Below are 56,075 nucleotides of genomic sequence, written 5' to 3'. Positions count from 1 at the left end.
TTGGTCAGCTTCAGGGCATAGGCCAAGTTCACATCCAGGCGGGTGGTGTCGGGGGTGCGCCCCTCGGTCCCCCGGGGCAGCAGGAACAGTTCATACCGGCCATACCCGCTGTGGTAGCCCAGCCGGCTTATGGGCGTGCCGCTCTGGTAGACCAGGTTGGCCCCCAAGGTCAGGCCGAAATCCCACTCGTAAGCCCCATTCGCCTTGAATTGGTGCTTTCGGTCTCCGCTCAGAAGTCCGTAGCTGTTCACGATGAACTCGGGAAGGTCGAAGGCGGCATTGATGTTGGGATCCAGCTGGCCCGTCCCGTCTGCTCCGCCGATCCCCTGGAAGGCACCTTCGTAGTTGCCCTTCAGTTCGCTCCAGAGGTAGCTGACCTGCCAGGTGTAGTGGTCCGACAAGCGGCGCTGGGCCGTGAACTCGAAACCCTTGTAGTCCCGGATGGCCTGGGGATAGGTAACACCCGCGGGAGAACTCTGACCGGGGTTCATGATGAAGTAATCACCCAGGGGGGAAGTCACGTCCAGACCGTCCTCAATGGCCCGCCCAAGGTAGCGGCGGATGAACTTGCCGCCAAAGATGTAGAGGTTGTCGAAGGTCGTCTCGGCCCCGATGAGAATCTCATCCGAGTAAGACCCCTTCAGGTTCTTATCCACCGGCTCGACATAGGACCCGACGATGGTCGAGACAACCGGTGGCGCCGTTGGATCGGCGGCCTGGGCCTGGGCAGTCAAGAAGGCCTCGGCAGTCGCGTTTGGCGCCATGCCAGTGCCGCTGTAGTTGTAGGTGGTTGGATTGCGTTCCACGCTGAAGGAGCGGATCACCAGATCCAGGGGAACCTGCTCGTAGTAGCGGGAGAAGCTGCCATAGACCTTGTCCTGGCCTTTGCCGCGGAAGTCGTAGATGAACCCCAGACGTGGGGCGTACTCGTTCTTCAAGGAGAAGGCGGTGACACCGAACTGATCCTTCACATCCGTGTTGTCCACACGGACACCCAGGTTGATGTTCAGCCGGGCAGTGGGGCTCCATTTATCCTGAAGGAAGAAAGACCTGCTCTCGTGCTTGGGCTTGGAAGCGAAGACGATGCTGGGCGCGTTGAAAACCGAGGTGGGATCCGGGTCATAGGGAAACCCAAGGGTCCCGGCAGCGTTGGTCCACCAGTAGTGGGAATAGATCTTCGAATCCGCATTACCCAACCCATCGTCGTTCAGGAGGGTGACCTGCTGCCCACCCGTGTAGCTGCGATGGATGTCAGCCTTGTCGCTCTGAAGATCGAAACCAGCCTTGAGTTCGTGGGAACCGAAGAAATCCAGGAACGCAGTGATGGAGCCTGTGATGTTGTTGCGGGTGAACTTCTTGTCATCCCAGCGCCCAAAACCGCCACTCTCGGATCCGCCCAGGGTATTGTCCACCAGCTTGATATCGTTGGCCCCGGCGCCTGGAAGGGTCGAGTTTGTCTCTTCGTGCTGGCTGTACTGCAGCTGCCCAAACCACTTGTCCCCTGAGATCTCATAACGAAGGCTGAAGTCGGTACCACCGATCTTCCTCTCACCATCCCAGGTGCCCTGGGTGCCCTTGGGTGCAACCACTGCGCCAGTGATCTTTTCGGGATCACCCACCACGGAAGCAATGAAACTCTGGCCCTCGGTAGGATGCCAAGTGAGTTTCAGGGCGAACAAATCACGGGTCGAATCGGTAGGCGCCTTCAGCCCATCAACGGTGGGATCTGCTGATCGAATCAGATTGGTCTGCTTGTTCGTCCGGCGGTCAAATGCGATGAAGTACCAGAGCCTGTCCTTGATGATGGGGCCACCGACATCAAAGCCCAATTCCGTTGTCTTGTTTTCCAGAAGAAGAGGCTGTGAGAGGTTGCCTTCATTCTGGTGCTTGTTCCCAGTCTTGAGAAATCCCCCTTCGGAGTAGGCAAACACATCCCCCGCGAAGTCGTTGCCACCGGACTTCGTGATCACGTTGATGATGCCGCCCAGCGCCTTGCCATATTCGGCTTCGTAGCCCCCGGTCTTCACCTGGAATTCCTGGATGAACTCCATGGGGATCTTCTTCCCCTGAGTTCCAAACTCCACGTTCGTGGCGTTCATGCCATCTACAACATAGTTGTTTTCGGCACCCGAGGCCCCGTAGATCTTCATTCCCTGATTGCCGTTGGGCATGCTGCCCTCGGTGGTGACGCCAGGTGCCAGCAGGGCGATGTTGGCGAAATCCCGGGACACATTCAGCTTTGAAATGGATTCGGCGGTGTAGTTCCCACCAGCGGTCGTGGCCTTCATGTCGACCACCGTGCTGGTGCCGAGTACTTCCACCTCGGCGGACGCCACGGACGCCATCTTCAGTTCGACCGTAGCCGTCTTGTCCAGGCCCACCTGAACTTGTGCCTTGGCCGTATTGAGACTCTCCTTCGTGACAGTCACCGTGACCACGCCGGGAGGCAGGAGGCCGATCCGGTACGAGCCTGAGGCATCGGTAAGTGTCGACCTTTCGCCCTGGACACCGGCCCCAGTCACGGCGACCCGGGCGCCTGGAACGGGGGTCCCCTTGGAATCCAGCACGCGGCCCTGGAGGGCCCCGGTGGTCTGGGCGGACAGGATGGCCCCAGAGGCGAGAAGCAGAGTCAGATAACGCATGCGATGGCAGGCCACAGCCGCTCCAGAAATGATTGGCCACCACGGGATGGCCAAGGTCAGAAGGAAAGTGGCTTCATAGTGGGCATTTGAATGTCCATATCAAGGAAAATATCCAATAGGCCTATTAGCGATACAAACGTCGCTATTCATAGACGTACGGCTATCTCGTTGATCTCAAGCAAGATCAATTGAGCTGATCACCTTGTTCTGGTGACGCTGAATCTACCAATCCCCGCCGGAATCACCCCAGTCGCTGGACCCGGAATTGGACTCTCCCCAATCGCTGGAGGAACCGTCTGAAGACCCGCCGCCCCAGCCGTCGCCGTTGTTCTGCCCGTCGTGATGATGGCCGCCACCACCCATCATGTTGCCGATCATCATGCCGGTCAGCAGCCCGCCCATGCCGCCACCGGGCTGACCGTAGCCGCCCTGCTGCATGGGGACCGAACCCTGCATCGGCGCGTCCAGGCCCAGGCGCCGCCGTGCGGAGGGCGGAAGCTCCTCGTCCTTGAGAGTCTGCACGCCCGCCAGGGCGCCGCAATAACCGCAAGTCCACTTCACGGCGCGCAGGCCATCCCAATCCTGGACCATCTTGTCGCCGGTGGCTCCGCAGGCGGGGCACTTGGGGTAGGGGCAGGGAAAGGTGTGCGGCTCCAGCGGGCCCGTCGGCAGGGCACGACGCGAGGCGCCGAGCTGCTCGGGGCGGTCCTTCTTCCCGCGCATGACGAAGAAAAGCACGATACCGGCGATGAGAATGATCCAGAACATGGGGAACCCCCTGGGAACTCCAAGGGTACCCCGAAACCGTTCAGGGCCTGTTTTCAAAGTGGGGTGTGGCCGCACAAGGGGCGCCGCCCAAGCGAGGCGAGGAAAGCGACGAAGGCGATAGCGGTACTATCGATGAGGAGCTTGACGCAGCATCGCACCGGGCGCCGCCCCTTGCCCTCCGGGACGTCGCCCAGCCGCAACCCTGGCTGCGTTGGCGACCTCGAACGATGTCCCGCATCGCCCTTCGGCCGTCGCCTAGCCATGGTCGCGGCTGGACGGCGTCGCGGCTCGCATCCATTTTGAAAACAGGCCCTAACCGCACTTGCTGGCATGATCAGCGTCATGCGTTCCCGCATCCCGCTCCCGGAGGACCGCCCCTGGCGTGTGCTGGGCCTCATGTCCGGCACCAGCGCCGATGGGGTGGACGTCGTGGCGGTAGAAGTGGATCCCGCCGCCTTCCCCGATGGGCTCCCTTTCCGCGCCCTGCTCGGCCACCGTGCCACGCCCTACCCTGAATCCATGAAGGCCGAGGTGCTCGCGGCCGCTTCGAACCGCCTGGATCCAGCCGGGCTGTGCATCCTCCAGCGGCGCCTGGGGGATCACCACGCCCGTGCCGCGGCGGATCTCTGCGCGAACCTCGGCCTGAAGCCCGACTTCGCATCTCTTCACGGCCAGACCGTCCAGCACCACCCTGCCGAGGGCGCCACCCTCCAGCTGGCGGACCCCTACGTGCTGGCCGAAGCTCTGGGCTGCCCGGTGGTATGGGATCTCCGCCGCCGCGACTTGGCTCTGGGCGGTCAAGGCGCCCCCCTGGTGCCCCTGCCCGAGCGCTGGCTGCGCGGAGCGGAACCTTGGCTGGCCCTGAACCTGGGGGGTATCGCGAACCTGGCCTACTGGGACGGCACTCGCCTTCGCGCCTGGGATACGGGCCCCGGCATGTCGCTCCTGGATCTGGCCGCCCACCGCTGGCTGGGCCTGGCCTTCGATCCCGGCGGTGCGGCAGCGACGGGAACCGTCCACGCGGATCTGCTGGAACGGTGGCTGCGGCATCCCTATTTTCTGCAGGAACCACCCAAATCCACGGGCCGGGAAGTGTTCGGCGAGGCCTGGCTTGAGGGACAGGCCCCGGCGCTGGAATCCATTCCCCTTCCGGACCGCCTGGCCACCTTGGCGGCCTTCAGCGCTGAAGCCGTGGCCCGGGAGACGGCCCGTCTCACCCCCCTGGCCGCGGAGACCCGCGGGCTGGTCAGCGGGGGCGGCGCGCTGCACGGGCGCCTGCGCGCCGAGCTCGGCGCCCGCCTGGCACTGCCTCTGGAGGACGATACGGTCTTTCCGTCTGGTGCGCGGGAGGCGGTGAGCTGGGCCCTGCTCGGCGCGGCCAGCGCCCTGGGCCTGCCGGGAAACCTCCCGGAGGTGACCGGCGCCGCACGACCCGCGGCGCTCGGGAGCTGGGTCTGGCCGTGAGGTGGGCGCGCTGGATCGACCACCTGCCGCTCTGGGTGGCCTTCGGAGCATCCGTCTCCACGGACATCTATGAGCCTGCGGAACTGGCCGTCATGGCCTTCCCACTGGTGGCTGCGGCCCTGGTGGAAGTGCTGCGCTGGGACCTTGGCCGGCATCACCGCTGGCTGGAGGTGGGTGCCCTGGTCTTCTTCCTGGCGGATCTGGCCCGGGGCCGCGGCATCTTCCCCGTGGCCATCCACACCCTCTTCCTGCTGGCGGGACTGAGGCTGATCCTGCCCCGGGAGCTGCCCCAGCGCCGCCAGCTGGTACTCATGGGCTTCCTGCTCTTCCTCACCACGGCCGTGAGCACCACGGATCTGGTATTCCTCCTCTGGGCCATGCTCTGGCTGGGTTCGGCGGCCGCAGCCCTGCTCCAGCAGAGTTGGGAGGCCTCCGCCAGCCTCCGCAGGGGGGTCCTTTCCCGTCCCCCGTTCGGGCGCATTCCCGCCTGGATGGGCGCGACGCTGGTGCTGGGGGTGGGTTTCTTCCTGATCCTGCCGCGCCTCAATGCCGGCCTTAGGCCCAGGGGCTTTCTGGGAACCGCCGCCATGGCGGCCCGAGCGGGGTTCGGCGATCAGATGGACCTCGCCGGGGGCGGCCCCATCGAACCCAACCCCGAGGTCGTCCTGCGCATCGCCCCACCTCCTGACAGGGGTCCAACCCCGTTGACCGGACTGGACCTGCTGCGCGGAGTGGCCCTGGAGACTGTCCAGGAGATGCGCTGGACCACCTCCGAGCTGACGCCAACCGCCTTCCGGGATCCCCGCAGCAGGACCGGGGCCCAACGGGCGGAATTCCTGTTCTCCCCAAGTGCCCAGGGCATTCTGACCTTGCCCTATGGGACTTCCAGTCTGGCGCCCGACCTGGCCCTTCGCCGCGGCAGCGGAGGCAGCATCCGCTGGCGCTTCCCCCGGACTCGCCCTGTTCCGCTGGAAGTGACGTGGAACGATGGAGGGCCTGATCCTTCCGAGCCCTCACTGTCCCCCCGCAGGCTCGAAACATTGACCGAGTTGGGACCCGAGCACGAGGCAGCCCGGCGCTGGAGCCTTCGCTTCGCGCCGGACCTGCTGCCCACGCCCGAGCTGGCCCGTGTGCTGGAACGGTCCTTGCATCGCTTCCGCTACACCTTGGACAACCCGTCCGGCCGGGCGGCAAATCCCCTGGAGGATTTCCTGGATCGCACCCAGGCCGGCCACTGCGAGTACTTTGCCTCGGCCATGGCCCTGATGCTCCGGGCCCGGGGCGTGCCGGCCCGGGTGGTGAACGGTTTCCGCCTGGGCCCCTGGATCCCCGAGGGCGGCTACTTTCGCGTGAGCCAGGACCAGGCTCACAGCTGGGTGGAGTACTGGGACCAGGGCCACTGGCATGTGGCGGACCCCACCCCTGCCGCCGCCGGCCAGGATGCGCAGGGAGGTCCCCTCGGCCTCGGCGTCCTTTCACGCTGGCTGGACACCCTGCGCTATCACTGGGATCGCCACGTGGTGCGGTTCTCGGACCAGGATCAGGTGGCCGGGCTTTCCTGGATCCAGGCCCGGATCCAGGGCTGGGAGTGGCGCTGGAAGGCGCCGCCGCCCGGTCTGTCCTGGGGCCTCGCCCTGTTGGCCTCGGTCTGGATCGCCTGGCGCACCAGGAAGCTCTGGCGACCCGTGCCGCCGGGTCCCGGGAGCATCCGCGCCCTGCGCCCCCTCCTGGCCCGGACGCACCGCGTGGCGGCCCCGCTGGCCGGCGAGACGGCCCGGGCCTGGCTGCTGCGGCTGGGAACCCTGAGGCCCGAGCGGGCGGGGGACCTGCTGAGGCTCGCGGAGGCCGTGGATGCCGAAGCCTATGGGGCCCGGAACAGCGCGGCCTCCACCCTGGCGAAGGCGGAGGCCGCTGTGTGGCGAAAGTGGGTACCGCCTACTTCTCCATGAACTTCTCGAAGGCCTTCATGATCTCCATGGGCAGCGGGAAGACGATGGTGCTGTTCTTCTCCACGGCGATCTCGGTGAGGGTCTGCAGGTAGCGCATCTGGATGGCTGTGGGGTTCTGGCTGATCTTGTTGGCGGCTTCCAGCAGCTGCTGGCTGGCCATGAGCTCGCCCTCGGCGGCGATGATCTTGGCCCGCTTCTCGCGCTCGGCCTCGGCCTGCTTGCCCATGGCGCGCTGGATCTGCTCGGGCAGGTCCACGCTCTTCAACTCGACGCTGCTCACTTCCACGCCCCAGGGTTCCGTGGAGCGGTCGATGATCTCCCGCAGGCGGGCGCTGAGCTTTTCGCGGTCGGCCAGCAGTTCATCCAGACTCACCTCGCCCAGGATGGAGCGCAGGGTGGTCTGCGCGATCTGACTGGTGGCGTAGTAGTAGTTCTCGACGCCGATGATGGCCTGCTTGGGATCCAGCACCCGCGAGTAGACGACGGCGCTCACCTTCAGGCTCACGTTGTCGCGGGTGATCACATCCTGGCTGGGGACTTCCAGCACCGTGGTGCGCAGGCTCACGGTGATGGCCGTCTGGAAAGGCCGCCACACGAAGCAGAGGCCCGGGCCCTTGGGCTTCTCCTCCACCTTGCCGAGCGTGAAGACCACCAGCCGCTCGTACTCGTTCACGACCTTGAGGCAGGCGAGGAAGTAGATGATCAGGATGATCGCGATCGGGCCGAAGCAGCCGAACGATGAGGTGAGCAGATCGGGCATTGGGGACCTCCGGGGGGATCACCCATCATGCCAGCAGAGCCCCGGGTAACCATCGAAAAGCAACCTTCACCTCTGCTATCCTTACGCCGCTTGCTTTCGGAGGAACCATGCGAACCCTCGCCCTGCCCCTGCTCCTTCTGGCTGGCTCCAGCCTCCTGGCCCAGTCCCCCACGCTCAATGGCGGGCTGCAGGCCGGCTTCAACTTTCCCGTCGGTGATTTCGCCGACAAGAAGGAGGCCGGCTACTACGTCGGGGCCAACGGAGGCCTCGGCCTGCACTTCGGGGGCCACCTGGATTTCAATTTCACCTCGAACCACCAGCTGCGGCTGATCCTCAATGTGAACGGCTTCGCGAGCAAAGAGCAGACCATCCTCGGCAACACCCAGCAGAACACGTTCAGCGTGGCCCAGTTTGGGGGCGACTATGTGTTCAACCTGGAATCCCCCTCTCGTGGCGGATATTTCCTCGTTGGGCTGAACGTCAACAAGGTCAAGGCCACCTACGAACTCGCAGGCTACCCCGATGTGGAGGCCAACCAGTCCGGACGCATGGGCGTCCGCGTGGGCGGCGGCTACACCTTCAACCGCGTCTTCAGCCTCGAAGGCCACCTGAACAGTGTCTCGGTGGAGAAGACCGGAGCCGACGGCCTGGGCATGGATTCGCTCACCTGGTTGTCGGTGAGCGCCGTCTTCCGCTTCGGCCGCTGATCTATTTCCGCACGAACGGGTTGTGCTCCGCCTCCTCCCCGAGGGTGGTGGCGGGGCCATGCCCCGGGATGACCAGGGTGGCGCCATCCAGCACGTAGAGTTCTCGCCGGATGCTCTGCTCCAAGTGTTCCCAGCTCCCGCCCCAGAGGTCCGTGCGGCCTACGCCCCCGCGGAAGAGCGTATCCCCTGCCAACACCACCTGGCCTTTGGCGAAAGCCCCGTGGAAGCAGCACGAGCCCGGCGTGTGGCCCGGGGTATGCAGCGTCGAGAAGCCCAGGTGGCGGTCTCCGGCGTTCAAGGCGGTCATGTCGGGCTGGGGGATGGCGGTCATCCCGAACATTCCGGTCTGCTGCGGCAGGGCTTCGATGAGGAAGGTGTCGTCTCCGTGCAGATGGGCGGGGCACTGCCAGAGGTCCTGCAGTTCGCGGGTGGCGCCCACGTGGTCGAAGTGGGCGTGGGTGTGCAGCAGCGCCGTGACCTTGAAGCCCAGGACCTCCACGCGCTTCCGGATCTTCCCGCCATCCCCGCCCGGATCCACCACCACCCCCAAGCTGGTGGCCGGGTCCCACACCAACGAACAGTTGCAGCCCAGCGGGCCCACAGGGAAGGTCTCGAGGTTCAGCATCCCTCCATTGTCCCAAATCCCAGCCCCGCGGATAGCCGCCAGCCGACCACCGACAGCTACACTGAGTCGTGGCCAACGTCCGGAACAACATCGACAAGTCTCCCGCCCTCCAGCGGAAACTCTCGGATCTCCCGTTGCGCCCCGGCTGCTACCTCTACCGCGACCAGAAGGGGAACCTGCTCTACATCGGCAAGGCCAAGGTGCTTCGGAACCGGGTGAAGTCCTACTTCCAGAACAAGCACCTCGACGCCAAGACCCGTCGCCTGGTCGCCCGCGTCTGGGACCTGGAGTTCATCGTCTGTGAGACCGAACTCGAAGCCCTGGTGCTGGAGAACAACCTCATCAACGAGCACCTGCCGCCCTTCAACATCCTGCTGCGCGACGACAAGAGCTACCCCTACGTGAAACTCACCTGGAAGGAGGCCTTCCCGAAGGTGTTCGTGACCCGGAAGGTGCGGAAGGACGGCAGCCTCTACTACGGGCCGTTCTTCCCCGCCAGCACGGCCTACCGCACGGCGGAACTGGTGTACCGCTTCTTCCAGATCCGCGATTGCGACATCGAGATCGACGGCAAGCGCGGTCGGGCCTGCCTGAAATACCAGCTGCACCGGTGCACCGCTCCCTGCATCGCCGCCGTGAGCCAGGCGGACTATCGGGAACAGGCCAAGGAGGCGCGACTCTTCCTGGAAGGGAAACGCGACGAACTGAAGGCCAGGTTGGAGGCCGCCATGTGGAAGGCCGCCGAGGCCGCCGCCTTCGAGCAGGCCGCCCAGCACCGCGACGCCCTTCAGCAGGTGGACGCCTGGTTCACGCGGCAGAAGGCCGCCGGTCCGAACCTGGAGGACATGGATATCTACGGGAGCGCCGTGCTGGACGGCCGCGCCTGCGTCCACCGCCTCATGCTCCGCGATGGCCGGATGATGGGACGTCAGGAATACGTGCTGGAGGAGATCGAGGCGTTCGACGGTGCTGTGCTGGCCCAGGTGCTCCAGCGCGTGTACAACGCCGACCCCGTGCCCGGCCGCATCCTCGCCGAGATCGAGCCGGAGGACGCGGATCTGCTCCGGGATTGGCTCGGAGGCATGCGCGGCTCCCGTCCCCAGATCCAGATCCCCAAGAAGGGCGAGAAGGTCGATCTGCTGGCCATGGCCCAGGAGAACGCGCGGCTGGCCCTGGAGCGCAAGTTCGAGCCGGCACGGCTGAACGAGGCCGTGCTGGAGGGGCTCCAGGCCTTCCTCGGCCTCAGCCACCTGCCCCGCCGCCTCGAGTGCTTCGACATCAGCCACGGGCAGGGCCGCGAGGTCGTCGCCAGCTGCGTGGTGTTCAGCGACGGCCTGCCCGACAAGGCCCGCTACCGCCGCTTCAAGATGACCAATGAGCAGAACGACGACTTCGCCAACATGTTCGAAGCCGTCACTCGCCGGTACAAGCGGATGCGGGACGAAGGCCAGGAGTTCCCGGATCTTGTGCTCATCGATGGTGGACTGGGACAACTCCATGCGGCGGAAGCCGCCCTGAAGGAACTGGGGCTGGAGCAGTTGGAACTGGGCTCTCTGGCGAAGAAGGAGGAACTGGTGTTCCGCCCAGGCTCCAGCGAGCCCCTGCGCATCCCCAAGTCCTCGCCCGTGTTGCAGCTGCTCCAGCGCACCCGCGACGAGGCCCACCGCTTCGCGATCACCTATCACCGGGCCCTGAGGGCCAAGCGCACCCTCCAGACAGAGCTGACCCAGATCCCGGGCATCGGCCCGACCACGGCGAAGAAGCTGCTCCAAGCCTTTGGCAGCGCCGCCCAGGTGCGTGCGGCAGAGGAGGGCGCCCTGGCCGAGGCCATCGGCAAAGCGGGCGCCGCGAAGGTGCTGGCCTGGCGGAACGCCCCGGAGCCAGCCGAGGCTACTTCGCCGCAACCTCCAGCCGGCTGAGCTCGGCCCGGGCCACTTCACTGCCCGCTTCCGCCGCCTTGCGATACCAGAAGAGGCCTTTCTCGTGGTTCGGGGGGACGTTCAAGCCGTAGTAGTACATCGCCCCCAGCATGCGCATGGCATTGGCGTCACCCGCCTTGGCCTGGTCCAGATAGGCCCGGGCAGCCCCCGGGATCTCCTCCTCCGGGGCCACCGGCTGAACCTTCGCTGGCCGGGCCACGGGGCCCCGGGAGGACAGGAGCAGGGCCGCACCGCCCAGCACGAGGATGCCCCCGACGGCCAGAGCCAGCTTCCAGCCCCAGGATCGGGATGAGGCGGTGGGCGGGCGCGGCATCTGGGTCTGCCCGGCGGTTCCGGCCGGGAGCGAGATCTTCTGGGTCCGCTGCGGGGCATCGGACGTCAGCGGAAGGACCAGCTTCTGGGTCTGGTCCGGGGAGCCTTCCTGGCCTGGCTGGGTCTCGTGGTTACGCATGGGGCGCCCCCGGGGTCTCGAACAGTCCCCAGGATAAGGCCAGCAGGCTCATGAGGCCGCCCCGGATCCCCCTCCCGCCTCCACCCAACGGTGTAGCCGGGGCGCGAGCGCCAGGAACAGGAGGGGGGAGAAGAGGATGAATCCGAACACGTGGCGTGCCGCGTATTTCCCCACCAGGATCCAGTAGATCAGGCCGTAAAGGCTGCTCAATTCGAACAGGGCGGCATAGAGCAGGGTCTCCCGCAACACCACTCCCGGCCGGCCAGGCTCAGGGACTTGTTGGAAGGATCTCAGCACGGATCCCCGGCGCCAAAGCACCCACGCGGCCGACAGGAAGACCAGGCCGGTAAAAATGTGGCCGAGTTGGAGAAGCGTGCCTTCGGGCAGCTGCTCCCCGGGAGGCACGAGGCCGGACAGGATCAGACCACCGATGAGGGCCGGTGTGCCCAGGCAGAGGGCGAACCCCACCAGGCGGGCCCGGCGGTAGGCGGCACGGATCAGCATCGGCGCTGCTTTCACGCAGCCTCGGCAGCCTTGACGCGGATCTCGCCGAAGGCCTCACCCTGGACCAGCGAGATGCGGCCCGTGCGGACCAGTTCCAGCAAAGCCAGAAAGGTGAGCACCAGCTCCTCGCGGCTGCGGGCTTGGCCCAGCAGTCCCTGGAAAGGCTTCCAGAGGCCGTCCTGCAGGTCGCGCAACACCTCCACCACCCTCTGTTCCAGGGTCTTGGGCTGGGTCCGGACCTCGACCGGTGGTGGGGGCAGCAGTCGTTTCAGCGCCTCCCGGTAGGCCCCCAGCAGATCGAAGAGGGTGGCACGGATGGGTTCGTCTTCCACCCGCTTGTGGTCCTCCAGATCGAACCCCGGCGCGAAGGCGATCTTCTGCCAGTCGGATTCGCGATCCGACAGTACCACGGCCGCGGCCTTCACCTGCTGGTAGTCAAGCAGCCGCTGGACCAGGGCCTCGCGTGGATCCTCCTCACCGGTCTCCTGGGGCGGGCGGGGGAGCATGAGCCGTGACTTGATCTGCAGCAGCTGCGCCGCCATCGCCACGAACTCCGCCGCGATCTCCAGGTTCAGCTCCTCCATGAGCGCGAGGTAGTCCATGTACTGCCGCGTGACATCCGCCATGGGCAGATTCAGGAGGTCCAGCTTCTGCTCATGGATGAGGTGCAGCAGGAGATCCAGGGGGCCGTCGAAAGCGGACAGGTGCAGCGACAGGCCGCGGAACTTGGTCTCGAAGCCCTTGGGGGCTTCAAAGGTCTTCGGGGCCTCCGGCGCAGGCGGAACTTCAGCCACGGATTCGGGGAGTTCCATGGGGGTATCGGACATGACTCCATTCTAGCCGGGGCGCAGGTCTGGGCAGCGCCACCGAAAACGCAATTCGAACCACCGACGAACACCGATAAAGATGAACTGATTTCCCCATGCAGTTATCGGTGTTTATCTGTGTTCACCGGTGGCTAATTGTTTTTTTGTTTTCCTTTAAGTTTTAAAGCCACGCAAAACACCCGCTCAAGACATCGCTTGGCGATTGATCGGTGGCCAAGGCGCAGAGGCAGGCGACAATGGAAGGCCATGGCCCGCCCCCCCGTCCTCCCTGGTCCCCGTCCTGATTGGCTGAAGATCCGCGTGCCGGCCCCGGAGGTGGTGGCGGAGGTCGAGGGCCTCATCCGGGAGCAGCGGCTGGTGACGGTCTGCGAGGAGGCCCGCTGCCCCAACCTGCACGAATGCTGGGGGGTGCACCGCACGGCCACCTTCATGCTCATGGGCGACATCTGCACGCGTCACTGCGGCTTCTGCAACGTGGGCAAGGGACGCCCCGGCGAACTGGATCCCGGCGAACCCCAGCGCGTGGCCGAAGCCGTGGCCCGCCTGGGTCTGAAGTTCGCCGTGGTCACCTCCGTGAACCGCGACGACCTTCCGGACGGTGGTTCAGGGCACTTCGCCGCGACCATCCAGTGGATCCGCACGTTGTCGCCCCACTGCGGCATTGAAGTGCTCATCCCCGATTTCCGCGGCAACGAGGCGGCGCTGCTCACGGTGCTGGAAGCCCGACCCGAAGTGCTGAACCACAACGTCGAAACGGTGCCTCACCTCTACCGGCGGGTGCGACCTGACGCCGACTACCTGCAGAGCCTCGCGGTGCTGCGCCGGACGGCGGAGTGGCGCGATGCCCACGCCCCGGCCATGCGCGTGAAGAGCGGCATCATGGTGGGCCTGGGGGAGACTCCTGAGCAGGTGCTGGCCCTCATGGCCGACTGGCGGGCCTCCCGGGTGGACATCGCCACCATCGGACAGTACCTGCCGCCCTCGGAGTTGCACCTGCCCCTGGAGCGCTTCGTGGAACCCACCGAGTTCGACATGTACCGCCAGAAAGGCCTCGAAATGGGCTTCCAGCGCGTGGAGTCCGCCCCCCTGGTACGCTCCAGCTACCACGCGAAAGAGAGCTTCGAAGCCTAGGCTTCGAAGCTCTCCAGGAAGTCCCGGGTCTCAGGCCTTGGCGTGCTCGCTCTGGCCCAGGAACTGCCGTTCGAAAATGGACCAGTCCAGGGCGCCGGCCCCAGTCACCTGGGGCGAATCGGGATTCCGCAGGCGGGTGATCTCGTCCTGGTACCAGTCGATGACGGGCTGACCGATCTTGAGGGCGGGCAGCTCGCCAGCCAGATCACTCGGCGTCATCAGGCAGACCCAGCCCCGATCGTAGGGGCTGTGCATCAGCTCGGCGGGTTCCGTGAGCAGGCCGGCGTTGTCGTGCTCGATGCGGCCGCTGAGAGGCGCAGCTACATGCACGACTCCCTCGGGCCCCTTCAGGGTGAACAGCGTCTCGCCCTGCCGGAAGGTCTTCCCGCGCTCCGGCAGCACCACGGTCTTCACGGTGCCAAGCGCCTTCCGCACGAAATCGTCAATGCCAACGCGGACCTGCCCTTCCGGCTCGATCCGCACCCATGCGTGGCCCGTGGACAGGAAGGCGCCGCCGGGCACGCAGAACTCGCTGGCGGATACGACCTCGGCCATCTCGGGAGCCACCACGCGCACGTTGGGCCGCCGCTGGGCCTCGATGCGGGCTTCGCGCTTGATGAGGATCTTCTTCGCGAAGTCCGCCAGCTCGTCGGCGGTGAACGGCTTCTGGATGTATTCGCAGGCGCCGTGCTGGAGGGTCTGAACCGCGGTCTCGATGCTGCCGTAGCCGGTGATCACGACCACATCCACGTCCGGTCGCAGGTGCTTGGCCGCCTTCACCACTTCGACGCCATCCATGTCCGGCATCTTGAGGTCCGTAAAGAGGAAGTCGTAGTCATGCCGCTGAATCAGCCCCAAAGCTTCGGGGCCGTGCTCGACGGTATCCACGCTGAAGCCTTCAAGTACCAGAATTCGGCGGAAGGAGTCGAGCACCACCGGCTCGTCGTCCACCGCCAGGATGCGGGCCTTGGGATTGGGAACCTCCACGCGCTTGAGACTCTTCGCCTCGTGGGTGAAGTCGAGGTGGATGGCGGTATTCAGCACGGCTTCCCGGGCCTGGCGCTCACGCTTTTCCCGCGCGCGACGGAGGCTCGTCCGCACCAGGAAGTCGATGCCCACGAAGGCGACGAACATGAAGATGATCAATAGGGCGGTCATGGAAACCTCCTAGGTGGTGGTGGGAATGGGAATCTGGCCGCTGCCTGCGGACGTGGGAATGCGAAGGGTGAAGCAGGTGCCCTGGCCGGGATCGCTGCGAACCTCCAGGGCTCCGCCGTGGGCCTCCACGATCCCCCAGCTGACAGCAAGGCCGAGGCCCGTGCCGTGATTGCCCTTGGTGGTGTAGAACGGCTCGAAGATCCGTGGCAGGTCTTCCGCCGGGATGCCGCGGCCATTGTCCTGGACCAGCAGTTCCACGGAATCCTCCGTCCTGGTGCGCGTGGTGACGCGGATGGTGCCGCCACCGTCGCCGATGGCGTCTCCCGCGTTCAGCAGCAGGTTCACCGCCACCTGCTGGATCTGGTTGGCGTCCGCATGGACCATGGGCAACTCCGTGGCCAGGTCCAGCGACAGATCCACCTGGTTGAGGGAGAGCTGGGTCATGACGACGGATACGGCCCGCCGCACCACTTCATTGAGGTCCATGGGTTTGCGGGCAGGCGGCGTGGGCCTGGCGAAGTCCAGGAGGCCCCGGATGATTCCGCGGCAACGCACCGTCTCCCGTACGATCACGTCCAGGTCCTCGCAGGCGGCGGTATCCCCCTCCATCCGCTTGCGGAGCAGCGAGGCGTAGCTGAGCACGCCCGTCAGCGGATTGTTGATTTCATGAGCGACCCCTGCCGCCAGGCGGCCCACCGAGGCCAGCTTGTCCGCCTGGGCCAGCTGGCGTTGGGTTTCAGCCAGGCGCTGGGTCATGGTGTTGAAGGCCCCCGCCAGTTCGCTCAATTCGTGGTTTCCACTCACTGGGATGGTGGTGCCGAGGTCCCCTTCGCCCACCCGCCGGGTGCCGGCCACCAGGGCCGCCACGGGCCGGACCACCAGCCGCCGGTTGAGCCACCAGAGGATCAGGCTGCCCGCCAGGATGGCCAGGACGGCGGAGGCCGTGATCAACATCCGGCTGTGGGCGATCTCGCGGTCCACTTCAGTGAGGGAGATGTTCACATCCAGCACTCCCAGGAGGCTCTGTTTTGAGCTATGGGCGTGACAGTCGGCGGTGGAGCAGGAGGGTTCGTTGGGGATGGGATTGATGAGGCCCAGAATCCGGCCTCCGTCGGGAGTCCGAAACGTCCGGGCCCGGGCCTGGATGCCCAGCCGTTCCAGCGGCCGGCCCTCCGCATGGCAGGCGTAGCAGGCCTCGCCCCGGATATCCAGGCTGGTCCCGATCTCCTCTTCGGCGGAGGAGAACATGATGCGCCCCTCCTTGTTGAAGACCCGGACCTTCTGGATGCCCTCCCCCGCGAGCCCTCCCACGGCACGAATCTGCCGGTGCAGGTTCTCGCGGCGGTTCTCAAGCATGTCGAAATGGGTGGCGCTCTTGATCGTCTCGCTCAGCTGATCGGCGCTGCGTGTGCGCTCCGCCAACAGCTGGGCCGTGTGCGACCGGAGGATCACCACCGCCATGCCGCCGATGACCAGCGCGGTGGCAAGACCGGCGCCGAGAATCAGACGGGTGCCGATGCGGGTCCGCATGGCTCAGGCTCCTACTGCCGGTTCCTTGGGGCGGCTGGCCACGGGGCCTTCCGGGAAGATGGAGAAGTTCCGCACCGCGAAGGCGAAGACCGCCATGCCCGTGCCCACCAAGCCCAGCGAGACGATGATCTCCATGGCTGAGGGGAGGTACCGCGTGCCGGAGGCCGCCTCCATGCCCGTGATGCTGACGTTCAGTCGGTTCATGACGAAGCCGAGCACCGCCAGGAAAGCACCGCCCACCAGCCAGTCCTGGTTGGTGCGCAGCTTCCGGAAGGACATCAGGACCACAGGCAACACCACGCCGAGCATGAACTCCACAAGGAACATCCGGCCTTCGTAGCTGCCGAGAGTCCCGAAGGCGTGGTTGCGGGCGATCCCTTGCAGGCGCATGAGGCCATAGATGCCGAGGGCCACCACCATGCCGCGGGCCAAGGGCTCCAGGAGGTCCATCTCAAGGTGGTGATGGAAGGCCCGCTTGCTGAGGTAGGACTCGAGGATGATCATGCCGATGCCCGCCCCGATGGCGGAAATGTAGAAGTGCAGCGGCAGCATCGGGGAGTACCAAAGCGGATGGAGCTTGCTGGGAACGATGAGGTAGAGGGATCCCAGCGAGGATTGATGCAAGGTCGAGAGGATCACGCCGAGGATGACCAGGGGGGTGATGAGCTGGTGGATGAGCCGCGCCGGGGCGTGGAACCCGAACCGCTCAAGGACCACCGGGGCGAACTCCACCGCCAGCACCGTGGTGTAGAGCATCACGCACCAGGCCACCTCGAACATGACGGAGTGCGTGTTCCAGTAGACGATGGCGTGCCAGATGCGCCAGGGTTGGCCCAGATCCAGCAGTAGCGCCACGATCACGAAGGCGTAGCCCAGGAACCCGGTGAGGATCGTGGGGCGAACGATGGGCTCGAAGCGCTTGAGGTTGAAGAGGTGCACCACTGCGGTGAGGGTGAACGCACCGGCGGCCAGGCCGACCCCGCAGAGCAGGTCGAAGCCGATCCAGAGGCCCCAGGGGAACTGGTCACTCAGATTGGTGACCGCGCCCAGGCCCTTGGTGTAGCGGAAGACGGTCACGGCGCAGAAAGCCAGGAAGAGGACGGCGAATACCGCGGTCCAGAAACCGGGACGGAACCGGCGGGGAGCGAGCGTAGCAAGGGTGTTCATGACCGGTCCTCCCGTCCGTTAGCTTGTCCATGACCGCCACTGGCTCCGGCCTTGGCTACCACCTCCCGCCGAGCGGTGATCCAGTGAACGCCGTAGAGGAAGACGGCCCATACCGCGACGAAGTCGGGAATGTTGGACAACACCTGCCAGGTCTTCATCGCCGGGGGTTCCCCAGGCAGATTGGTCTTCAGGCCCAGCTTGTCGAAGGGCACATTGGAGATCATCAGGACTGAGGTGCCACCGGCCTCGGTGAGCCCGTAGATGTGGTCCACATAGGCGCCAGGCTTCTGCCGGATGCGGGTTCGGGCCTCCCAGATCAGGTCCTCCTTCTTCCCGAAGATCGTGGCCTCGGCCGGGCAGGCCGCGGCGCAGGCGGTCGGCTGCCCCTCCTTGATGCGACCTGCACAGAGGATGCACTTGCCGACCACGGGCACGGGCCGGTCCCACTGGTACTTCGGGATCTCGAAGGGGCAGGCCATCATGCAGTAGCGGCAGCCCATGCAACGCTCGGCATCATAGACCACCGGCCCTTCGGGCGTCTTCTTGAGCGCGCCCACTGGACAGACGGAAGCGCAGGTCGGCACCTCGCAATGCATGCAGAGGCGGCGGACATTGAGGCCTTCCCTCTCCTGGACTGTGGTCCAGGTATAGGCCGTCAACACCTCCTCTACCTTGCCTGGTAGCTTGTTCTGCTCCTTGCATGCGGAGCTACAGGCGCCGCAACCGATGCAGCGCGTGGCGTCGAAGAGAAGGCCCATGCCCATGGGTTCCCCTACCTTTTCAAGGTCCCCGGGAGGTATTCCCGGGGGGTTCGACAGGAAGCATCCGCCCGACTGATTCCATAGTCAACCCATTGGTGTGAATTAAAAATGACTATGTTGTCGCATATAAGGAAAAGGCCTCGCTTGTACGAGACACTTCCCAGAAACGACGCGGGTTAGGCCTGTCCTTGCCCCGGCTTGTCCTGTCGGACCCAGGTAGTTTTTTTTCTCCGCGTCTCAACCCCCGTGCAGGTGGGTTTTTATCACTTCGTGAGTGTGCTTTCTGGAAATATAAGTCTTCTCATTGCGGCACACCCACGCGGCCAGGCACAAAGAGAAAAGGCCCCGCAACCGCGGGGCCTTTCCATGAACCGCAAGTCGCGGCTGATTAATACATGTCTTCCATGCCGCCCATGTCGCGACCATGTGGGTCGCGCAGCAGGCTCCGGCGGAGCCTGCGAAGCGGGGCCCCACAGGGAGCGAATCACGACCGTCAGAGATGCACGACCAAGCTCTCCCCTCCAGCGCATTACAAAAAAAGGCCCCGCAAACGCGGGGCCTTTCCACAAACCGCAAGTCGCGGATGATTAATACATGTCTTCCATGCCGCCCATGCCGGGGCCCGCGGGGGCCGCGGACTTGGGCTCAGGGAGCTCGGTGATGATGGCTTCGGTGGTCAGCATCATCGCGGCCACGGAGGCAGCGTTGCGCAGGGCGGACTTGGTCACCTTGGCAGGATCGACCACGCCGAACTTCACCATATCGCCGTACTCGTTGGTGGCCGCGTTGTAGCCGTGGTTGCCCTTGCTCTCGCGGACGGTGTTCACAACCACGGAACCTTCGACGCCGGCATTGTTGGCGATCTGGCGGAGAGGCTCCTCCAGGGACTTGCGGACGATGTCCACGCCGGTGGCCTGGTCGCCAGTGACCTTCAGCTCGGCGAGCTTGGTCAGGCTGCGGAGCAGCGCGACGCCGCCGCCAGCCACGATGCCATCCTCGACAGCGGCCTTGGTGGCATGCATGGCGTCTTCCACGCGCGCCTTCTTCTCCTTCATCTCGGTTTCAGAGGCCGCGCCCACCTTGATGACGGCGACGCCACCCACGAGCTTGGCCAGACGCTCCTGCAGCTTCTCCTTGTCGTAGTCGCTGGTGGAGGTCTCCACCTGGGCGCGGATCTGCTTCACGCGGCCCTGGATCGCCTCGGTGGCGCCGGCGCCCTCGACGATGGTGGTGTTCTCCTTGTCGATGACGATCTTCTTGGCGCTGCCGAGGTCGGCCAGCGTGAGGTTCTCAAGCTTGAGGCCCAGATCCTCGCTGATGGCCTTGCCGCCGGTCAGGGTGGCGATGTCTTCCAGCATGGCCTTGCGGCGGTCGCCGAAGCCGGGGGCCTTCACGGCGGCCACGTTCAGGGTGCCGCGGATCTTGTTCACCACGAGGGTGGCCAGCGCCTCGCCGTCCACGTCCTCGGCGATGATCAGCAGGGGGCGGCGGCTGTTGACGACCTGCTCCAGCAGGGGCAGGAGGTCACGCATGTTGGAGACCTTCTTCTCGTAGGCGAGAATGTAGGGATTCTCCAGCTCGACCTTCATCTGATCGGGGTTGGTCACGAAGTAAGGGCTGAGGTAGCCACGGTCGAACTGCATGCCCTCGACCACGGTCAGCTCGGTGTCGCGGCCCTTGGCCTCCTCGACGGTGATGACGCCGTCCTTGCCAACCTTGGCCATGGCTTCCGCGATGATCTTGCCGATCTCCTCATCACCGTTGGCGGAGATGGTGCCGACCTGGGCGATGGCGTTGCCCTCGACGGGCTTCTTGATCTCGTCGATGGCCTTCACGACGGTCTCGACGGCGAGATCGATGCCCTTCTTGATCTCCATCGTGTTGGCGCCGCTCACGACGGCCTTGATGCCCTCGCGGTAGATGGCGCGGGCCAGCACGGTGGCGGTGGTGGTGCCGTCACCGGCGATGTCGGAGGTCTTGGACGCGACCTCACGCACCAGCTGGGCGCCCATGTTCTCGTGCTTGTCCTTGAGCTCGATCTCCTTGGCGACGGTGACGCCGTCCTTGGTCATGAGGGGAGAGCCGAACTTCTTCTCGATGAGGACGTTGCGGCCTTTGGGGCCGAGGGTGACCTGCACTGCGTCGGCGAGCTTGTTCACACCGCGCAGGATCGCCTGGCGGGCATCTTCGGCATAAATGATGGACTTGGCCATGTATGTCTCCTTGGTCTCTGAGTCGTTAGCTGACGATGGCGAGGATTTCGTCTTCGCGCACGATGACGTGGTCCACGTTGTCGATCCGCACTTCGGTGCCGCTGTACTTGCCGATCAGCACCTTCTGGCCGGCCTTCACGGACATGGGATTGCGGGTGCCGTTCTCGTTGATCTTGCCTTCACCGACAGCCACCACTTCAGCCTCCATGGGCTTCTCCTTGGCGGTGTCGGGGATGATGATGCCGCCCTTGACGGTCTCGGCGGCGTCGACGCGCTTCAGCACGACACGGTCGGAAAGAGGCTTGATGGCCATGGGACCTCCTTGGAAAGAAGTGAAAAGGAACGAAGGAAGCTGTTAGCACTCAGCCACAGCGAGTGCCAAGTCTGTCACCCACCCCCAACCCGGTCAAGCAGGATCTTTCAAGATCTTCCAATATTTTAGTGTAATTGATTCATATTTTCTTCTTCATAATGTCAGATATTCAATCTCGAGCCGCCACCCCTTCGCGGGTGTACCCTTAATTTCATGGAACACCTTGCCATCCTGCGCGACCTGCAAGCCACACTGGACTACCTTCGGACCATTGAGCGAGACCTGTCGGCCCTGCCCCCGGATCTGGCGGCTCTGGATGCCCGGCTCAAGGCCATCGAGAAGCAGACCGCGGACAAGACCAAGGCCCTGGATACGGCTCGCAACTACATCCAGATTAAATCCAAGGAACTGGTCCAGGCCCTGAAGGATGAAGACCGCGCCCGCGCCGCTGTGAAGACCACCAGCCAGAAGGTGCAGTACACCTCCGCCATCCGCGAGCTCGACGAGAAGGAGCGCATGCGGGCGCAGATTGCCCGGCCCCTGAAGGCCCTGGAAACAGAGGCTCTGGCCCTCGAACAGGCCCTGGCGGCACTCGAAGCCGAGCGCCTCACCCTCAAGGCCCAGTTCGATGAACTCCACGCCGTCTTCCTGGATGAGCATGCCAACCAGGTGGAAGGACGGAAGAAGCTGAAGGCCAAACAGGCCCAGCTGGAAGCCAAGCTCGCCGTGCCTGAAGTGACGCGCTTCCATCGGCTCGCCGGCGCCCGCCAGGGCCGCGTGGTGGTGCCCGTGGAGAACGGCGCCTGCTCGGGATGCCACGTGAAGCTGCGCGGCCCCTTCCTCTTCCAGCTGAAGGAAGCCAAGGATGCCGTGGCTTGCGAATCCTGCCAGCGGATCCTCTTCCTGCCGTGAGCCTGACCGATCGGATCGAGGGCCTGCGGACCCGCATCGTCCGGGCCTGTGAGGCCGCGAATCGTGACCCGGAAGGCGTCGAGTTGCTGCCGGTGTCGAAGAAGCAGCCCCTGACGCTGATCCAGGAGGCTGCCGCTCTCGGTTTCACGCGTTTCGGCGAAAACTACGTGCAGGAAGGCGCCGACAAAGCCGCGGCGTTCCCAGACTTGGCCTTCGTCCTCCTCGGCCCACTCCAGCGCAACAAGGCCAAGTCCGCCCTCCAGCACTTCGCGGAGATCCAGAGCCTGGATCGCCTGGACCTGGCAGAACGCCTCCGGCGCCTCGCGGAGGAGCTGGCTGTGGTGCGCCCCGTCTGGATCCAGGTCGATCTCTGGGACGAGGCCACCAAGCTCGGCGGCTGCGCCGAGGCGGATCTGCCCGCGTTGATCGCGGCCCTCGGCGACGATCCCCGCCTGCCCCTTCGCGGGCTCATGGCCATCCCGCCGCCCGAGGATGAGGGCGCCTTCGCGCAGCTGGCGGCCCTGCGGGACCGGCTCCAGCAGGACCTGGGATGCCCCCTGCGCCTCAGCATGGGTATGAGCGCCGATTTGGAGGCCGCCATCGCCGCCGGCTCGGACCAGATCCGCATCGGCACCGCGTTCTTCGGCGAACGGGTGTACGCCCGGTGAACCCTCCTGCCCGGAGGTAAGGCCTCGCGGCCCCGCCCGCTTCGTGGTTCGATGGATCCTTCGTCTCCGGAGCCCCCATGACCACGATCAAGACCGCCTCGGCCTCGCTGCCCGTCTCCGCCGAGGCGCTGTACGCCTTCCTCTCGGACCTATCGAAGCACCGGGCCTTCCTCGAGCCTGCCGCCATGAACTTCCAGGGCGACGCCGACAAGCACAGCTACGTCATCGAAGTCATGGGCATGAAAATGCCCCAGGAGCTGGTGGTGAAGGAGCGTGTGCCCGGCCAGCGGGTGGTGCTGGTGCCCGGCACCCGGAAGATGTTCGATCACGAGCTGCGCTTCGAGATCGCTCCCGCCGGCGAAGGCTGCACCCTGCGCCTGGTGGATGAAGCCGACATCCCCATGATGATGGCCATGATGGGCGCCGAGAAGCTCCTCCAGGGCCAGCTCGACAGCGGTCTGGCGCGCATCCAGGAACTGGCGGGGGCCGGGCAGATCTGAAGGTTCACGGAAGTAATAAGCGGAGGGAGCCGGAGGAGTTGAGGAGAACGGGGAAAGAAGGCCTTGCCTGTGGGTTTTCCTCCGTTCCTTCCACTCCTACACCATCCTCCGCTTCACAGGTTTCCTTGCGCATTCGTGCCCTGGCTGGACGATGGCATTTCCGCCATGCTGGGGCATTCCCATGCGCACCCTGCTGATCTTCTTTACCTTGGTGCTGGCCCCCCTCCAGGGTCAGTCGCCAGAGATCCGCACCACTGCAAAGGATCGTACGGCCCTCAGCGTCACCATCTATCAGAACGGCCTGGCCGCCGTGCGCGACACGCGCCGCGTGAGCCTGCCCGCGGGCCTCAGCCGCCTGGCCTTCGCCGACCTGCTGCCCACCCTGCGCCCCAAGAGCGCCACCCTGCTCGATCCCGGCAATGAATTCCAGGTACGCGAGCGTAACTTCGAGTTCAACCTGCTCTCCCCAGCCTCCCTCGTAGACGCCAGTCTGGGCCTGCCGGTGCGAATCAAGGGGGAAGAGGGAAAGTCGAGGCAAGAAGGCACCTTGGTTTCAGTCCCGCTCCTTAATCCCAGATTCCGTCCAGACGCCAAGCCCTTGGAGCGGATCGCCAGAAAGGCCAGCGCCTATGCTCATGCCCCCGATCCAGGGGTGGTGGTTTCAACCTCGGAGGGACTTCGGATCGGCGGATCTGGCCAAGTTTCATTCCTGAATCTACCGTCCGCCCTCCGTCCTTCACCGACATTGCTCCAGGACATCAGCCTGCCTGCTGCGAGCGACGCCGCGGTCACCCTCCTCTACACCGCCACGGATTTCACCTGGAACCCCTTCTACATCGCCACCATCGCCAGCGATGGCCGGCACATGGATCTTGATGTACTCGCCACCGTGAAAAATCAAAGCGGGGGAGAACTTCCGGGAACGCTGCTCCAACTCGTGGCTGGAGCCCCAAACATGGTTTATGACCCACCCCCTTCGGACCAGAACACACCTCAAGTCGATAAGACAGAGACAAAGACCGCGGTTGTGGTCGAAGTCCTCGCCTCCGCTCCAGTCTTCAGAGAGGAGAAGCTCTCGGAATACCCCCTGTTCACCCTTGACCGGCCCGTGACCCTGGTCGCCCGCTCGGAGAAGCAACTCCGGCTCATGGCCGTTGAGGGCATCCCCATTCACCAGCGCCTCCTGGTCCAGGCCCCCTATGAGGCACCCGACACCACCCCATCTGGGTTCCTGGAGGGGTCCTTGTTCAAGGAGAGGGAGGACAGTGATTGGTACCGCCATCCGCGCGTGCATCGCACGGCCATGGTCCCCAACACAACAGCTATGAAGCTGGGTCGGGCTTTACCGGGTGGTGACCTCCTCATCCGCTACCGGGATCCTGTCGGTGGGTTGGTGATTCTCCAGAACGAGGCCTCCGCATACCTAAGCGAGTTTCCCGGAACACCACCAGGAGAAGAGATTGAGCTCGATTTCGGGCTCGCCCGGGGACTCTACGTGGAGCGGCGAGGCCTGGACACCAAGCGGGAGCCAGTGGGCTGGTTGGCTCGGCTGTGGTTGCGGGAAAGCCCCGCCTTCCGCTGGAAGTACCGAGTCGAGGTGAGGGTTCGGAGCGTCCTGGCTCATTCCGTCGCATTGACCGTTCGCGAGCCGCTTCCAGCCGACTGGAAGATCATCCGTGCGAACCACTCTGGCCACCGGTCTGGCGGAAGCTCGTGGGACTTCACCATCGAAGTCCCACCCCACGGCGAGGTGCTTCTTACCTACGAGGCCCTGACCAGCCCTGAGGAAAGGGCTGCAAGCAAGCCCTGAGGCAGAAAAAACTCCCTTCCATGAAAGGAACTCCACAGTCTCGGCATTACCCCATTATCGGGCCCTTGATGAGCCCGCTCTCCCCGGAGGTTCCATGCGCCCCGTCCTGTTGCTCGCCGCCCTGCCCTCGCTCCTGATCGCCCAGGAGTCCGTCACCACGCTCAAGGACCAGAAGGCCCTGGCGGTCACGATTTATAACGACAACCTGGCCCTGGTGAAGGACACCCGGGAGGTGCGGCTGCCCAAGGGTGAATCCCGCCTGGCCTTCCAGGAGGTGTCGGCACAGATCCGGCCCGAGACGGCCCTGCTGCGGAACCTCACCCATCCGAAGGATTTCTGGGTGGCCGAACAGAACTTCGACTTCGACCTGCTCACACCCCAGAAGCTGCTGGAGAAATACGTGGGCGAGAAGGTGATCGTGGTGCGCAGCGTGCCGAACGAATCCGGCGCGGGGGCGAAGGAGGTCCGCGAGGACGCCACGGTGCTGGCCACTAACAATGGCACGGTGCTCCAGTTCGCGGATCGCATCGAGACCAGCGTCCCCGGCCGCCTCATCTTCCCCAAGGTGCCCGGCAACCTGCGGGCCCGGCCCACCCTGGTGATCAGCCTCAACAGCGGGGCCGACCGGGAGCAGAAGCTGGAGCTGAGCTACCTCACCGGCGGCCTCTCCTGGCGCGCGGACTACGTGGCCAACCTCTCCGCCGACGAAAAGGCCCTCGACCTCAGCGGCTGGGTGACCCTCACCAACCAGAGCGGCGCCGCCTACCCCAACGCCACCCTGCAGCTGGTGGCGGGGGATGTGAACCGGGCCCAGCAGCGCCCGGAGCGCGCCTACGCCGCCGTGGAAGTCCTGGCGAGAGCCGCTCCAGCCCCGCCGAAGATGGCCGAGGAGAGCCTCTTCGAGTACCACCTCTACACCCTGGACCGCCCTACCACCCTGGCCGTGAACCAGACCAAGCAGGTGGCCCTGCTCAGCGCCAGCGCCGTGCCCGTCCGCAAGGAGTACCTGCTCCAGGGGCAGACCTACTACTACACCGGCAGCTACGGCGACCTGGGCGACAAGCAGAAGGTGGGCGTCTTCGTGGAATTCGACAACAAGGAGTCCAGCCGCCTCGGCATGCCGCTCCCCAAGGGCATCATCCGCGTCTACAAGCGGGACAGCGAGGGCCGCGCGCAGTTCGTGGGCGAGGACAGCGTGGACCACACGCCGAAGAACGAGCTGGTCCGCCTGAAGCTGGGCGACGCGTTCGATGTCACGGCCCGGCGCAAGCAGACCGACTACAAGAGCCTGGGCCGGCAGGGGAAATACGGCTTCGTCCATGAATCCGCCTTCGAGATCGAGCTGAAGAACGCCAAGAAGGAACCCGTCACCGTCACCGTGCTGGAGCCCATGCCCGGCGACTGGGAGGTGCTCCAGAGCAGCCACCCCTGCACCAAGGCCGCCGCCGGCACCGGAAAGTTCCAGGTGGCGGTCCCGGCCGAAGGCAAAGCCACGCTGACGTACCGCGTGCGGGTGCGGTGGTAGAACGAAGAGGGGCATGAAGGCGGTGCGGACCTAGGCCATACTGAACCTCCATGCCCCTCCCCGCCCGCTTCCTCGCCCGCCTGCGACGCCTGCCGCTGCGCCTTCGTGGGCGGCTGGGCGGCGGAACCGAAGGCCTGCACCCTTCGAAACTCAAGGGCGCGGGACTCACCTTCGTGGAGAACCGGCCTTACGTGCCGGGCGACGATCCCCGCTTCATCAACTGGCCCCTGACCGCCCGCACGGGCGAGCCGATCATGAAGCGCTTCGAGAGCAGCCGCGACCTGGTGCTGTGGCTGGTGGTGGACCCCTCGCCTTCCATGTTCCTCGGCGATCCCGTCTCACCCCTGCGCTGGGCTCTGGAACTCTGCGGCGCCGCCTTCGCCACCCTCCAGGCCACCGGCGACCGGCTGGGGCTCATCGTGCCCGGCGACGGCCGCACCCCCGCCCTGCGCATCGCCCCCAAGCGAGGGCGCATCCATGGCCTGCGCATCTTGGAGACCCTCGCCGAGCGGGGGCCGTCCATTCCCACGGAAGCCGCCTGGCGGGAGGCTCTGGGCCACTGGGGCGAGCACGGGAAGGGGCATCGCCTCTGGCTCTTCAGCAACGGCGCGGGGCTCCAGGGCCTGGCCCCTCTGCTGAAGCCCCTGGCGACGCGACACCGGCTCGTCTGGTTCCAGCCGGAGACCCCGGAAGGCCCCAAGGCCCCGGCCTGGCCCGATCCGGGCTTCTCCCCCGCCATCGAGCGGCAGCGCTGGGACCTGCTCGAGGATCCCGTGGTGAAGCTGAACGCCTGGCTGCGGGCGGGGGGCGCATGAGGCCGGGTGGTTCCCTCCATCGTCTGTCCACGCTCGGATTTCGTGCACCAAATCCGAGATATGGGAAAACAGCAGTCTTGATGGTCGTAACCCTGCTGGCCGGAGCCGCCCCTACCTGGAAGGCGCCAGCCCAGCTGAAACTTGGCGAACTGCAGGTGCTGGAGCTGCGGGAGGCGGATCCTGCCCTGCCCGCTCCGCCCCGGCCCACGGTGGAGGATCGCCTGGGTCCGCTGCGCCTGCGCTCCATGGAGCCCCTGCCCGATGGCCGCGGTTGGCGCTTCCAGGTGCAAGCCCTGGAACCGGGCCATGCCATGATCCCCGGCCTGGACCTGGGCAACGGGCAGCGGAGCCCCGAACTGCGCCTCGACGTGCCCCGCACCATTCCCTTCGGCGGTCCCTGGGTGGGCTTCGGCGGTGGGAATGAAGACCTCCTGCCCGCCATCCCCTTCCCCTGGGCCTGGGCCAGCCTGCTGCTGCTACCCCCCTTGGGCCTGGCCGCCTGGGTCATACGACGCTGGCGGAAGGGTTCGGCCAAGCGGCACCTGCATCACGCAGCCCACACCTTCCGCCGGCACTGGCCTCCGGCCCGACGGGACCGCGCCGCCCTCGACGCCGCCCATGCCCTGGGCCGCGAGCTGCTGGCCGCCCGCTTCGGGGAGGCCGCCCGCGCTTGGGGGCCCGCCGAGTTCCAAGCCCGCAACCTGGGTCCCTGGGATCAGTGGACGAAGAGCCTCGACGCCGCCCGCTTCGGCCGCACCGAGCCCCCCTTCCCGGCCCCAGAGCCGCTGGTGGCCGCGTTGGACGCCCGTGGCGACAGCAAGGGGGATGCATGATCGCCCTGCGCCATCCCCTGCTGCTGCTGGTGGCGGTGCCCCTGCTCATCTGGGCCTGGCGGGTGGTCTACCGCTGGGGCATCCCCTCCTCGCGGCCCTCGACTTCCCTGGCCCGGCTGAGCTCCCACTGGCTGCCGCCTCTGCTGGCGCTGGCCCTGGGCCTGGCCGCGGCAGGCCCGGAATGGCGCCGGCCCGTGCGCGGCGAGGCACCCGTGGTGGATTTCGCCGTGGTGCTGGATGGCAGCAGCAGCATGCGGATCCTCGACCGGCCCGACGAGGACCGCTGGCACGCGGCCCGCCGCACCCTGGCCCAGTTCGTCCAGCGCCGCCCCGACGACCGCTTCGCCCTCATCCTCTTCAGCGCCCATCCCGTGACGCTCAGCCCCCTCACCGCCGATCACACGCGCCTGCTGCGCATGCTGGCCCGCCTCGACCTCGACAGCCGCGACGACGGCACCGCCATCGGCTCGGCCCTCATGACCGCCGTGCGGCGTCTGGAGGACAGCCCGGCCCGCAGCCGGGTGATCCTGCTCATCACCGACGGGGTGCAGAACCGGGGCCGGGTGACGCCCGTGGAGGCCGCGGAAGAGGCGCAGCGCAACGGCATCCGCATCCATGCCGTGGCCATCGGCACCGACGGTGAGAGCCTGGTGCCCCTGGAGGGCGGCGGCTTCGCCCGCCTCCGGGTGGAAGTGGACCACGCCACCTTGCGGCAGGTGGCCCATCTCACGGGCGGCGAATCCTTCAGCGCCGAGGATCCCGTCGGCCTGGCCCGCAGCCTTGCGTCGGTGGACCAGCTGGAGAAGACGCTTCTGCCCGTGGATCAGCCCACGGAAGGGCAACCCCTGGCCCGCTGGTGCCTCCTGGTGGCCGCCCTGCTGGCCGTGCCCCTGGCCGCCGACCTGACCTTCAAGCGCGGCAAGCCCCGCCCTGCCTGGGTCGAGGGACCATGAGCCTCCCCTTCACCCATCCCTGGCTGCTCGCTCCCTTCGGGGGGGCGATCGTGCTGGTTCTCGCGCTGGCCTTGCGGGCGCATCTCCGGCCGGGCCTGGGGGTGCAGGTGGTGGGCCAGCGCCCGCTCTGGCAGGGCCTGGGCATGGCCCTGATGCTGGCCGGTCTGGGCATCGGTCTGGCGGAGCCCCGCTGGGGCCTGCCGGAGTTCCCGCGGCTCACGGTGCATGTGGTGCTGGACGCCAGCCGCTCCATGATCGTGCCCGACGCGGCGGGGCGTTCCCGGTGGGATGCGGCCGTGGGTGCCCTGGACCGCATCTGGGCCCAGCCCCAGGCCGGCCTCCGGTGGAGCCTGGACTTGCTGACCGGCGATGCCATCCCGCTCCAGCCGCCTGGGGAGGACCGCACCCTGCTCCGTGAAGCGCTACGGGCCGTGGTCCCTGGCGAGGTGGGCTCCCCGGGCACGAGCCTGGGCCGGGGCCTGCCCCAGGTGGCCGCCCAGGCGGACCGGGAGGCGCCCGCCGTCATCCTGTTGCTGAGCGATGGCGAGGAGACCTGGGAGGCCCCCGAAGCCGCCCTGGACCGCGCCGTCACCGCCCTGAAGAAGGCGAAGCTCCCCGTCTGTGTGCTGGCCTTCGGCGACGGCCAGTCCCACGCCGTCCCGATCAGAGCCCGCCCTGGGGACCAGCCCCCCGCCCAGCCCTCCTCGCAGGAACCCGCCGTGAGCACCGCCCGCCCTGAGTTCCTGGCGCGTCTGGCCCAGGCCACCGGCGGCCAGGTCTTCACCACTGGCGAGACCGCTGCCACGGGCCTTCAGGCCCTGGCCGCCGGCAGGCTGCCCCTGCCGGCCCAACGGTCCCTCCAGCCGGCCCATCCCGAGGTGGGGGCCTGGTTGGCCCTGGCGGGGCTGGCCCTCTGGCTGGCCTTCGCCGGGAAACCCATGGCGCGCTGGCGCCCCGCCCTGCTCCTCCTGCTGGCCCTGGCGGCCCCCCTCCGCGCCCAGGCGGGGAAAATATGGGCTCCCCCCAGCGTGAAGGCCTGGCTCGCCCAGCAGGCCCTGGAGAATGGCGACCTGCCTGGCGCCCGCCGCTGGCGGCCCGGAGACGCCAAGCCCTCCCACCTGCTCCTGGCTGCGCAGATCGACCTGCGGGCGGGCCTCCCCGAAGAGGCCCTCAAGACGCTGTCGCCCCTGGTGGGCCAAGGCGCCCCACGTCCCCTGCCTCCCTGGCGGGCCCCGGCCCTGCTCCTGGCCGCTCGTGCCCACCGGGAGGCCCAGCGGCCCGCCGAGGCCCGGACCCTCCTCGAACGCCTGCTCCTGGAGCAGCCGGGCCAGCGGGAGGCCATCCACGACCTGCAGACCCTCGTGAAGGATGCGGCCCCGCCCCCTCCACCCGACCCCAAAAAGCCCCCACCGCCTCCCCCACCCAGACCCAGCATGGGCGCCCAGCAGGACGAGTTGGAGGGCATCAAGCAGCGCCTCCCCAAGCCCCCGAAGACAGCGGGCGGAGTGAAGGATCTGTGAGGGCTGTCAGCCCTCGCCCCCCAGCAAAAAGAAGGACGGCGGCCCACAGGCCGCCGTCCTTCTCCTGAGGGCTGACAGCTACTTGCTACCCAGCCAGGCCGCGAACTCGGCTCCGGTGCGGAAGGCACCCACCTGGCGGCGGACCTCTTTGCCATCGGCATCGAGAATCACCATGGTCGGGAAGGCTTCCAGACCGAACTTATCGGCCAGCTTCTTCCCCTCGGGTAGAGGCGTACGATCCCGCTTCTCCACCAGCGCGGAGAAGGGCACCACCTTGGCCAGGGCAGCCTGGCCCTCGGCGCTGGGGAAGACGTTCTTCTGCAGGTACTGGCAGGGCGGGCACCACTCGGTCCAGAGGTCCATGAAGATGACCTTCTTTTCGGCTTTGGCGCGCTTGAGGGCGGCCTGGTAGTCGTGCTCCCACTTCACGGGTCCCTGGGCCACCAGGGGCGCGGCGATGAGCAGGAGGGCGGCGAGGGCTTTCATGCTGGGACTCCGGAAAGAGGGCGGACGGACCGCACATGGACCTTGGATGGAAGCAGGCGGCCTTCCGTTCCACCTTCCAGGATATCCGGGCTAATCCTCCGCATCAGCACCCCGTAATCTCTTTCGACCCGGCGAGTGCCGACCCCATTCCTTCCAAGGAGGACGCCCATGCGCGCCATCATGATCCCGCTGGCCCTGGCGGCCAGCCTCGCCCTCCCTCTGGCCGCGCAGAACGCGCGGTTCCTCAAGGTGGACATCGTCTCCAAATCCTTCCATCACCATGCCAAGCGCCAGGGCGTGGACGGCCCCAACGAAGTGCATATCCGCATGCCCATCAGCCTGGCCAACGGCATCCTCGACATGGCGGGCGAGGGCGAGATCAAGATCAACGGCGAATCGAAGAAGGGCCTGAAACCCGAACAGCTCCAGAAGCTGCTCTCCGACGCCAAGCCGGGCGACCTGCTCCTGGAAGTCACCACGGACAAGGGCGATCACATCCGCGTCACCGTCGAGTAGCCGGGAGCCCGGTCCGCGCGCACCACAAGCCCCGCTCCGGCGGGGCTTCTTTGTGTACGCTGGAGTCATGGAATCGCTGACCGAACTCCGAGTGCGCTATGCCGAGACCGATGCCATGGGCATCGTCCACCACGCGACGTATCCCGTGTGGATGGAGCTTGGTCGCAGCGATTTCCTCCGTGAACTCGGCCAGAGCTACGCGGACTGGGAAGCCCGAGGGGTGCGTCTCGTGGTGAATGAGATCCGGGTGCGCTTCAGGGCACCCGCCTACTACGATGAACTGGTGCAGGTTCGGACTTTCCTGCGGGAGACCGGTCGCCGCCGCATTGTCTTCGGCTACCGCATCGAGCGGGACGGCACACTGCTGGCCGAGGGCGAGAGCATCCATCTGGTGGCCGGTTCCGACAACCGCGCACGGGTGCTGCCGGAGGACCTCCTGGCCCTGGTCCAACGAACCTGAGCGGCCCTTCAGGGGTGCTGAAGGGTCTCCTGCTGGCACATGCAGGTCGACAGCAGGGTCGCCAGGGCATCCATGACCCGCCGCCGACTTTCGCTGAAGGCGTCTGTCTGGAAGCTCTGGAAGCTCACGAGCCCCGCCGGATGGGGTCCCTTGCCCAGCGGGACGCCGTACCAGGAGTTGGGGATGAGCCCAGTGGCCTGTTCTGCCGCGGTCAGCAGGCTGCCTGACGCCTGGCCCTCCTCCATGGTCCGGATGTAGATGGGGCGTCCATTGGAGAGAACCCGCTCAGACAGGCCGGCCCGGTCGGAAAGCCGCCGGGACGGATGCTGCCGGACGCGTCCACCCTCGTGGTAGAGCACGAACTCCAGTTGATCCCGGTCCCAATCCGCCAGAGCCACGTAGAAGCAGGCCAGGCCCAGCGGCTTGAAGCAGACCTCCAGGAGGGCCTCTCCCAGCTCCCGGGGAGGGAGCCCCGGGCGGAGCCGCTCCACGGCCCCCAGGAGGAGATCCCGATCCTCATCCAGGTGGCGCACCAGCTCCTGGGTATCTTCCAGGCGGCTCTTGAGGGCCCGGTTCTCACCCTCCAATTGGTGCAACCGCTCGTCCCGTCCGATCGACGCCTGATCTCCGGATTTTCTATCGAAGAAACCCATGAGGACACACGAAGCCTTTAGAAGAACGGATAAAGATGGTTACCTAGTGCCATGAAGATGCAGCGGCGGATCTCCCTTTTCAACACCCTGACTCGAAAGATCGAACCTGTGGTACCCGTGGTGCCCGGGATTGTTTCGTTGTACACCTGTGGCCCCACAGTTTACAACTACGCACACATCGGAAATTTAAGAACCTTCCTCTTCCAGGACCTGCTCAAGCGCACGTTCCAGACCGCGGGCCACGAAGTCCGCCACTGCATGAACATCACGGATGTCGAGGACAAGATCATCCGCGATTCCCAGGGCGGTCTGCCCGCGGACGCCCCCAACGGGGCCCGCCACGAGGCCATGAAGGCCCTTACCGAGCGCTTCACCGCCGTCTTCCTGGAGGATCTGGAGACGCTGGGCGTCCAGCGGGCGAATTTCCTCCCCCGCGCCACGGCCTACATTCCCCAGATGATCCACTTGGTGCAGGAACTCGAGGCGAAGGGCCTGGCGTATGTCCGCGAGGGCAGCGTCTACTACCGCATCGCCGGCCTGCCCCAGTACGGCTGCCTGGCGCACCTGGATCGCGAGGGCATGCAGGGCGGAACCTCCGTGGATGCCGACGAGTACGAGCGCGATTCCGTCACCGACTTCGTGCTGTGGAAGGCGGCCAAGCCCGGGGAACCGTGGTGGGACAGCCCCTGGGGACCCGGGCGGCCCGGGTGGCATATCGAGTGCTCGGCCATGGGCATGGAACTGCTGGGTGAGCGGGTGGATATCCACAGCGGCGGGGTGGACCTGATCTTCCCCCACCACGAGAACGAAATCGCCCAGAGCGAGGGCTGCCTCGGTCACCGCTGGGTGAACCATTGGGTCCACGGCGAGTTCCTCATGGTCGAAGGCCAGAAGATGGCCAAGAGCCTGGGCAACTTCTTTACCCTGCGTGACCTGATGGCCAAGGGGGTGGATCCCATCGCCCTGCGCTACGCCATCCAGAGCAACCACTACCGCAAGGTGCTGAACTTCAGCTTTGAGGGTCTGCGGGCCGCCGAGAATTCGCTGAAGCGCATCCGCGCCTTCCGCAAGCGCATGGAGGGCGAAGGCCAGGCTGGGGGCGGGCCCTGGGCCGAGGCCATCGAACCCGCAGCCCGCCTGGATCAGGCCCGGGAACAGTTCTGGGCGGCCATGGCCGACGATCTGAACACCCCCGAAGCCCTGGCCGCCCTCTTTACCCTCATCAGCGATCTCAACGCCCAGGACGACCACGTGGCCCTCACCCGCGAGGAGCGCGACGCCGTGCTGGCCTTCCTGGACGAGGCCGATGCCATCTTCGCCGCTTGGCCCCACGAGGAGGCCAGCCTCGACGCCGAGGTGGAGGCGCTCATCGAGGCGCGCCGGGCCGCCAAGGCCGCGAAGAACTGGGCCGAGGCCGATCGCGTCCGCGACCACCTCAAGGCCATGGGCATCGTGCTGGAGGACCGCAAGGACGGCACCGTGGGCTGGCGGCGAGCTTAATGCTTTCCGGGGGTTTCCCTCGCAACGCATGCGTTGCGAGGGAAACCCCCGGACCCCCGCGCAGAAACACGGCAAAGCCGGGCTTCTGCTTGTACCCTTACACGGCGCAGGAAGACCCTCGTGTCTGGGCACGAGGGCCTTCCTGAGTGGTGGACCTACCGGCTGAGGCGCTTCAGGGCGATCTGGATGAACTCCGGGGGGCCGGGGAGCAGGCCGGAATCGGCCACAGCGTTCTGGCCTTCCTGGGTCAGGAGGAAGTGGATGACCTCGTTGACCGGCCCGGGGAGGGGCTGCCCAGGCGTCCGGTTCAGGTAGGCGTAGAACAGGCGGGGCATGGGGTACTTGCTGGTGGTGACGTTCTCCTGGTTGGGAGACCGGGCATCGTCGATGTGGTAAGGCGTCACAGGGAGCACCTTGTTGGCGAAATACCAGGAGGCCATGGTCCCGAAGGCGATGCCCGCCCGATCGGTCATGACGGCTTCCGCCAGGGCCGAAGAATCATCCCGCTCCTGGATGCCGGGCCGGTATTCGCCCTTGAGCATGGCCTGGGCGGCAAATGAAGTGCGGGTGTTCGTGCCTTCCGCCCTTGCGTAGGCGACGATGGGCAACTTGGCGTACTCGCCCTTGACTCCCAGGTCACCCCAGACCATGGCGGGGGCCTTGCTGCCACCGAGGCGCGCCCTGGAATAGATGGCGTCGAGCTGTTCCATGGAGATGGAGGTGATGGGGTTGGCCTTGTTGACGAAGACAATGTTGGCGTCCAGACAGACGGGAATGCGCATCGGCATGTAGCCGAACTTGGTCTGGAAGGTCCTGGTCTCCTCCGGCGTGAGTTCCCGGTCTGCGAGGATGAGCAGAGCGGAGCCCTCCTGGAAGTCCTTCACGGCTTCCTTCGTGAGCTTCGACCGGTAGATCAGGTTGGCCTGAGGATGGAACTTCTTGAACCCGCTGGACCATTCGTCACCGAGATCCATGAGCTCATCCGCCCCCGGCAGATCGATGGGGCCCTTCACCGCGGCTTGCGGCTGGTAGCGGGGGATGGTGGTGGGCACCTTCGCCCGCGTCTGGGCTGACTGGGCCTGGAGCCCCGTGAAACAGGACATCCACAACACCACGGCCAAGCCCGCGGCGAAGTGCGTGCGATTCCCTCTCATACAGACCCCTTGGTTGGATCAGGGACAACGACAGGAATACCCCCTGCTTCGGTCCCCTGAAAGTTCATTGGATAACTAGCAATGATCTGGAAAGATGCCGCCATAGATGCCTTCTGGGTCATGATCCTACACCTGAACCTTCGACGTCCGCCCGTATGGACTCAAACGTGATTGAGGTCACGCGTCCGCCAAAATCCCAACCAGGGCCTGGATCTGGGGGGCCACCCAAGGCACGCTGCTCAGACAAGGTCCAGGCCTTTTGTAAACTGCCTAGAAATCTGGCGGCTGCCACCGCCAGGGTTTGAGGAATCGCCATGACTCCCGTTCGTTGCGTTGCCAACCTGCTCTCCTGTCTGCTCCTGACGGTTCCCGCCCTGGCTCAGGAAGCCGCTGGCCACAAACTGCCCGACCATCACGCCAAGGCCGGGGTCCACTGTTTCGACTGCCACCATGAGGAGAAGCCCACCAAGAAGGCCGTGGCTTCCGATTCCTGCATGACATGCCACGGCGACTATCCCGCCATGAAGGCCCTGACCAAGGATGCGAAGCCCAATCCCCACGATTCCCATCTGGGAGAGATCCCCTGCACGGAATGCCACCGCCAGCACCAGCCCCCCAAGGTGAAGTGCCTGGAATGCCATGAGGGCAAGTTCAAGTTCAATATCCGGTAGTCCACCGGGGAGTGGAGCGGGAGGCCCCCCTCTGCCGGCGGCACTCAGATCTACACCAGGGCCGCGTGCACTATCCGCGCCAGATCGCCGGCACTGAAGGGCTTCTGGATGAATCCGGCCAGATCGCCCTGCACGAACCGGTTGATGGCCTCCTGCTCGTTGTACCCGCTGGTGAGAACCACCCTGACGTCCGGATCCAGGATCCGAAGGGCCTGGTAGGTCGCCACCCCGTCCATCCCCGGCATGGTCAGATCCATGAGCACCAGCCGGATCTGCCCGGGGGAGGCCTTCAGGGCCTCAAGACAGAGCGGTCCGTCGGAGGCCTCCAGGACCTCGAATCCCTCCCGCTCAAGGACCCCGCGGGCGGTGGCCCGCACCAGTTCGTCGTCATCCACCACCAGCACCTGCCCCCCTGTGGACCGATTGCCGGCAAGCCCCCCCGTCGGCTCGGCCGGATGGGGTTCCCGGGTGGAGGCGGGCAGGAAGATCCGGAAATTCGTTCCCCGGCCCTCTTCGCTGTAGACCTTCAAGACCCCACCGTGGCTCCTGATGATGCCGAGGATGGCGGAAAGGCCCAGGCCGCGTCCCTTCACCTTGGTGGTGTAGAAGGGATCGAAAATGCGCCCCAGGCGTTCTGGAGGGATCCCGCACCCGGTGTCGGAGATCTGGAAACAGACATAAGGCCCTGGGCTCACCTGCTCCGCGGGCGCGAAGGTGCTCTGGATGTAGGCAGCGTCGAGCGTGGTCGACTGCGTGGTGATGCGGATGGAACCCGGCTTCCCGCCCAGCGCCTCCGTGGCGTTCGTGGCCAGGTTCAGCACGACCTGATGGATCTGCGCCGGATCTCCCAGCACGGGAGGCAGTCCCTCCTCGAAGTGGAGGTGGAGCTCCGTCTTCGTGCCGAGGGACAGCCGGAGCATGTCCAGCACTTCCTCCACGGTCTTGTTCAAATCGAGGGGCCGCACATGGAACCGCCCCTTCCCTGAATATCCCAGAAGCTGGGAAGTCAGCAGGGCCGACTTCTCCGCGGCTGCGGCGGCCAGGCGAAGGTGGCGATGAGCCGGGTTGTCCTCCGGAATCGACTCCGCCGCCAATTGGAAGTTGGCCAGCATGGCGGTGAGGAGGTTGTTGAAGTCGTGAACAATGCCGCCGGCCAGCAGCCCCAGGCTTTCCAGCTTCTGGGACTGGAGGTCCGCCATCTGGCGCCGGCGGGCCTCTGTCACATCCTGGGCCACGCCCCAGAGTTGGGTGCGCCGGCCGTGTCCATCGCGGACCACCTCGGCGGACAGATGGAGGATGCGTTCGTCGCCTGAATCCAGGAGCAGGCGGTGTTCGAAATCGAAATTCGCGTCTCCCTTCAGGGCCTTCAAGATCCAGGTCCGGACCCATTTCCGGTCCTCGGGATGTACCAAGGCGAGGTAGTCCTCTGCGCTCCGGACCGGCTGCTGTCCCTGGAGCCCAAGGATCTCCATGGCCTCGTCCGGCCATTCCAGCCGCTTCGCCAGCAAATCGTAATCCCAGGCCACCAGGCGGGCCAGCCTCCGGGCCTGAGCCAGCCGGACGAGGCTCCGCTGGAGTTCCCGCTCCTCGGCATGCCGGTTCGAGACATCCCGGGCCATGACCAGGACCGCGTCACGCCCCTCGAATCCAAGAGCGTGCGAGGTGATCTCCACCTGGAGGATCCGGCCCGTGCGGGTGGCGTGCCGCCAAGTGCCGCTGCGCTGGAAGGGTGGCCGCCCCTTGCCGACATCGTCCTCCAGCAGGAACACATCCTCAGGCGGGCGGATGTCGCGCAGGGTGAGGGTGAGAAAGACCTCCCGATCGTACCCATAGGTTTCGCAGGCCGCTTCGTTCACCTCCAGAAACTTCAGCGTCGCCAGATCGTAGATCCACATCGGAACGGGATGGCGGCGGAAGAGTTCCTGGAAGGCGTCTATGGAGGGCATGGTGCAGATCCAATCCCCGGATGACCCATTCTTGCAAAAAAGAACGCCTGGCAGGAAAGTCTCTTGGGAATGTCCTGAGATTTCAGCAACGGCCGGTTCGATGCCTCAGATGGCACTCGCCACCTGCTCCGGCGTGAGTTCCTCCAGGCACTGTCGGCGCTGGCAGGCCCGCTCCCGGCAGGGAGAGCAGCTGATGCCAGTTCGGAGGACCTGGCCGGCGCCCGGCGGCAACCCCGCGACAACCGGATCGCTGGACCCGTAGAGCCCCAGCGCGGGAACCCCCAGCACCACCGCCAGGTGCAAGAGCCCCGTATCCGGCGCCACCACCCGGTCCGCCTGCCGGAGCGCCGATGCGAGCTGCCAAAACCCCAGCCGCGGCAGCGCGGCGACACCGGTCGCCTCCGGCAGCCAGTCCCGCAGAGCCTCTTCCTCCGGTCCGAGGGACCAGCGCAGGTCCCAGCGCTCCTTTAGCATCCGGGCCAGGCTGATCCAGTGGCGCAGGGGCCAGCGCTTGATGGCTCCGCGGCGGGAGGCACCAGGCACCAGGACCGCACGAGGCCTCGCCTCCTGAAGCCAGACCGGGCCCGGATCCGGCAGTGGCACCGTCTTCAGCACAGGCCGGAACCGGCCCAGGCCGTTCACGCCCCGGCTCAACCCAAAGGCCTCGGAAAGTCCCAGGGCCTGTTCGTACCGGGTCTGACGCCGGAAGGGCAGCGGATGAGTCTGGAGGGCTCCTGCGAACTCCTTGGTGACCCCATCCCCCCAGCGTTCGGGGAGGGTCGCCAGCCGCGGGATGAGGGCCGCCTTCAGGATGCCGTGGAAATCCAGGCTGGCCTCGGCATCCCGGATCAGGCCCGCCACACGCTTCAACTCGGGCAGGGCCGTCAGCGGATTCGAAAGCCTTTTCCGCCGCACGATCACGGGCTCCAGCCAGGGCAGAGGCTCCAGGAGGAAGGCGTGCCGATCTTCCACCACGGCCCGGAACCGGGTGTCGGGAAAGGCTTCGTGGAGGTTCGCCCAGGCGGGCAGAACGCGGAGGATGTCGCCGAGGGCGGAGAGACGGAGCAGGACCAGATCCATGCCCCCATGCTACCTGCCGATGCCGCTAGGAGCCTGCCCAAGGATTGGAGGGCCCCGCGCGCGTGGCACCGCGCGAGCGAGGCCAGGAAGGCGAGGTGAGCGTAGCGGGTACTACGCGATCCGAGCCTGACGCCGCCTCGCGACGCGCGCCGCCACACGCCCTCCGGGATGGACCCAGGCGGGCGCCCCGCGGCGTCAGCACCCTTGAACGATGCCACCACATCGCCCTGCGGGCCCTTCCCTCTCGGTATCGCCTGTGGCGATACGCGAGACAAACTGATATCTGTGGCGCATCCCGCCTGGAGCCATCGCGGGGCTTTCGAATGCTTGGACAGGCTCCTAGGCTGGAGGCATGAAGCCCTTCGCCAAGGATCAGTCCAAGAATCCGCCGCCCGCGAACTGGCTGGACCGCCTGTTGCGCCGCTTCTCCCGGATCGCCTATGGACTGGCGGTCCTGCTGATGTACACCCTGGCCTCCACCGCCCTGGGGCTCGCCCTGGCACCAGTCCTGTGGGTCTGGCCACTCCTCCACGAATGGTCCAGGTTCCTCCCCGGCCCCCTGCCCTGGATCCTGTCCGGCTTCGGGCTGGCCCTGTGCTTCTTCCTGTTCGGGCTGACCCTGCTGGTGGTCATCCCCGTCTACAACTGGGTGCTGCCCACACGCGTGAAGCCGTTCAAGGGCGGCTACTACACCATCCACGCCCTGCCCTGGTTCCTGCACAACGGACTCTTCTACCTGGTGCGGTTCACCTTCCTGCCCTTCGTGACGCTTACCCCCTTCGGCGTGTGGTTCCTGAAGGCCATGGGCATGAAGATCGGCCGCCACGCCTTCATCAATACTGAATACATCAGCGACCCTCAGCTCATCACCATCGGCGATGACGCGGCCCTGGGCGGCAGCGTGCGCATCTTCGCCCACTACGGCGGCGCGGGAAACCTGGTCATCGCCCCGGTGACCGTGGGGCATCGGGCCACCCTGGGTCTGGCCTGCTGCGTCATGGGCGATGTCGTCATCGGGGACGATGCCACCATCCTGCCGGAGAGCGTGCTCCTGCCTGGGAGTCGGGTAGGGACGGGGGAGACCTGGGGCGGCGTCCCCGCGCGGAAGATCGACCGCGAGGAGATGGAGAAAATCAAGGCCGAGATCCGGGGCATGTCCGAAGCCCTGGGGTGACGCCACCTACAGTCTCTTATGCTCACCCGCGCTGGGTCCCGACTCCGCAGGCTCCCGGGGAGCCTGCTTCACCACCCAGCGGGGTTCGCGGGGCGGCGCCCCCGCGCGGAAGATCGACCGCGAGGAGATGGAGAAGATCAAGGCCGAGATCCGGGGCATGTCCGAAGCCTTGGGATAACCCGGCATCCGATCCTGGGACTAGTCAAGGCCGGTGGATCCCGGAACAATGGGGGTTTCCCCCTGGGGTCGCCCCCCTTCATATTGGGTCATGCTGATGCGCACACTCGCCCTTCTTCCCGCCCTTCTTTTTCCCGCTGCTCTGGTAGCCCAGGCCCCTGCTCCCGCGCTCTCCCTGGGGGACCGGGTGAAGGCTGAACGCCCGGCCGTCGACAAGCTGATGGCGGACCTCCATTACCCCGAGGCCCTGAAGCGGGCCGAGAGCCTGCTACCCCCCACGAAACCTGCATTCGACAAGACCAATAATCAGACGCTGGTACAGAGCGCCGTGGCTTACATGGACCTCTGCCAGGCCTATCGGATGGCCGTGGAGACTGCGGATGCCGCCGGCAGCTGGGAGAAGGCCCTGGAATACGCGAAGACGGCCAAGGCCCTGAGTGCCGAAAGCTACGCCGCCATCAAGGACCCCTTCTCCCAGACCATGGTCTACTACACCCAGGCCGAAGCCAGGGCCAAGCAGGTGCTCGAAGAGAACGACGCCCGCATCAAGGATTTGAAGGGCAAGAGTGTCCTGGATGCCGGCGAGCGCCAGGAGCTGGACTTGGCCCTCAGCGAGGAAAAGGAACTGGTAGAAGACGCCAAGTGGGTGAAGTTCTTCCAGACCTACCTGGATGTCATCAAACGCGAATCCGAGTCCTATGATCCGCTCGTGAAAGTGATGGAGGAAAAGCTCAAGGGCGAGGCCGATCAGGTGGCGGATTACAAGGCCGGCAAGGGCGACAAGCTCAAGTGGGTGGAAGCCGTGGTGTCCAGCCCCGCCTATCTCGAAGCCCAGGGCGACAAGGCGGGCAAGGCGCGCTTCCTGTACCGCCTCGCTGTCCTGGATCCGGAAAGCAGGAAGGTCCAGCAGCAGCTGGACGTCCTGTTCGGGAGGGTCTCGGCAGCTCCCGCCAAGCCGGCCAAGCCCGTCAAAAAGGGAAAGAAGGGCTGAACCTCTCCCCAGGGCCTGTACCCTGGGGGCATGACTCGCCGCTCCGCCCCTCGCATCCCCGTCCGCGCCCCATCGCGCACCCCTGACCGGCGGGAATCATCTCAAGCCCCGCGACCCCAGGCCGCGGGGCTTCGTCCGTACGAGACCTTCGAGGCGACGTTTCTCGGCCACCCGGAAGGCGCGGGGGGCTTCCTGAGGGTGGTGGGCAGGCCCAAGGGGCCAGGCATGGATCTGCTGGTGGACTGGCGGGACGCCCACGGCGCCATCCATGGGGACCGCGTGTTGGCCGAGGTCAGCGGCGAGGGCTGGGATGGCCGCATCAAGGCCCGGGTCCTGGAGGTCAAGGGACGGGGGGAGATCCCCTTGCCCGGGACGCTCCAGAAACAGCCCTGGGGCTGGCGCGTGGTGCCCCTGGAACCCCGGCTGCCCCAGGTCATCGCCGTACCGCCCACAGACTTGGCCGAGGATGGCGAACTGGTCAGTGTGAAGCTGGACGCGGATCCCGAGGCCAAGCAGCTGCGCGGCACCGTGGTGGCGCGGTTGGGGAAGAAGACCGACCTGAAAATCGAGAACAAGCTCACGGCGGCCCTCTTCAACCTGCGCACAGTCTTTCCGGACGCGGTCATGCGCGAGCTGGCGCCCTTCCCCACGTCCATCTCCCCCGAATGGAGCCAGGGCCGCGAGGACCTCCGCGAGACGCTCACCTGCACCGTGGATCCCCCGACGGCAAAGGACTTCGACGATGCCATCAGCCTGGAGGTCCTGCCCAGGTCTGAAGGCGGTGGCTGGCTCTTGGGCGTCCACATCGCGGACGTGAGCCACTATGTCGCGGAAGGCGGCCCTCTGGACGAAGAGGCCCGGCTACGGGGCACCTCGGTCTACTTCCCGGACGAGGCCATCCCCATGATCCCGGACCGCCTCAGCGGCGATCTGTGCAGCCTCCGCGAAGGCGTGGACCGGCTCACGATGACGGCCTGGATGACCCTCTCGCCCGACCTCGATGTGGTGGAGACGCGGCTTTCCGAGAGTGTCATCCGCAGCGCCAGGCGCCTCACCTACGACGAGGTGAAGGAGGCCTCCATCGACCTCTCGACACGGAAGCGCGCCGAGCTGGGCGAGAGCCTCTGCTCCCTGCTGGACGAATCGCTGGTGCTGTCGCGCCGGCTCACCGAGATCCGCCTGGGCCGTGGCGCCCTGAACCTGGACACGGAGGAGGCCGAGTTCATCTTCGATGCGGAAGGCCGGCCCGTGGACGCCCGCCGCTATCCCCGCCACGATGCCCACCGCATGATCGAGGAGTTCATGCTGCTGGCGAACGAAGCGGTGGCGCAGTTCTTCACGCGTAAGAAGGTCCCCACCATCTACCGCATCCACGACGAGCCTGATCCCCTGAAGCTGGAGATCTTCGCGGAAGTGACCCGCACCTTCGGGCTGCTCAAGCCCAAGGAAGTGCCCACGCCCGAGCACCTCAACGCCATGCTCGACAAGATCCGCGGGGGCCCCCTGGAGGCCATGATCAACACCCTGCTGCTGCGCAGCCTCAAGCGGGCCGAATACAGCGCGGAGAACATCGGCCACGCGGGTCTGGCCCTCCAGGACTACCTGCACTTCACCAGCCCCATCCGGCGCTATCCGGATCTCATCGTCCATCGCCTGCTGCGGAAGGTTCTGCGCGGCGAGCGTCTGCCCGAGGCCCTGCAAAGCCACCTGGCCGTGCTGGCCAAGGGGGCCAGCGACGCCGAGCAGAAGGCCACCGAGGCCGAGCGCGAAAACGACAAGTGGAAGGCCTGCCTGCTGATGAAGTCCCGCGTCGGGCAGCGGTTCCAGGGCCGCATCCAGGGTTTCTCCGCCAAGGTGGCGTTCATCACCCTCGATGCCCCCTTTGTGGAGGTGGGCGTGCCCCTGACGGCCCTAGGCGGCAACTTCTGGATCGATGAGCACCGCACGAAGGCGACCGGCCTCCGCGGCACCGTGGTGCTCACCATCGGCGATGCGGTGGAGGTGGAGATCACCGCGGTGGACGAAGACCTGCGCCGGATCAGCGCCTGGGTCACGGAAGCCAAGGCGCAGGATGCGCATGGGAAGGCGTTCCGGTTCGTGCCAACGCTCGCAGCACCCGCGCTGCTGCGGGAAGGGGATCTGGAGAAACCGCGGCGGGGGCGATCCCAGACACAGGAAACGCGGGCCCGGCGGGAGCCCGCGCCGAAGGGGCGTCCACCCAAAAAGGTGCGGGAAACGACCGGCAAATCCCGGGAAGCCCATCCCAAACCACCCAAGGGCAGCGTCCGGGGTGTGGGCAAGCGGAAGGGACGATGATCGTCGCACCGTCCCCGGTCCGCTGCCTTGGCGTGGATCCTGGCTCCCTGGCCTGCGGCTGGGCTGTGGTCGAGCGTTTTGGCTCCCGAATGTCCCTGGTCGAAGCCGGCGTCATCCGCAACCCCCGCGGGGCCGAGTTCGACCAGCGGGCCCTGCGCATCCATGAGCGCCTGTCCGAGGCCATCGCCGCCCATGGCCCCTCCTTCATGGCCGTGGAATCCCCTTTCGTGGAGAAGAATGCGGCCACCGCCCTGAAGCTGGGTCAGATCCGCGGGGGGATCCTGCTCACGGCGGCCCTGCACGGGTTACCCGTGGGTGACTACAACCCCATGCAGGTGAAGAAGGCCGTCAGCGGCTACGGCTGGGCGGACAAGAACCAGGTGGGGAAGATGGTGATGACCTTGCTGAACTTGAAGGAACCCCTGGCGGCGGATGCTGCGGATGCCGCGGCCGTGGCCATCGGCCATCTTCTGGCCTCCCGGCGGGTCTGATCCGCTCCATGCACGACCCGAAGGTCATGTTTTTCAAGGCCTTGATAAAGTGTCACGCGATTCATGACAAAAAATCACGTAACTCATGACATTTCTTGTGATGTCTATCACTAGCATTGGGGATCGGCAAAGACGATGATGATGTCCAGGAAGCAACTGGAGCCACCATGCACATGGATACCAGCGTTCGACAGCACAACCCGGCCTTCTGGACCACTGCAGAGCGTTTGCACGAAGTGTTCAATCAGCTGGAGCGCCAGATGAGCACCTCGCCGCGTGGCCTCGCCGTCCTCCGCCAGGTTCAGGCTCTCGAGGCCGAGCTGGAAGCCGAAGTCATGCACCGCAGCCACCGCGTCCACGCCGCCTGAAGCAGTTCCATCCCATTCAAAGGCCCGGCATTGCCGGGCCTTTTTCGTGTCCTTGAAGCAGGCACCCAGAGGCCTATCTGGGAGCAATCTGGCGCGTTGCCAGAGGAGGAACACCCGGAGCATGAAAAGGGCACCCCAAAAGGGGTGCCCAAGTGTCTCGGCCACTAAGATCCTGGGCCGGAAGGGGCTGGCGTGAACGGTCGCCCCGTGGGAGGAAAGAGGGACTCTTCCCGCTTACAGGCTAGGTCACGCCTGAAGCTCCTCAAGGGGAAAAACTGTCCTGGCGTCAATCCATCTGGCGCGGGGCTCCAGGCCGGTAGGCCGTGTAATGAGGCTCCCACTGGGCCTTGGTGATGATGGCCTCCAGCTTCTCGTCATCCAGCAGCCGGCCCAACCCCGAATCCCGCGCCTCCTTGCTGACGGCCTTGGCCACGGCGGCCGAAACCTGACGGATGTCCTTCATCTCCGGCAGCAGCAGGCCGGTAGCCTCCTGCTCGGGCGTGACGAAGGTGCTGATGGCCTTGCTGGCCGCCAGGAACATGCTGTCCGTGATCCGGGTGGCCTTGCAGACCAGGGCGCCGAGGCCCACACCGGGGAAGATGTACATGTTGTTGCACTGGGAGGCCTGGAGCGTGCGGCCTTTCCAATCCAGGGGGGAGAAGGGACTGCCCGTGGCCACCAAGCCCTTGCCGTCCGTAGCTTTCCAGACGGCCTCGGGTGAGCACTCGCATTTGTGGGTGGGGTTGGAGAGCGCCAGCACGATGGGCCGTTCCGAGTGCCTGGCGGTCTCCGCCAGGATGGCCTCGTCGAAGAGGTTCGGCTGGGCGGTGACGCCGATGAGCACGGTGGGATGCGCGTTGCGGACCACGTCCTGGAGGCTGATGCGGGAGGGGTCGTCCAGCTTCCAGCCCTCCACCGCGGACCGGCACTGGGCCAGCGGTAGCTGCGGACCCTCCAGCAGGGGATCGCCTTCGATGAGCAGCCCCTGCATGTCCACCGCGAAGATGCGCTTGCGCGCCTCCACATCGGAAAGGCCCTCCGCCTTCAGCGCCGCGCGGATGTTCATGGCAATGCCCGTGCCCGCCTGGCCCAGGCCCACGATGACGTAGCGCTCATCCTGGAAGCGGCTCTTCTTGATGCGCATGGCCGTCATCAGCGCCGCCAGGGCCGTGGACCCGGTGCCCTGGATGTCGTCGTTGAAGGAGAGGATCCGCTCGCGGTACCGGTCCAGGTTCTTGAAGGCCGTGTGCTTGGCGAAGTCCTCCCACTGGAGCAGCGCGCCGGGGAAGTTGCGCTTCACCCCGAGCACGAACTTCTCCACCAGTTCCTCGTACTCGACGCCGCGCAGCCGGGGCCGGCGGATGCCCAGGTAGAGGGGGTCCTCCAGCAGGCGGGGATTGTTGGTGCCCACGTCGAGGGTAACGGGCAGGCAGACGCCGGGGTGGACGCCTCCGGCGGCTACATAGAGGCTCACCTTGCCCACGGGGATGCCCATGCCGTCCGAGCCCAGGTCGCCCAGGCCCAGGATGCGCTCACCATCGGTCACGACAACGAGGTTCACCTGCGGCTGGGACAACCCCTGGAAGATCTGGTCGATGTTGCCGATGTTCTCGGGGGTGACGTAGATACCCCTGTAGCGCCGCTGGATGTGGCTCATCTGCATGCAGGCCTGGCCGACCGTCGGCGTGTAGATGATGGGCACCATCTCTTCCAGGTGATCGATCAGGAGCCGGTAGAAAAGGACTTCGTTCCGATCCTGGAGGCCGGAAAGGTAGATGTAGCGCTCCAGGTCGTCGGGTTTGCGCAGGAAGGCCTCGTAGGTCCGGTCCAGCTGGGAGTCCAGGGTCGCGATGCCGGGGCGCAGCATCCCGTCCAGCCCCAGGCTCAAGCGCTCTTCCTTGGTGAAGGCCGAGGCCTTGTTCAGGTGGGGGTCGTTCAGCAGCTGCCGGCCCCGGACGTAGACCTCGTAGTATTCCTCGCCCGTCAGCGGGTCGATTTTCAAGCCAAAGGTCTTCATGGCAGCCCCTTTTCACATCACCGTGTGCGCCGACCGCACCACCCGCGCGGCCAGCTCTCAGTGTAGCCCTGCTCCCTGGGGGGATCGGGTCACATCCAGGCTGTCAGCGGAGGAGCAGAGCCAGGTCGCCTGGCGTCGTCACAGGCCGGGCGCAGATGCGGCCACGACAAACGAAGGCGAAGGGACCCGCCTCCGACGGTGCCCGGTCCTCGTGGAGCGGGAGAAGCTGATCCTCCGATACGGACAGGACCCGGCCCGGCAGGTGGCGCCGGTGGACCTCCGCCAGCAGGGCCCGCACCGCTGGGCTGCTGGGATCGCCCGAGATGGCCACCTCCACCGGCTCGCGCAAGGCCAGATCAAGCGCCCCCAGCATCCCCAGGAACGCCCGCGGCGCCCGCTGCATCCAGGGCGCGAAGCACCGGAGGGTGCCCTCGGCGGCCTGCCGCAGATCCTCTCGCTGGAGATGCCGCGACAACCGCAGCAGAGCCCGCGCTGCGAGCGTGTTGCCGCTGGGGATGGCGTTGTCGAACCCCGGTTTCTGCCGGAAGATCAGATCGGCCTGATCCGCCTCCGTGCTGAAGAAACCACCTTCTGCGGGGTCCTGGAAGCGCGTCAGCATCCCCTCGGCGAGTGTCTCCGCCCAGCGCAGCCAGGCGGGGTCGAAGCCGGCCTCGTAGAGGTCCACCAGGCCCTCCACCACGGCCGCGCTGTCTTCCAGGAACCCCCGGGTGTGAGCCTGCCCCTGCCGCCAGACCCGCAGCAGGTGGCCATCCCGCCAGAGCTCCCGGCGCAGGAAAAGGGCGCACTCCCGCGCCGCCTCCAGGTAGCGCGGATCACCGAGCACCTGGAAACCCCGGGCCAGGGCCGACAGCGCCAGGCCGTTCCAGGCCGCCAGCACCTTGTCATCCTTGCCGGGCCGCACGCGCCGGTCCCGCCAGAGTCTCAGGGCCTCGCGCAGGGTGCGGTCCTGGTCCTCCGGCTGGACCGCTCCGGTGGGGCAGGAGAACCGGTGGATCACGCTGCGGCCATGTTCGAAGTTCCCCTGCTCCGTGATGCCGAAGGCTGCACAAAAGCGGGCGCCATCGGCCTCGCCCAGGGCTTCGCGCACCTCGGCCGGCGTGAAGACGTAAAACCTCCCCTCCTCGCCTTCGCTGTCCGCATCCTCGCTGGAATGGAACCCGCCGCTGGGGTCGCGGAGGTCCCGCAGCAGGTAGTCCAGGGTCTGCCGGGCCACCTGGGCGTAGCGCGCCTGTCCCGTGGCCTGGAAAGCCGCGAGGTAGCAGGCGGTCAGCTGGGCGTTGTCATAGAGCATCTTCTCGAAGTGGGGCACCAGCCATTGCGCGTCCACGCTGTAGCGGGCGAAGCCGCCTCCCAGATGGTCGTACATCCCCCCCTCCCACATCGCATCGAGGGTGCGGAGGGCCATGGCCTGATCCGACGCCGAGCCCCGGGCCAGGATCAACTCCACCGCCATCTGTTGCGGGAACTTCGGGGCTGGGCCGAAGCCGCCCCAGCGGGCGTCGAACCCCTGGCGGAGCTGCTGCAGGGCCGCATCGAGGACCTGGGTATCCGGCAGATCGCCGCCGGGTTCCACCGCCGCCTGGCGCTGAAGCTCAGCGGCCAGGCTGCCGGCCTGGGCCACCACGCCGCTTCGATCCTCCCGCCATACTTCCGCGATGCGGTGGAGCAGAGGGATGAAACCCGGCATGCCGCTGCGGGGTTCCGGCGGAAAATAGGTGCCCCCATAGAAGGGTTCCAGGTCCGGGGTGAGCCACACACTCATCGGCCAACCACCCCGGCCTGTGAGCGTCTGCACGGCGTCCATGTAGAGGTCGTCCAGGTCGGGCCGCTCCTCCCGGTCCACCTTGATGCACACGAAATGCGCATTCAGCACCTCGGCCACGGCCGGGTTCTCGAAGCTCTCCCGCTCCATGACGTGGCACCAGTGGCAAGCGCTGTAGCCGATGCTGAGGAAGATGGGCTTCTGCTCGGCCCGAGCCCTTGCGAGGGCCTCCTCATCCCAGGGGTTCCACGCCACCGGGTTGTGGGCATGCTGGAGCAGGTAGGGGCTGAGACTTCCGGCCAAACGGTTCGGCATATCCGACTCCACGGGACCGGATTATCACCCAGGATGGCTTTCGCGACAGGGAAATGCCTGGCACCGCCGGTAGAATAAATCTTTCGTAGCGACCCGGAGTCCCATGTTCGACAGCCTCACCCAGAAGCTCAGCCAAGCGATGAAGTCCCTCCGGGGCCAATCGAAATTCACGGAAACCAACCTTGAGGCTGTGCTGCGCGAGGTGCGCATGGCCCTGCTCGAGGCCGACGTCCACGTGAGCGTGGCCCGCACCTTCCTGCAGCGGGTGAAGGAGAAGGCGCTCGGCGCGGAGGTCATGCAGGGCCTCAACCCGGCCCAGGCTTTCATTGACATCGTCCACCGCGAGCTGGTGGAGATCATGGGTGGCCAGGCGCCGGAATACCCCATCGCCTTCGCCTCGAAGCCGCCGACGGTGGTGATGATGGTGGGCCTCCAGGGCGCGGGCAAGACCACCACCTGCGGCAAGTTGGCGGTCTTCCTCAAGAAGCTGGGCCGTTCTCCCCTGCTGGTACCCGCGGATGTCTACCGTCCCGCGGCCATCGAACAGCTGCACGTGGTGGCCAAGGATGCAGGTGTGCCTTCCTTCCGCACCGAGGAAAAGGATCCGGTCGCCATCTGCGCCGCGGCCGTGGCCGAGGCCCGCCTCAAGGGCTGGGACGTGGTGGTGCTGGATACCGCCGGCCGTCTGCATCTCGATGAAACCCTGATGGAGGAGCTGGCCCGCATCAAGGCCGCTACTTCGCCCGACGAGATCCTCTTCGTGGCCGACGCCATGACGGGCCAGGACGCGGTCCGCAGCGCCACGGCCTTCCACGAGAAGCTGGGCATCACCGGTGTGGTGCTCACCAAGACTGACGGCGATACCCGCGGCGGCGCGGCCTTCAGCATCAAGCAGGCCACGGGCCAGCCCCTGAAGTTCGTGGGCGAGGGCGAGAAGCTGGAGGACTTCCAGCGCTTCCACCCGGACCGCATGGCCCAACGCATCCTCGGCATGGGCGACGTCCTCAGCCTCATCGAGCACGCCAAGGACAAGCTTGACGAGAAGGAAGCCGAGGCCATGGCCAAGCGCCTGGCCAAGAACCAGTTCACCCTGGAGGACATGCGCAAGCAGTTCCAGCAGGTGCAGAAGCTGGGCTCCATGAACAAGATCATCGGCATGCTGCCGGGCCTGGGGCAGATGAAGGACCAACTCGCGAGCGTGGCCACGGACAAGCGCATCAAGCACCTGGAGGCCATCATCAACTCCATGACCCCGGCCGAGCGCGCCAACCACAACCTGCTCGACGGCAAGCGCAAGCGCCGGATCGCCTCGGGTTGCGGGCGCCCGGTGAGCGAGATCAACCAGCTCATCAAGCAATACGTGGAAACGAAGAAGATGATGGGTCAGATGAACGATCCCAAGTTCATGGCCCGCATGCAGCGCATGGCCAAAATGGGCGGCGGCCCCAACCTTCCCTTCTAGAGGTTCCCCTGGTATTCCTCCGGTCCCTGACATCCGCCAGAATCTGGATGCTCCTGGGCGCGTGCCTGGGGGTCTGCCTGGCCGGGGCGTGGGTCTGGCGTTCCAGCACCCTCTCGGCGGGAGCGAGACGGGTGCTCATCATCAGCCCCGAGTCCTCACAGCAGACGGACGTCAATCTCGGGCTCGAGACCCTGATCACGGATCACTTCGAGGTATTGGCCGGCATCACGGTCACCCATTCCGCCACGGTCCCCACCCCGGCGGCGCTGCGGAAGCTTCCCGCGGATCTGGTACTTCTCCGTTTCCTTGGACGCCGCGAGGGGCAGCAACTGGCATTAAGCACCCAGTGGACGACCCCGGCCGAATTGCTGGCGGGACATCCCTGGGTCCGCCATGCCCAACCGCCCATGGAACCAGCACAGGCCATGGACACCTGGGTGGCGCGTTGGCCCCTGGAGCGCCGCCATCGCTTCAGGGCTGACCTGTACCCCCGCAAGCCGGAGCACTTCTGGGAGCTGCTCCACGCCATGGCCATCCGGGATGATCGCGAGGCCACCGCCCACCTGACCGCCACCCAGGCCCTGGCCGAGGCCGAGCCCATGTGCGCCACGGCCTGGGCCACCCTGGGCGATCACCTCTACCGCAGCCTGTGGGTGGACCCCGCCCATGCCGGCATCGGCCTCAGTTCCCGCACCCACAAGGCCTTCGAGCACGCCGTGAACCTGGTTCCAGGCCACCCGCGGGCCACCTTCCTGTGGTCCCTGATGCTCACGGATACCGGAAACCAGGACCTGGCGCTGCGGGTTCTCGGCAATGCCGTGCGCCTCCGTCCCAGGGTGCCCGACCTCTACCTGGGTTTCACCTACGCCGGCCGCACCTCGGGTCTGCTGGCCGGCGCCCACTCGGCCATGATCCGGCGGGAAACCCTCATCGCCCCTCTCGCCCCGGCTTCGTTCTGGACCGTCGAGACCACCAATCTCTATCTCGGCGACTGGGCCGCCTTCGAGCAGGATCTGCAGCGGGCCCGTGCCGTGCGCGAGGATGCAGGCGTCCTGTTCTACCAGGGCTACCTCGCTCTGCTGAAAGGCAACCGTGGGGAGGCCCTGGCGCACATGAAGGCCGGTGAAACGGCCACAGGCTCCAGCCCCTTCCAGGACCTCAGCCGGGTCTACCGGGCCTATCTGGAGGGACGGACCGAGGACGGGCTGGCTGAACTTCGGCGCATCGACGAGGTCCGCGGCAAGCTGCGCATCCCCGACGGGGAGCTGACCTTCAAGCATGCCGAGGCCTATTCGCTCCTCGGCGACGCGGACCGTGCCGTGGACGCCGCCACGCGGGCCTTCGTCCAGGGGTTCAGTTGCGCCCGCTGGTACGAGACCTCCCCCTTCCTCGAGAAGATGCGGACCCATTCCCGGTGGCCCACCCTGCGGCGGAACATCCGGGAACGCCAGGCCGTCCTCGAGGGGAGCTTCCCGCCCGCCAGCTTCGAGCCATGAATTAGCGCTTGGGAACGGTGGAATTCCGCGATATACTCTCCTGCTCAGGGAGTGCCCATGCTTTCGATCCGACTTGCTCGCAATGGTGCCAAGAAGCGCCCGTTCTACCACATCGTCGTCTCCGAGAATGACCGCATCCCCACCGGCCGCGCCGTGGAGGTGCTGGGCTTCGTGAATCCCATCGCCGGTTCCGGCGAAGAGGTCCGCATCGACGCCGAGAAGGCCAAGTCCTGGCTCCAGAAGGGCGCCCAGCCCTCCAAGACCGTGCTCGATCTGTTCAAGAAGAACCAGATCCTTTAGGAGGCCTTGCGAAATAACCAGCGTTGTTCTGGTTGTTTCGTTAGAGCTCCTTATTCCGCCCCCGTCGTTCTGTTCACGATCCATCTTTGATCGAGGCGGCGTAGCCGGTTTCCGACCTTCGAAAGCCGGGCCCAGGTGCGGCTTTCTTTGTTCTCCCGGAGAAGCTATGAACCCCGAAGCCTTCCTGCGTGATGTGCTGACCCCCCTGCTGGATTATCCGGAGGCCCTGCGGGTGGAGATCAGCGGCGAGGGGAAGAAGCGCGACGTGCTGGTCTTCGCCGATTCCAGGGATCGCGGGCGCATCATCGGCAAGCACGGGCGCATGATCTCGGCGCTCCGGACCCTCTGCAAGGTGGCCGGGGAGAAGGCCGGCCTGATGGTGAACCTCGAACTGGACGACGAGGACGAGCGGGAGGCCTAGATGCTGCTGGCGGGTCATCTGGCCAAGGTCCAGGGGCTCAAGGGTGAGTTCCTGTTCCATTCCGTCATGGACGAGCCGGAACGGCTGGAGGGCATGGCGGGCCTGGTGCTGGCCCCACCTCAGCTGGACCTGGAGCACGGAAAGGACGCTGCCCCGGCCCGGCCCGTGAAGCTGCGGAGCTTCCGGTGGCACCAGGAGCGCCCGTGCCTCGCCTTCGCCGAGGTGCCCGACCGCACCGCGGCTGAAACCCTGAAGGGCTGGGCCCTGTGGATGCCCGAGGCGGCGGCTGTGCTGGGCGATGGCGAGACGTTCCGCCACCAATGGATCGGCTGCGAGGTCTTCATCGGCGGGCGCAAGGTGGGCGAGGTGCTGCGCCTCGATCCAGGCCCCGCGGGCTATGACATGGTGGTGATGCGCGACCTGCGGCCCGGCCGGACCGGTCAGCGCGACATCCCGTACATCAAGGCCTGGTGGACCCTGGATCTGCCGAATCGCCGCCTGGATCTGGATCCGCCCGAAGGTCTGCTGGACGTGAACCTGGTGGGCGACTGACAATCGGAACCATGTCCCTCCCATTCGAACGCCTGAAACAGACCTTCGGCATGCGCCTGTTCGGGTGGCTGAAGATCCCCCTCCTGGCCTCGGTCAGGCCCAGTGTCGTCGAGCTGACGGAAACCCGCTGTGTGGTGCGGATCCCCCTTCGCCGCTGGACGAAGAACCACCTGGGGTCCATGTACTTCGGCGCCCTGGCCATCGGCGCCGACTGCGCCGGTGGGCTGCTGGCCATGGACCAGATCAAGCGCTCCGGGCAGCCGGTCTCCCTGGTCTTCAAGACCTTCCAGGCCACCTTCCTGAAGCGCCCGGAGTCCGATGTCTACTTCATCTGCGAGGAGGGCGCGGCCATCCGCGACCAGGTGCGCCGCACCCTGGCCTCCGAGGAGCGCATCACGGAGCCCATGCACATCCAGGCCTCGGTGAAGCTGCCGGATGGCACCTTCGAGCTCGTGGCGGAGTTCACGCTGGAACTGAGCCTGAAGCGAAAGGCCTAGACTTTAGGCCGCCCGGAGCTGCAGCACGAACTTCTGGATGCCCGCCAGCAGCATCTCGATGGCCATGGCCGTGAGCACCAGGCCCATGAGCCGCTCGAAGGCCTGGGTGACCTTCTCGCCCAGGAAGGCGGCGATCTTCTCTGCGAAGCCGAGCACCACGGCCGAAATGGCCATGGCCACGGTCAGGGCGCCCAGCCACTCCCAGAGCCGCTGGGGCTCCCGGCTCACCAGCAGCAGCACGGTGGCGATGGCCGAAGGCCCGGCGATGAAGGGGATGGCCAGGGGCACGAGGAAGGGCTCCCCGTGGAGGGGAAGGTCTGTCGGGCCCTCCGGATGGGGGAACACCATCTTCAGGGCGATGAGGAAGAGGATCACGCCGCCGGCGATACCCAACGAAGTGTCTGTCAGGTGCATGAGGTGCAGCACCCTCTGACCGAAGACGGCGAAGAAGAGCAGGATGGCGAAGGCGAACAGCACCTCGCGGACGATGATCCGCTGGCGTCGGGCCGGATCCACCTGACGCAGCAGCCCGATGAAGACCGGGATGTTGCCCAGGGGATCCGTCACCAGCACCAGCAGGACGATGGCCGAGACAAAGGAGGAGGAATCCATGGCCTTCCAGCATAGCCCTGGAACCGGTCCGGCCTGGAAGAATGGGCGGCCCCGGGGCGTCCCCTCAGACGGAAGGCACTCCCCGCTTCAGCACCTTGGCCAACCACCAGCGGAGGCCCACCAGCAGGAAGCGCCAGTCCTTGAAGAACTCCGGCGGCTTCCCCTCCACCGCATGCCCCAGGAACTGGAAGCACCAGCCTACGCCAAAGAGCAGCAGGCCGGCCTTCCAGAGGCCCGGGACCAGTGGGGCCACCACCAGCAGCAGCACCGACAGGGCCACCAGGGGGATCCCGACGGTGTGGCAGGCTCGGTTGACGGGATGCTGGTGGCTTTGCGCATAGGCCTGGATCCATTCGGCCATGGGTCTGGTTCCGAGCATGGGCATCTCCCGGCACTGCGATGCATCGCGCCCGGCGGGGCGGATCAGGTCACTTCAACTCGAGTTCGAAGGGCAGCCTGGCGTAAACGCCCTGGGGATCATTCAGGGATGTCAGCAGGTCCAGCTGATGGCGGAACGAGTCCACCAAGCCATCCACCGCCCCGGGCCGGGCCAGCTTCCTGGGCTTCCCCGCCAGGCTCTTCAGGAGCTCCTTGAGGGCGTCCGGCTCGCGTTCCGGCCCTACGACCTGATAGTCATCACCCGCCTTGGCCCGCCCCGCCGCGTGCTTCACCGCGGCTTCGAGGCCCCCGATCTCATCCACCAGGCCCAGCTTCACGGCTTCCTGTCCAGACCAGACGCGGCCCTGGGCGATCTCATGGACCGCCTCCTTCTTCATCTTCCGGCTGTCCGCCACCTTCGCCACGAACTGCTCGTAGATGCGGTCCACCAGGCCCTGGATGCGGGCCAGCTCCAGATCATTCTTGGGTCGCGCCAGGGTCATGGGGTTCGCCAGCTTCGCCGTCTGCACGCTGTCCCAGGTGATGCCGTGCTCGTTGGCCAGCTTCTTCACGTTGGGCAGCAGGCCGAAGACGCCGATGGAGCCTGTGATGGTGCTGGGCTCGGCGAAGATGCGGTCGCCGTAGGTGCTGATCCAGTAGCCACCCGAGGCCGCCAGATGACCCATGGACACCACCAGGGGCTTCGCCTTCTTGGTGAGGATGACTTCACGCTGGATGAGCTCGGAGGCCGCCGCACTGCCGCCGGGGCTGTTCACGCGGAGCACCACCGCCTTGATGCGGTCATCCAGGCGCAGCTGGCGCAGCTCGCGACTGAGCCGCTCGCCGCCCACCTGGTTGGCCTTGCCTTCGCCATCCACGATCTCGCCTTCAGCCACGATCACGGCGATGCGGGTCCTGCCACTCTTCGCTTCACCGGCGATGCCGGCGTAGGTGGCCAAGGTGATCTGGGGGAAATCCTTGTCCTTGGCCTGCTTCCCGGCCAGCTTCTTCAGTTCGTCCAGCACCTCGTCGTAGGGCGCGACGCGGTCCACGAGGCCCAGCTTCTTGGCCTCGTCGGCTTCCACCAGCCCCTTCTCATCGGCAATGGCCTGGAGCTCGACGGGGGTCTTCTTGCGATCCTTGGCGACGGTGTCCTTCCACTCGCTCCAGATGTCATCGAGCAGCTTCTGCACCTGTTCCCGGTTCGGATCGCTCATGCGGTCGGTGATGAAGGGCTCCACCGCGCTCTTGTACTTGCCCACGCGGGTGACCTGCACCTCCACGCCATATTTCTTGAAGGCCTCGCCGAAGAACATCGGCTCGCTCGCCAGGCCGTTCACCTCCATCTCGCCGAAGGGATTGATGAACACCGTGGTGGCGCCGGCGGCCAGGTAGAAGTCCCGCTTGCCCCAGCCCAGGTTGTAGGCCAGCACGGGTTTCTTCGCCTTGAAGCGCTGGATGGCCTCCCGCAGCTCGCGCAACTGGGCCGGACCGGCATTCCGAAGGCTGCCCGTGAGGAACAGCGCCGTGATGCGATTGTCCGAGGCGGCCCGGTCCAGAGCATCAATGGCCGCGGGCAGGGACTGGCTGCGGGCACCCCCGCCGCTAAGGGCCTCGCTGAGGGCCTCACTGGGCTCAGGATCGCGCTCCCCATCGGACAAGCTGGTGTCCATATCGAAAACCAGCACGGCCTTGCCAGGCACCGAGGGCTTGCCCGAGGAGCCGATGACCGCCAGCAGGCCGAAGAACAGGAAGACAGCCACACCGCCAGCCACCATCAAGGCCAGCAGCGCGGCGAAGAAGCTCTTGAAGA

Annotated in this window: 52 protein-coding genes (2 of these 52 cut by a window edge); 29 read left to right on the top strand and 23 right to left on the bottom strand. The window is 66.1% G+C overall.

All coding sequences use genetic code 11. The features are described from left to right. Together NOV65_RS11690 and NOV65_RS11685 are read right to left on the bottom strand one after the other, a co-directional pair. Positions 1-2,642 carry the 5' portion of a TonB-dependent receptor gene (locus tag NOV65_RS11690; RefSeq protein WP_257306635.1) on the bottom strand. The gene continues 178 nt to the left of window position 1, outside the view, so the window shows 2,642 of its 2,820 coding nt (coding positions 1-2,642); it begins with the start codon at positions 2,640-2,642; its stop codon lies off the left edge, out of view. Between the two features lie 222 nt (positions 2,643-2,864). Beyond that, positions 2,865-3,410 carry a hypothetical protein gene (locus tag NOV65_RS11685; RefSeq protein WP_257306634.1) on the bottom strand — a complete coding sequence of 182 codons (546 nt, stop codon included), beginning with the start codon at positions 3,408-3,410 and terminating at the stop codon, positions 2,865-2,867. A 342-nt stretch (positions 3,411-3,752) separates the two neighbouring features. Here NOV65_RS11685 and NOV65_RS11680 point away from each other — a divergent pair, with 342 nt between their 5' ends. Both NOV65_RS11680 and NOV65_RS11675 read left to right on the top strand, forming a co-directional pair. Beyond that, positions 3,753-4,874, top strand: a complete 1,122-nt coding sequence (locus NOV65_RS11680; protein ID WP_257306633.1) for an anhydro-N-acetylmuramic acid kinase — start codon at positions 3,753-3,755, stop codon at positions 4,872-4,874. After that, positions 4,871-6,823 (top strand): transglutaminase TgpA family protein, encoded by a 1,953-nt coding sequence (locus NOV65_RS11675; RefSeq protein WP_257306632.1) that lies wholly within the window; start codon positions 4,871-4,873, stop codon positions 6,821-6,823. Before NOV65_RS11680 ends, NOV65_RS11675 begins: the two co-directional genes overlap by 4 nt. Here NOV65_RS11675 and NOV65_RS11670 read toward each other — a convergent pair. Next, a complete protein-coding gene (locus tag NOV65_RS11670; RefSeq protein WP_257306631.1) occupies positions 6,810-7,583 on the bottom strand; it encodes a slipin family protein in 774 nt (257 codons plus the stop codon). The genes NOV65_RS11675 and NOV65_RS11670 overlap by 14 nt on opposite strands. Before the next feature lie 107 nt (positions 7,584-7,690). On the opposite strand from NOV65_RS11670, the gene NOV65_RS11665 reads away from it, so the two are divergent. Beyond that, positions 7,691-8,290, top strand: coding sequence for a hypothetical protein (locus NOV65_RS11665; protein WP_257306630.1), 600 nt, complete (start codon positions 7,691-7,693; stop codon positions 8,288-8,290). 1 nt (position 8,291) lies between these two features. On the opposite strand, the gene NOV65_RS11660 is transcribed toward NOV65_RS11665, so the two are convergent. Further along, positions 8,292-8,915 carry an MBL fold metallo-hydrolase gene (locus NOV65_RS11660; protein WP_257306629.1) on the bottom strand — a complete coding sequence of 208 codons (624 nt, stop codon included), beginning with the start codon at positions 8,913-8,915 and terminating at the stop codon, positions 8,292-8,294. A 68-nt stretch (positions 8,916-8,983) separates the two neighbouring features. Between NOV65_RS11660 and uvrC the strand changes: the two genes are divergently transcribed. Then, a complete protein-coding gene (uvrC, locus tag NOV65_RS11655; protein ID WP_257306628.1) occupies positions 8,984-10,834 on the top strand; it encodes an excinuclease ABC subunit UvrC in 1,851 nt (616 codons plus the stop codon). Here uvrC and NOV65_RS11650 read toward each other — a convergent pair. The 3 genes from NOV65_RS11650 to NOV65_RS11640 are packed head-to-tail and all read right to left on the bottom strand — an operon-like array spanning position 10,806 to position 12,637. Beyond that, a complete protein-coding gene (locus NOV65_RS11650) occupies positions 10,806-11,306 on the bottom strand; it encodes a tetratricopeptide repeat protein (protein WP_257306627.1) in 501 nt (166 codons plus the stop codon). The genes uvrC and NOV65_RS11650 overlap by 29 nt on opposite strands. Before the next feature lie 48 nt (positions 11,307-11,354). After that, positions 11,355-11,810, bottom strand: a complete 456-nt coding sequence (locus NOV65_RS11645; RefSeq protein ID WP_257306626.1) for a hypothetical protein — start codon at positions 11,808-11,810, stop codon at positions 11,355-11,357. 11 nt (positions 11,811-11,821) lie between these two features. Then, positions 11,822-12,637, bottom strand: coding sequence for a segregation and condensation protein A (locus NOV65_RS11640; protein WP_257306625.1), 816 nt, complete (start codon positions 12,635-12,637; stop codon positions 11,822-11,824). A gap of 246 nt (positions 12,638-12,883) precedes the next feature. Here NOV65_RS11640 and lipA point away from each other — a divergent pair, with 246 nt between their 5' ends. After that, the gene (gene lipA / locus NOV65_RS11635) at positions 12,884-13,768 is read left to right on the top strand and encodes a lipoyl synthase (protein ID WP_257306624.1); all 885 of its coding nucleotides are present in this window, start codon (positions 12,884-12,886) and stop codon (positions 13,766-13,768) included. 30 nt (positions 13,769-13,798) lie between these two features. Here lipA and NOV65_RS11630 read toward each other — a convergent pair whose 3' ends face one another. The 6 genes from NOV65_RS11630 to NOV65_RS11605 all read right to left on the bottom strand — a co-directional run bounded on the left by NOV65_RS11630 (position 13,799) and on the right by NOV65_RS11605 (position 20,910). Beyond that, positions 13,799-14,926 (bottom strand): response regulator, encoded by a 1,128-nt coding sequence (locus tag NOV65_RS11630; protein WP_257306623.1) that lies wholly within the window; start codon positions 14,924-14,926, stop codon positions 13,799-13,801. Between the two features lie 9 nt (positions 14,927-14,935). Further along, complete coding sequence (locus NOV65_RS11625) at positions 14,936-16,456, bottom strand: sensor histidine kinase (RefSeq protein ID WP_257306622.1); 1,521 nt, start codon at positions 16,454-16,456, stop codon at positions 14,936-14,938. A gap of 3 nt (positions 16,457-16,459) precedes the next feature. Then, positions 16,460-17,623 carry an NrfD/PsrC family molybdoenzyme membrane anchor subunit gene (nrfD, locus tag NOV65_RS11620; protein WP_257306621.1) on the bottom strand — a complete coding sequence of 388 codons (1,164 nt, stop codon included), beginning with the start codon at positions 17,621-17,623 and terminating at the stop codon, positions 16,460-16,462. Then, positions 17,620-18,387 (bottom strand): 4Fe-4S dicluster domain-containing protein, encoded by a 768-nt coding sequence (locus NOV65_RS11615; RefSeq protein WP_257306620.1) that lies wholly within the window; start codon positions 18,385-18,387, stop codon positions 17,620-17,622. Before NOV65_RS11615 ends, nrfD begins: the two co-directional genes overlap by 4 nt. 584 nt (positions 18,388-18,971) lie before the next feature. Beyond that, positions 18,972-20,597, bottom strand: a complete 1,626-nt coding sequence (gene groL, locus NOV65_RS11610) for a chaperonin GroEL (RefSeq protein WP_257306619.1) — start codon at positions 20,595-20,597, stop codon at positions 18,972-18,974. A gap of 25 nt (positions 20,598-20,622) precedes the next feature. Further along, positions 20,623-20,910: a co-chaperone GroES gene (locus NOV65_RS11605; protein ID WP_257306618.1), complete on the bottom strand. Its 288-nt coding sequence runs from the start codon at positions 20,908-20,910 to the stop codon at positions 20,623-20,625. Positions 20,911-21,123: 213 nt separating this feature from the next. On the opposite strand from NOV65_RS11605, the gene NOV65_RS11600 reads away from it, so the two are divergent. The 9 genes from NOV65_RS11600 to NOV65_RS15485 all read left to right on the top strand — a co-directional run bounded on the left by NOV65_RS11600 (position 21,124) and on the right by NOV65_RS15485 (position 30,446). Continuing rightward, positions 21,124-21,822, top strand: a complete 699-nt coding sequence (locus tag NOV65_RS11600; RefSeq protein ID WP_257306617.1) for a zinc ribbon domain-containing protein — start codon at positions 21,124-21,126, stop codon at positions 21,820-21,822. After that, a complete protein-coding gene (locus tag NOV65_RS11595) occupies positions 21,819-22,490 on the top strand; it encodes a YggS family pyridoxal phosphate-dependent enzyme (protein ID WP_257306616.1) in 672 nt (223 codons plus the stop codon). The genes NOV65_RS11600 and NOV65_RS11595 overlap by 4 nt, the downstream gene beginning before the upstream one ends. 77 nt (positions 22,491-22,567) lie before the next feature. Then, on the top strand, positions 22,568-22,990 hold the full coding sequence (locus NOV65_RS11590) for an SRPBCC family protein (RefSeq protein WP_257306615.1): 423 nt from the start codon (positions 22,568-22,570) through the stop codon (positions 22,988-22,990). Positions 22,991-23,171: 181 nt separating this feature from the next. After that, complete coding sequence (locus NOV65_RS11585; RefSeq protein ID WP_257306614.1) at positions 23,172-24,800, top strand: DUF4139 domain-containing protein; 1,629 nt, start codon at positions 23,172-23,174, stop codon at positions 24,798-24,800. A gap of 94 nt (positions 24,801-24,894) precedes the next feature. Beyond that, positions 24,895-26,325, top strand: coding sequence for a DUF4139 domain-containing protein (locus tag NOV65_RS11580; RefSeq protein ID WP_257306613.1), 1,431 nt, complete (start codon positions 24,895-24,897; stop codon positions 26,323-26,325). Positions 26,326-26,375: 50 nt separating this feature from the next. After that, positions 26,376-27,140 carry a DUF58 domain-containing protein gene (locus tag NOV65_RS11575; protein ID WP_257306612.1) on the top strand — a complete coding sequence of 255 codons (765 nt, stop codon included), beginning with the start codon at positions 26,376-26,378 and terminating at the stop codon, positions 27,138-27,140. A gap of 80 nt (positions 27,141-27,220) precedes the next feature. Next, positions 27,221-27,973 (top strand): hypothetical protein, encoded by a 753-nt coding sequence (locus tag NOV65_RS11570; RefSeq protein ID WP_257306611.1) that lies wholly within the window; start codon positions 27,221-27,223, stop codon positions 27,971-27,973. Further along, positions 27,970-28,926: a VWA domain-containing protein gene (locus NOV65_RS11565; protein ID WP_257306610.1), complete on the top strand. Its 957-nt coding sequence runs from the start codon at positions 27,970-27,972 to the stop codon at positions 28,924-28,926. Before NOV65_RS11570 ends, NOV65_RS11565 begins: the two co-directional genes overlap by 4 nt. Continuing rightward, positions 28,923-30,446, top strand: coding sequence for a vWA domain-containing protein (locus NOV65_RS15485; protein WP_306672093.1), 1,524 nt, complete (start codon positions 28,923-28,925; stop codon positions 30,444-30,446). Before NOV65_RS11565 ends, NOV65_RS15485 begins: the two co-directional genes overlap by 4 nt. A gap of 78 nt (positions 30,447-30,524) precedes the next feature. Here NOV65_RS15485 and NOV65_RS11555 read toward each other — a convergent pair whose 3' ends face one another. Then, a complete protein-coding gene (locus tag NOV65_RS11555) occupies positions 30,525-30,932 on the bottom strand; it encodes a thioredoxin family protein (RefSeq protein WP_257306609.1) in 408 nt (135 codons plus the stop codon). A 168-nt stretch (positions 30,933-31,100) separates the two neighbouring features. Between NOV65_RS11555 and NOV65_RS11550 the strand changes: the two genes are divergently transcribed. Beyond that, positions 31,101-31,448 carry a hypothetical protein gene (locus NOV65_RS11550; protein ID WP_257306608.1) on the top strand — a complete coding sequence of 116 codons (348 nt, stop codon included), beginning with the start codon at positions 31,101-31,103 and terminating at the stop codon, positions 31,446-31,448. A gap of 67 nt (positions 31,449-31,515) precedes the next feature. Further along, entirely contained in the window at positions 31,516-31,908 is a 393-nt protein-coding gene (locus tag NOV65_RS11545) for an acyl-CoA thioesterase (protein WP_257306607.1), read from the top strand. A gap of 8 nt (positions 31,909-31,916) precedes the next feature. Here the strand turns inward: NOV65_RS11545 and NOV65_RS11540 are convergent, their stop codons facing one another. After that, positions 31,917-32,504 carry a GAF domain-containing protein gene (locus tag NOV65_RS11540; protein WP_306672091.1) on the bottom strand — a complete coding sequence of 196 codons (588 nt, stop codon included), beginning with the start codon at positions 32,502-32,504 and terminating at the stop codon, positions 31,917-31,919. A gap of 108 nt (positions 32,505-32,612) precedes the next feature. On the opposite strand from NOV65_RS11540, the gene cysS reads away from it, so the two are divergent. Beyond that, positions 32,613-34,061, top strand: a complete 1,449-nt coding sequence (cysS, locus tag NOV65_RS11535; RefSeq protein WP_257306606.1) for a cysteine--tRNA ligase — start codon at positions 32,613-32,615, stop codon at positions 34,059-34,061. A 155-nt stretch (positions 34,062-34,216) separates the two neighbouring features. Here the strand turns inward: cysS and NOV65_RS11530 are convergent, their stop codons facing one another. After that, on the bottom strand, positions 34,217-35,215 hold the full coding sequence (locus NOV65_RS11530; protein WP_257306605.1) for a PstS family phosphate ABC transporter substrate-binding protein: 999 nt from the start codon (positions 35,213-35,215) through the stop codon (positions 34,217-34,219). A gap of 314 nt (positions 35,216-35,529) precedes the next feature. Between NOV65_RS11530 and NOV65_RS11525 the strand changes: the two genes are divergently transcribed. Next, complete coding sequence (locus NOV65_RS11525; RefSeq protein ID WP_257306604.1) at positions 35,530-35,886, top strand: cytochrome c3 family protein; 357 nt, start codon at positions 35,530-35,532, stop codon at positions 35,884-35,886. Between the two features lie 50 nt (positions 35,887-35,936). Here NOV65_RS11525 and NOV65_RS11520 read toward each other — a convergent pair whose 3' ends face one another. Continuing rightward, entirely contained in the window at positions 35,937-37,832 is a 1,896-nt protein-coding gene (locus tag NOV65_RS11520) for a PAS domain-containing hybrid sensor histidine kinase/response regulator (protein WP_257306603.1), read from the bottom strand. A gap of 105 nt (positions 37,833-37,937) precedes the next feature. Further along, positions 37,938-38,912 (bottom strand): glycosyltransferase family 9 protein, encoded by a 975-nt coding sequence (locus NOV65_RS11515; RefSeq protein ID WP_257306602.1) that lies wholly within the window; start codon positions 38,910-38,912, stop codon positions 37,938-37,940. 352 nt (positions 38,913-39,264) lie between these two features. Here NOV65_RS11515 and NOV65_RS11510 point away from each other — a divergent pair, with 352 nt between their 5' ends. The 5 genes from NOV65_RS11510 (at position 39,265) to NOV65_RS11490 (ending at position 44,429) form a co-directional block, all read left to right on the top strand. Then, entirely contained in the window at positions 39,265-40,086 is an 822-nt protein-coding gene (locus NOV65_RS11510) for a hypothetical protein (RefSeq protein WP_257306601.1), read from the top strand. 274 nt (positions 40,087-40,360) lie between these two features. Next, the gene (locus NOV65_RS11505; RefSeq protein ID WP_257306600.1) at positions 40,361-41,254 is read left to right on the top strand and encodes a hypothetical protein; all 894 of its coding nucleotides are present in this window, start codon (positions 40,361-40,363) and stop codon (positions 41,252-41,254) included. 30 nt (positions 41,255-41,284) lie between these two features. Beyond that, positions 41,285-43,570 carry a ribonuclease R family protein gene (locus NOV65_RS11500; RefSeq protein WP_257306599.1) on the top strand — a complete coding sequence of 762 codons (2,286 nt, stop codon included), beginning with the start codon at positions 41,285-41,287 and terminating at the stop codon, positions 43,568-43,570. After that, on the top strand, positions 43,567-44,061 hold the full coding sequence (gene ruvC / locus NOV65_RS11495) for a crossover junction endodeoxyribonuclease RuvC (RefSeq protein WP_257306598.1): 495 nt from the start codon (positions 43,567-43,569) through the stop codon (positions 44,059-44,061). Before NOV65_RS11500 ends, ruvC begins: the two co-directional genes overlap by 4 nt. Before the next feature lie 167 nt (positions 44,062-44,228). Further along, positions 44,229-44,429, top strand: coding sequence for a hypothetical protein (locus NOV65_RS11490; RefSeq protein WP_257306597.1), 201 nt, complete (start codon positions 44,229-44,231; stop codon positions 44,427-44,429). Positions 44,430-44,715: 286 nt separating this feature from the next. Here the strand turns inward: NOV65_RS11490 and NOV65_RS11485 are convergent, their stop codons facing one another. Together NOV65_RS11485 and NOV65_RS11480 are read right to left on the bottom strand one after the other, a co-directional pair. Then, complete coding sequence (locus tag NOV65_RS11485) at positions 44,716-46,446, bottom strand: NAD-dependent malic enzyme (RefSeq protein WP_257306596.1); 1,731 nt, start codon at positions 46,444-46,446, stop codon at positions 44,716-44,718. Between the two features lie 103 nt (positions 46,447-46,549). Continuing rightward, positions 46,550-48,544, bottom strand: a complete 1,995-nt coding sequence (locus NOV65_RS11480) for a thioredoxin domain-containing protein (protein WP_257306595.1) — start codon at positions 48,542-48,544, stop codon at positions 46,550-46,552. Between the two features lie 103 nt (positions 48,545-48,647). Here NOV65_RS11480 and ffh point away from each other — a divergent pair, with 103 nt between their 5' ends. From ffh to NOV65_RS11450, 6 genes are all read left to right on the top strand, one after another. After that, positions 48,648-50,006 carry a signal recognition particle protein gene (gene ffh, locus NOV65_RS11475; RefSeq protein ID WP_257306594.1) on the top strand — a complete coding sequence of 453 codons (1,359 nt, stop codon included), beginning with the start codon at positions 48,648-48,650 and terminating at the stop codon, positions 50,004-50,006. Between the two features lie 47 nt (positions 50,007-50,053). Further along, positions 50,054-51,502: a tetratricopeptide repeat protein gene (locus tag NOV65_RS11470; protein ID WP_257306593.1), complete on the top strand. Its 1,449-nt coding sequence runs from the start codon at positions 50,054-50,056 to the stop codon at positions 51,500-51,502. A 57-nt stretch (positions 51,503-51,559) separates the two neighbouring features. Beyond that, on the top strand, positions 51,560-51,802 hold the full coding sequence (gene rpsP / locus NOV65_RS11465) for a 30S ribosomal protein S16 (RefSeq protein WP_243288668.1): 243 nt from the start codon (positions 51,560-51,562) through the stop codon (positions 51,800-51,802). Between the two features lie 166 nt (positions 51,803-51,968). After that, positions 51,969-52,223, top strand: coding sequence for a KH domain-containing protein (locus NOV65_RS11460; protein WP_257306592.1), 255 nt, complete (start codon positions 51,969-51,971; stop codon positions 52,221-52,223). Then, positions 52,224-52,775: a ribosome maturation factor RimM gene (locus NOV65_RS11455; RefSeq protein WP_257306591.1), complete on the top strand. Its 552-nt coding sequence runs from the start codon at positions 52,224-52,226 to the stop codon at positions 52,773-52,775. It abuts the gene before it with no gap. Between the two features lie 11 nt (positions 52,776-52,786). Next, positions 52,787-53,272 carry a PaaI family thioesterase gene (locus tag NOV65_RS11450; RefSeq protein ID WP_257306590.1) on the top strand — a complete coding sequence of 162 codons (486 nt, stop codon included), beginning with the start codon at positions 52,787-52,789 and terminating at the stop codon, positions 53,270-53,272. 3 nt (positions 53,273-53,275) lie between these two features. On the opposite strand, the gene NOV65_RS11445 is transcribed toward NOV65_RS11450, so the two are convergent. The 3 genes from NOV65_RS11445 to sppA all read right to left on the bottom strand — a co-directional run. After that, positions 53,276-53,884, bottom strand: coding sequence for a MarC family protein (locus NOV65_RS11445; protein WP_257306589.1), 609 nt, complete (start codon positions 53,882-53,884; stop codon positions 53,276-53,278). Between the two features lie 64 nt (positions 53,885-53,948). After that, the gene (locus tag NOV65_RS11440) at positions 53,949-54,263 is read right to left on the bottom strand and encodes a DUF962 domain-containing protein (protein WP_257306588.1); all 315 of its coding nucleotides are present in this window, start codon (positions 54,261-54,263) and stop codon (positions 53,949-53,951) included. Positions 54,264-54,312: 49 nt separating this feature from the next. Next, positions 54,313-56,075, bottom strand: partial view of a signal peptide peptidase SppA gene (gene sppA / locus NOV65_RS11435; RefSeq protein WP_257306587.1) — the 3' portion only. The gene runs 10 nt beyond the window's last position; the window shows 1,763 of its 1,773 coding nt (coding positions 11-1,773); its start codon lies beyond the right edge, outside the window; the stop codon is at positions 54,313-54,315.

Origin of the sequence: Geothrix campi, assembly GCF_024609265.1 — a bacterium.
GTDB lineage: Bacteria > Acidobacteriota > Holophagae > Holophagales > Holophagaceae > Geothrix > Geothrix campi.
Note: the sequence above shows the minus strand (reverse complement) of the source record. Positions and strands in the feature narration are given on the sequence as shown.

Coding starts and splice junctions, on each gene's coding strand:
- groL (WP_257306619.1), bottom strand. CDS start 20,597: ATGGCCAAGTCCATCATTTATGCCGAAGATGCCCGCCAGGCGATCCTG.
- NOV65_RS11470 (WP_257306593.1), top strand. CDS start 50,054: ATGCTCCTGGGCGCGTGCCTGGGGGTCTGCCTGGCCGGGGCGTGGGTC.
- NOV65_RS11455 (WP_257306591.1), top strand. CDS start 52,224: ATGCTGCTGGCGGGTCATCTGGCCAAGGTCCAGGGGCTCAAGGGTGAG.
- ruvC (WP_257306598.1), top strand. CDS start 43,567: ATGATCGTCGCACCGTCCCCGGTCCGCTGCCTTGGCGTGGATCCTGGC.
- NOV65_RS11490 (WP_257306597.1), top strand. CDS start 44,229: ATGCACATGGATACCAGCGTTCGACAGCACAACCCGGCCTTCTGGACC.
- NOV65_RS11580 (WP_257306613.1), top strand. CDS start 24,895: ATGCGCCCCGTCCTGTTGCTCGCCGCCCTGCCCTCGCTCCTGATCGCC.
- NOV65_RS11650 (WP_257306627.1), bottom strand. CDS start 11,306: ATGCGTAACCACGAGACCCAGCCAGGCCAGGAAGGCTCCCCGGACCAG.
- NOV65_RS11645 (WP_257306626.1), bottom strand. CDS start 11,810: ATGCTGATCCGTGCCGCCTACCGCCGGGCCCGCCTGGTGGGGTTCGCC.
- NOV65_RS11685 (WP_257306634.1), bottom strand. CDS start 3,410: ATGTTCTGGATCATTCTCATCGCCGGTATCGTGCTTTTCTTCGTCATG.
- NOV65_RS11515 (WP_257306602.1), bottom strand. CDS start 38,912: ATGGATCTGGTCCTGCTCCGTCTCTCCGCCCTCGGCGACATCCTCCGC.
- NOV65_RS11485 (WP_257306596.1), bottom strand. CDS start 46,446: ATGAAGACCTTTGGCTTGAAAATCGACCCGCTGACGGGCGAGGAATAC.
- NOV65_RS15485 (WP_306672093.1), top strand. CDS start 28,923: ATGAGCCTCCCCTTCACCCATCCCTGGCTGCTCGCTCCCTTCGGGGGG.
- NOV65_RS11625 (WP_257306622.1), bottom strand. CDS start 16,456: ATGCGGACCCGCATCGGCACCCGTCTGATTCTCGGCGCCGGTCTTGCC.
- cysS (WP_257306606.1), top strand. CDS start 32,613: ATGAAGATGCAGCGGCGGATCTCCCTTTTCAACACCCTGACTCGAAAG.
- NOV65_RS11670 (WP_257306631.1), bottom strand. CDS start 7,583: ATGCCCGATCTGCTCACCTCATCGTTCGGCTGCTTCGGCCCGATCGCG.
- lipA (WP_257306624.1), top strand. CDS start 12,884: ATGGCCCGCCCCCCCGTCCTCCCTGGTCCCCGTCCTGATTGGCTGAAG.
- ffh (WP_257306594.1), top strand. CDS start 48,648: ATGTTCGACAGCCTCACCCAGAAGCTCAGCCAAGCGATGAAGTCCCTC.
- NOV65_RS11555 (WP_257306609.1), bottom strand. CDS start 30,932: ATGAAAGCCCTCGCCGCCCTCCTGCTCATCGCCGCGCCCCTGGTGGCC.
- rpsP (WP_243288668.1), top strand. CDS start 51,560: ATGCTTTCGATCCGACTTGCTCGCAATGGTGCCAAGAAGCGCCCGTTC.
- NOV65_RS11615 (WP_257306620.1), bottom strand. CDS start 18,387: ATGGGCATGGGCCTTCTCTTCGACGCCACGCGCTGCATCGGTTGCGGC.
- NOV65_RS11660 (WP_257306629.1), bottom strand. CDS start 8,915: ATGCTGAACCTCGAGACCTTCCCTGTGGGCCCGCTGGGCTGCAACTGT.
- NOV65_RS11585 (WP_257306614.1), top strand. CDS start 23,172: ATGCGCACCCTGCTGATCTTCTTTACCTTGGTGCTGGCCCCCCTCCAG.
- NOV65_RS11550 (WP_257306608.1), top strand. CDS start 31,101: ATGCGCGCCATCATGATCCCGCTGGCCCTGGCGGCCAGCCTCGCCCTC.
- NOV65_RS11575 (WP_257306612.1), top strand. CDS start 26,376: ATGCCCCTCCCCGCCCGCTTCCTCGCCCGCCTGCGACGCCTGCCGCTG.
- NOV65_RS11530 (WP_257306605.1), bottom strand. CDS start 35,215: ATGAGAGGGAATCGCACGCACTTCGCCGCGGGCTTGGCCGTGGTGTTG.
- NOV65_RS11640 (WP_257306625.1), bottom strand. CDS start 12,637: ATGTCCGATACCCCCATGGAACTCCCCGAATCCGTGGCTGAAGTTCCG.
- NOV65_RS11440 (WP_257306588.1), bottom strand. CDS start 54,263: ATGCTCGGAACCAGACCCATGGCCGAATGGATCCAGGCCTATGCGCAA.
- nrfD (WP_257306621.1), bottom strand. CDS start 17,623: ATGAACACCCTTGCTACGCTCGCTCCCCGCCGGTTCCGTCCCGGTTTC.
- NOV65_RS11525 (WP_257306604.1), top strand. CDS start 35,530: ATGACTCCCGTTCGTTGCGTTGCCAACCTGCTCTCCTGTCTGCTCCTG.
- NOV65_RS11590 (WP_257306615.1), top strand. CDS start 22,568: ATGACCACGATCAAGACCGCCTCGGCCTCGCTGCCCGTCTCCGCCGAG.
- NOV65_RS11505 (WP_257306600.1), top strand. CDS start 40,361: ATGCGCACACTCGCCCTTCTTCCCGCCCTTCTTTTTCCCGCTGCTCTG.
- NOV65_RS11570 (WP_257306611.1), top strand. CDS start 27,221: ATGGTCGTAACCCTGCTGGCCGGAGCCGCCCCTACCTGGAAGGCGCCA.
- NOV65_RS11500 (WP_257306599.1), top strand. CDS start 41,285: ATGACTCGCCGCTCCGCCCCTCGCATCCCCGTCCGCGCCCCATCGCGC.
- NOV65_RS11480 (WP_257306595.1), bottom strand. CDS start 48,544: ATGCCGAACCGTTTGGCCGGAAGTCTCAGCCCCTACCTGCTCCAGCAT.
- NOV65_RS11545 (WP_257306607.1), top strand. CDS start 31,516: ATGGAATCGCTGACCGAACTCCGAGTGCGCTATGCCGAGACCGATGCC.
- NOV65_RS11630 (WP_257306623.1), bottom strand. CDS start 14,926: ATGACCGCCCTATTGATCATCTTCATGTTCGTCGCCTTCGTGGGCATC.
- NOV65_RS11460 (WP_257306592.1), top strand. CDS start 51,969: ATGAACCCCGAAGCCTTCCTGCGTGATGTGCTGACCCCCCTGCTGGAT.
- NOV65_RS11450 (WP_257306590.1), top strand. CDS start 52,787: ATGTCCCTCCCATTCGAACGCCTGAAACAGACCTTCGGCATGCGCCTG.
- NOV65_RS11605 (WP_257306618.1), bottom strand. CDS start 20,910: ATGGCCATCAAGCCTCTTTCCGACCGTGTCGTGCTGAAGCGCGTCGAC.
- NOV65_RS11600 (WP_257306617.1), top strand. CDS start 21,124: ATGGAACACCTTGCCATCCTGCGCGACCTGCAAGCCACACTGGACTAC.
- NOV65_RS11565 (WP_257306610.1), top strand. CDS start 27,970: ATGATCGCCCTGCGCCATCCCCTGCTGCTGCTGGTGGCGGTGCCCCTG.
- NOV65_RS11510 (WP_257306601.1), top strand. CDS start 39,265: ATGAAGCCCTTCGCCAAGGATCAGTCCAAGAATCCGCCGCCCGCGAAC.
- NOV65_RS11680 (WP_257306633.1), top strand. CDS start 3,753: ATGCGTTCCCGCATCCCGCTCCCGGAGGACCGCCCCTGGCGTGTGCTG.
- NOV65_RS11520 (WP_257306603.1), bottom strand. CDS start 37,832: ATGCCCTCCATAGACGCCTTCCAGGAACTCTTCCGCCGCCATCCCGTT.
- NOV65_RS11665 (WP_257306630.1), top strand. CDS start 7,691: ATGCGAACCCTCGCCCTGCCCCTGCTCCTTCTGGCTGGCTCCAGCCTC.
- NOV65_RS11445 (WP_257306589.1), bottom strand. CDS start 53,884: ATGGATTCCTCCTCCTTTGTCTCGGCCATCGTCCTGCTGGTGCTGGTG.